Below are 57,671 nucleotides of genomic sequence, written 5' to 3'. Positions count from 1 at the left end.
CTCGAAGCCTTCGAGCCGGCCGCTGCCGCCCCCGCAACCAGGAGTTCCGAATGAGACTGCCGCGCAACCTGATCACCCTTGGCCTGGGCCTGACCCTCCTCAACGCCGGCCTGGCCACGGCGGCGGAGGAGCTGCCGGCACCGATCCGCATGGTCCAGGAGAAGGGCGCCCGCATCCTCGGCAGCTTCGACGCCCCGGATGGCCTGCGCGGCTACGCCGCCGAATACCAGAACCAGGGCATGGCGCTGTACCTAACGCCCGACGGCAAGCACGTACTCACCGGCCACCTGTTCGACGCCCAGGGCAAGGACCTCAGCCGCGAACCGCTGGAGCGCCTGGTGTATGCGCCGCTGGCCAAGGAAATGTGGCAGAAGATGGAGCAGAGCGCCTGGATCGCCGATGGCCGTGCCGACGCGCCGCGCGTGGTCTACCTGTTCAGCGACCCGAACTGCCCGTACTGCACCATGTTCTGGGAGCAGGCGCGACCCTGGGTGGATGCCGGCAAGGTGCAGTTGCGGCATATCATGGTCGGCATCATCCGCGAGGACAGCGAAGCCAAGTCCGCCGCGCTGCTGGCCAGCAAGGACCCGCAGAAGGCCCTGCACGACCATGAGCAGGCGGGCAAGGCCAGCACCCTGAAGCCGCTGGCGAAGATCCCGGCGGCGGTGCGCAAGCAGCTCGCCGGCAACATGGAACTGATGGAGTCGATGGGCGCCGCGGCGACCCCGGCGATCTTCTATCTCAATGCCGAGGGGCGCATGCAGCAGCAACAGGGCGCGCCGCAGCCGGACCAGTTGGCGGAGATCCTCGGTCCGCGTTGATCCTCCGGGCCGGCGCCGAGCCGCCGGCCATCTATACTCCCTGCGTTACGCCAACCCAGCGGAGCAAGGGCCATGGACGACGCATTCAGCGAGGAAGGCAGCGCGCAGCCGCGCCATGACGCTCAGCGTCCGGCGCTCGCTCCGCGGAGCGACGGTTTCGACATCCACACCTACCATCCCGACTTCGTCGCCGATCCCTATCCGCTGTTGCGGCTGATCCGCTCCCGTGCGCCGGTCTGCCGCGACCAGGCCTCGATCTGGTGGATCAGTCGCTATGCCGATGTCTCGGCGTGCCTGCGCGACCGCCGTTTCTCCGCCGACCCCGCTCGCCTTGGCGCCGCCGGCGTCCGCCAGGGCGGCGCCAGCTGGTTCGGCCACCAGCAATTGCAACCGCTGGCGCGCTTCTACGACAACTTCATGCTGTTCAACGACGCGCCGCGGCACACCCGCCTGCGCAGGCTGTTCGCTCCGGCCTTCGGCCCCGACGCCGTGCGCCGCTGGGAGGCGTGCATCGAGGCGCTGGTGGAAGAGCTCCTCGACAGCTTGCTGGAGCGCCGCGAGCCCGATCTGCTCAGGGACTTCGCCGAACCGCTGACGATCCGGGTGGCCGCCGAGCTGTTCGGCTTTCCCCGCGAAGACACCGGGCAACTGCTGCCCTGGGGCCGCGACCTGGCCGCCGGGCTCGATCTCGCCGCCAGCCACGGCGATGCCGGGCAGATCAACCGCAGCGCGGCCGCCTTCAGCGACTACCTGCAACGCCAGGCGCGCGGCTGGAGCGATGGCTCTTCGCGCCCGCCGCCCGGCGCGGCGCCGAGCATCCTCGACGGCGCCGCGATGCTGGAGGCCGGACTGGGCCTCGAGGACCTGGTGGCGGCCTATGCCATGGTGTTCATGGCCGCCTTCGAAACCACCATCAGCATGGTCGGCAACGCTACGCTGGCGCTGCTCACCCATCCCGACCAGCTCGACCTGCTGCGGCGGTGCCCGGAGCTGGCGGCGAACGCGGTGGAGGAACTGCTGCGCTTCGACGGCGCGGTGCGCGGCGGCGTGCGTTGCACCCTGGAGGAGGTGGAGATCGGCGGCCAGCGGATTCCGCCTGGAGAGAAGGTCTGGCTGAGCTTCCTCGCGGCGAACCGCGACCCGGAGATGTTCGCCGCCCCCGACCGTCTGCAATTGCAGCGAGCGAACGCCAAGCAGCACGTGGCGTTCGCCCATGGTCCGCACTACTGCCTGGGCGCGTACCTGGCCCGGCTCGAATTGCAATGCGCATTGCGCGGCCTGGTGCGTCGCCGTTTCGCCCTGGCCTCGGAACCGACGGACCTGCGCTGGCGGCGCAGCTCGGTGTTCCGCACCCTGGAGCGCTTGCCGATCGTCCCGGAAGGCGACGCTCAGAAGACCTGCGAGTAGCGCAGGATCAGCCGGCTGCCCTCGCTGCGGTTGCGTGCGCCGTATTCGTGATAGGCGTTGAGGAACAGCCGCGACTTGCCCCAGCCGAACATCAGCGCCGGGCCGATGGCATCGACCCGCTCGCGGGAGTCCGGGCGGTCGTGCCCGTCGACCCGCTCGTCGGTGATCTGTCGCAGGCTGTAGCCGGACAACCCGACTCGCCAATGCGCATCCAGCGCCAGCGATACCGAGTAGTTGGCGTGGAACGCCTGGCCCGGCTGCAGGTAGTCGTCGGCCAACGGCGGCGCCGGGTCGCGATTCTTGCCCGGCAACAGGTACTGCAGGCGAGCGCTGGCTTCCCAGCCTTCGGCGAATTCCCAAGTCAGCGCGTAGTGCGGGTTGAAGCTCCAGTGGTTGCTGCCGGGATTGATCGCCCGATGCCTGTCGTAGCGCCCGGTGGGTAACTGGAAGGCGAGGTTCAGGCGCTGCCAGTAGGGCCGGCCGAACAGCTCGGTCTGCGGCCATTGCAGGATGAACGGACTGACGATCAGGTTGCCGAGGCCGTTGGCGCTGCCAGCGTGGGGTTCGAAGTCGGGATCGGCGAGCAGCACCGGGACGAGGATTTCCGCGCCGTAGTAGGCGCCGAACAGCTGGTGCTGGCTGATGTGGGCGAAGTGGCTGGTGGCGAGCAGGGTGCGCAGGCGATTGTCGAGCGGGCGCCGGTGACCGTTGGCGTCCATGAAGTCGTCGGCCTCGTAGATATTCACGAACTGCTGGAACAGCGTGCCGGGCAGGGCCTTGCCGTCGAGGAAGGAGGTCTGGCCGAGGTTCATCCCCGGCAGCGCGGCGATAGCCTGGAACGAGGGCAGCAGCAGGGGCAGGGCCAGCAGGCTGGCCCGGATGCGGGTGGTCATGGGCGTGTCCTTCTTGTTGTTGTTTTCCACGGGGCAGCGCGTCAGTCCGGGAGGTAGTCGGGCTGGCGCTCGGGGCTGGCGCGCTGGAAGGCTTCGAGCGCCAGGCAGCGCCCCTCCAGTTCGAGCAACGCCGGGTAGGGCGCCAGGACACAGCCCATGCGCCGGGCGTTGGCCAGTTGCGGCACCAGGCAGCACTCGACGATGCCCGCTGCGGTGCCGGCGAAGAAGGCGCCGCGACGGTGTCGGTTCAGCAGGGTCTCCGCCGCCGCCAGGCCCTCGGCGACCCAGTGCGCGTACCAGCGCTGGCGGTCCTCGGCGTCTATGCCGAGGACCTGGGTCAGGTACTTGAGCACCCGCACGTTGTTCAGCGGATGGATGTCGCAGGCCACCAGCAGGGCCAGTTCCAGCGCCTGGGCGCGATGCAGCGGGTCGAGAGGGATCAGGCGCGGTTCGGGCTGCACGGCGTCGAGGTAGTCGATGATCGCCAGCGACTGGCTGAACCAACGGCCGTCGGCGTCGACCAGGGTCGGCAGCGCGCCCATCGGGTTGCGCTGGCGGTCGGCCGGGCGCAGTTGCTCGCCCTGCCGCAGGTTGACCGGCACTACCTGGTAATCCAGACCTTTCAGGGCCAATGCGATACGCACCCGATAGGACGTGGAGCTGTTGAAGAAGCTGTAGAGCTGCATGGGAAGTCCTGTTCAGAGAGTGACGGAAGAAGGCCTGGCCCGGCGCCGGCCCAGGCGATGCACGGCCACGGCGGCGAGCAGCGCCGGGATCACCAGCAGGGCGAGGATGCCGCTGAAGCCCAGGCCCAGGCCGAGCAGGGCGCCGCCGCTGAGGGAGCCGACGATCGAGCCGATGCGGCCCAGGCCGAGGGCCCAGCTGACCCCGGTGGCGCGGCTGCGGGTCGGATAGAAATCGGCGGCCAGGGCGTTGGCGCCGACCTGCGAGCCGCTGATGCAGAAACCGACGCCGGCGACGCACAGCGCCAGCAGGGCGAAGCTGTGGTAGAGGCTGGCGATGCCGAGGATGAACAGGGCGCCGCCGACGTAGGCCAGGCTCAGCACCCGGTGCGCGTCGAAGCGATCCATGGCGCTGCCCAGGAGGAGTGCGCCGAGGGTGCCGCCGAGCTGGAACATGGCGCTGATCGTCGCCGCCTCGCCGAGACTGAAGCCGGTGCCGCCGATCAGCGTCGGCAGCCAGTTGGTCAGCAGGTAGATGATCAGCAGGCCCATGAAAAAGGTGGCCCAGAGCAGCAGGGTGCCGCCGCGCAGCTCGGCGCCGAGGATCTGCCGCAGGGGCGAGGTGCCGTCGGACTCGTCGGCGGGCAGTTCGAGGCGTCCGGCCCAGCCGTCGGGCAGGCGCCCCAGGCGTTCGAGGATGCGCCGCAGGCGCGCCGCGTCCGGTGCGCGGCGGGCGAGGAAGCGCACCGACTCCGGCAGGCATGCCCAGAGCAGCGGCAGGCTCGCCAGGGGCAGGCCGCCGCCGAGCAGCAGCACGCTCTCCCAGCCCAGCGCCGGGACCATCCGCGCGGCGAGCAGGCCGCCCAGCGCCGAGCCGAGGGTGAAGCCGCAGAACATCGCGGTGACCATCAGCGCGCGGTGCCGGCGCGGGCAGTATTCGGAGGTCAGGGTGATCGCGTTGGGCATCGCCCCGCCCAGGCCGAGGCCGGTGAGAAAGCGCAGCAGGGCCAGGGTTTCCACCGAACCGGCGTAGGCCGAGGCGAGGCTCCAGCCGCCGAAGAACAGCACCGAGAGCAGGAGCACGCTCTTGCGTCCGAAACGGTCGGCCAGCGGGCCGGCGGCGAAGGCGCCGAGGGCCAGGCCGGCCAGCGCGGCGCCGAGGATCGGGCTGAGTTGCGCCGGGCTCAGTTGCCAGTCGTGGGCCAGGGCCGGGGCGATGAAGCCGATGGCGGCGGTGTCGAATCCGTCCATGGCGACGATCAGGAAGCACAGCGACAGGACTCGCAACTGGAAGGCGGAAACCGCCTGCGCATCGATGAAAGCCTGGACGTCGTTCTTGTTGTTCTTGTCGGGCGTAGGCATGAGCGTTCCTCGGCCGTCGCCGCGGCGACAGCCCGGATGAAGGGCAGGGTGGGCCCGCGCCGTGCGCGGGCGGTGGGTCAGACCACGCGGACGCTGAGTTCGCCGAGGCCGTCGATGGCGCCGAGCATCCGCTCGCCGCGCTCGACCGCGCCGACGCCTTCCGGGGTGCCGGTGAAGACCAGGTCGCCGGGGCGCAGCTCGAAGAAGCGCGACAGGTAGCTGACGGTTTCCGCCACCGACCAGATCAACTGGTCGATGTCGCTGCGCTGGCGATCCTCGCCGTCGACCTGGAGGCTGATGGCGGCGTGGCGCGGATGGCCGACCTGGCTGGCAGGGTAGAGTGGGCCGATCGGCGCCGAGCGGTCGAAGGCCTTGCCGATCTCCCAGGGCCGGCCCATCTCGCGCATGCGCATCTGCAGGTCGCGGCGGGTCATGTCCAGGCCCACCGCGTAGCCCCAGACGTGTTCCTCGGCCTGCTCCAGGGGAATGTCGCAGCCGCCCTTGCCGATCGCCGCCACCAGTTCGATCTCGTAGTGGTAGTTGCCGGTCTGGCTCGGGTAGGCCAGCTCCAGGGTGCTGCCGGCGGCGACCGGGACCACCGCGTCGGCCGGCTTGCAGAAGAAGAACGGCGGCTCGCGCTCGGGATCGAAGCCCATTTCCCGGGCGTGGGCGGCGTAGTTGCGGCCGACGCAGTAGACCCGCCGCACCGGGAAGGTCTGGTCGCTGCCATGGATGGTGAGGCTGACGGGCGCTTCGGGCGCGAAGAGATGGTTCATGGGACGGGTCCTTCAGTGGGCGAGGGTTTCGCGGGATTCGCGGAGGATGCCGAGCGCCTGCTGCACTGGGCGGTCGGAGAAACTGAACAGCACGCAGTCGGTGGCGCCGGCTTCCAGGCGCAGCTCGGCCCAGGAGGGCACGACGAACAGATCCTTGGCCTCGAAGGCGAAGCGCCGGTCGCCGATCTGCGCCACGCCGCTGCCTTCCACCACCGAATAGACGCTGGCGTCGGTGCTGCGCGCGGGCTGCCCGAGGAAGCCGGCCGGCAGCAGTTGCAGGCAGGTGGCGATGGTCGGCATGGCCCAGCCGCCGGTGGCCGGGTTGACGTAGCGCAGCTTGTGGCCTTCCCAGGGATCGGGCCGTTCGAGGCGCGCCAGGCGCTCGAGGACCTCGCGGCTGCGCGCGTAGGGGTAACTGAACAGCGGCGAGGTCGGCGTCGTCGGCTGGTGGCGCAGCGGCAGCATGTTGCTGCCGTAGCGGGCGAGGCTGTCGCCTTCGCCACGTCGCAACGGCTGCACCGGTTCGCCGTAGCTCTCGGCGAAGGTGGCGCCGAAGAAACGCAGCATCGGGATGTCCAGGCCGTCCAGCCAGACCACCGGCTCGCCGCCTTCCGCGGCGGGGCGGTTGCCGTGGTCGTGCCAGGTCCAGGACGGAGTGATGATGAAGTCGCCCGGCTCCATGCGGGTGCGTTCGCCGTCCACCGAGGTGTAGGCGCCGTAGCCCTCGACGACGAAGCGCAGGGCCGACTGGGTGTGCCGGTGGCTGGGGGCGATCTCGCCCGGCAGGATCAGTTGCAGGCCGGCGTAGAGGCTCGGGGTGATCGCCGACTGGCCGGGAAGGTCCGGGTTCTCCAGCACCAGCACGCGGCGCACCGCTTCCTCGGCGCTGATCAGGTCGCCTGCCTCGAGCAGGAACGGGCGCAGTTCGCGATAGCGCCACAGCGCCGCCTGGCAGCCGCCGGCGGGTTGCGCCGGGACCAGGTTGTGCAGGGCTTCCCAGAGCGGGGTGAGGTGCTGCTGGCGGATGCGTCGATAGAAGTCGGCGCGCTTCTCGGTGGAATTGTCGTTATGCATACCGATGAATCTCCGGCGGGAGGAGGCGGGGCCGCCTCGGTCTGGTAGTCATTATTCGAGGTGAAGGCATAACCGAATAATGATATTTAGACATCGACCTATACGTATTCGAGGATGGCTTGCGATGGACTGGACCCGCCGCCTGCGCCTGCAACACCTGCAACTGCTGGTCAGCCTGATGGAGACCGGCAACCTCAGCGGCACCGCCCGGGCCGCACACACCACCCAACCGGGCCTGTCGAAGTGGCTCAAGGAACTGGAGGAGGACGTCGGCGCGCCGCTGTTCGAGCGCCACGCCCGTGGCCTGCGCCCGACGCCCTACGGCATGACCCTGTTCAACCACGCCCAGCGCGTGCTCACCGAGATGGAGCGGGCGCGGCAGAACCTCGAGGCGATGCGCAGCGGCAGCGGCAGCCGGGTGCTCCTCGGCACGTCGCCGGCCTCCGCGCCGAGCCTGGTGCCGCGCGCATTGCGGGCGTTCCTCGGACGCTACCCCGGGGCCCAGGTGGAACTGCTCGAAGGCACCATGAACGGCCTTCTCGAACGGCTGGAGAAACGCCAGCTCGATGTGGTGGTGGGGCGCCTGGACAACTATGCGCCGCGCGCCAGCCTGCGCTGCGAGGTGCTCTACAGCGAGGCGATCGTGGTGATGGCGCGGCCCGGTCACCCGCTGGCCCAGGCCGCCGCGCTGGACTGGGAAGACGTGCGGCGCTACGACTGGATCGTCTGGCCGCCCGGCTCGCCGATCCGCAGCAAGCTCGACATGGCCCTGACCCAGGGCGGCCGGCAGCCGCCGGCCTACCGCCTGGAGTCATCGTCGATGCTGGCCAACATCGAATTGTTGCGTGGCAGCGACATGCTATCCATCGGCTCGGCGCGGGTGGTCGAGCACCTCGCCGGGCTCGGCCTGGTGGCCAGGCTGGCGCTGGAGATTCCCGGCGAGGGCGCGGTGGGCATGTGCTGGCGCGACGAACCGCATCGCGACCGCGCCAGCGAAGACCTGCTGGCCTGCCTGCGCGAAGGCGCGGCGGCCGAGTAGGGCGCCGGCCGGCGGGTGCTATTGCAAAAAGGCCGCGGCTTCTCGACAATGCGATTCATTATCATTCATGTGTCGCCCCGACTTTCCCATGTCCGCCCCGATCCTTCTCAGCGCCCACCATCGCGCCATGCATGCGCTGTACAGCGAGCACCATGGCTGGTTGCAGAACTGGTTGCGCGGCAAGCTGGGCTGCGCGGCGGACGCGGCGGACCTGGCCCAGGACACCTTCCTGCGCATCCTGCTCAAGCGCGAACTGCGCGAGATCGGCATGCCGCGCGCGTTCCTGCGGACCATCGCCCGCGGCCTGGTGATCGACCACTGGCGTCGCGAGGAACTGCAGCGCGCCTACCTCGAAAGCATCGCCCACTTGCCCGAGGCACAGGCGCCGTCGCCCGAGGCGCGGGAACTGGTGCTGGAACTGCTGGAGGAAATCTCGCGGATGCTCGACGGGCTCAAGCCGAAGGTCCGCACCGCCTTCCTCCTGGCCCAGTGCGAAGACCTCAGCCACCGGCAGATCGCCGAACGCATGGGGGTTTCCCAGCGTAGCGTCGAGCGCTACGTGGCCGAGGCGCTGTACCACTGCTACCTGCTGCGCTACGGCGAATGAGCGGAGCCGTGGACGGGACGCGCGGTAGGGTCGACGAAGCGGTGGTCAGGCAGGCCATCCACTGGCTGGTCCGCCTGCGCTCGCAGCCGGCCGACGATCGCCTGCAGCGCGCCTGCGCGGCCTGGCGCGCGGAGCACGGCGAGCACGAGCGGGCCTGGCAGCAGGTCAGCGCGCTCAACGAAGAACTGCACGGACGCTTCAAGGCGCTGCCCGGCGGGGTCGCCTACGGCACCCTGGACAGCAGCGCGCAGCGCCTGCAGCGGCGCCAGGCGCTGAAACTGCTGTCGCTGCTGGTGGCTGGCGGCGCTGTGGCCTGGGTCGGTCGCGACAGCCTGCCCTGGCAGCGCCTGAGCGCCGACTACAGCACCGCCACCGGCGAGCGACGCAGTATCGAGCTGGTCGACGGCACCCGCCTGCAACTGAACACCGACAGCGCGGTCGACGTGCGCTACGACGCCGGCCAGCGCCTGATCCTCCTCGCCCGCGGCGAGATCTTCCTCGCCAGCGGCGCCGATACGCAATCGCCCACGCACAGGCCGCTGCGGGTACGTACCGCGCAAGGGCTGTTCGAGGCCCTCGGCACCCGTTTCAACGTACGCCTGCAAGATGCCGCCACCTGTCTCAGCGTCAGCGAGGGTTCGGTGCGCATCGATGCCTTCGGCGCGCGTCCGCTGCAGGCTCCGGTGGCCGAGGCGGGGCAGAGCTATCGGATCGCCGCCGACGGCGTGCGGCGCCTCGAACGGCCGCAGATGGACGCCGTGGCCTGGGCCGATGGCCTGATCGTCACCCGCGACATGCGCCTGGCCGACTTCCTCGCCGAGGTCGCCCGCTACCGCAACGGCTACCTCGGCTGCGCCGCGGAGGTCGCCGACCTGCGCCTGTCCGGGGTCTACCGCCTGGACGACACCGACAAGCTGTTGCAGGTGCTCGCGCGGACCCTGCCGGTGCGCCTGCAGCGGCATACCCGCTGGTGGGTGAGGGTGGTCGCCGCCTGAGTCGCGCCGGCGGCCGCGTGGACGCTTGCTTCCGCCCGGAGCGAAACGCACTGAAAATTATTTTCATTATTTTTGTCGGCTTTCCGCGACTGGTCCGGCGTTACCGATTGAACACCCTTCAACGACTCCAACGGATTCCGTTCATGACCGCCACCGCCGTCGTCCTCCGCAATGCCCCGTCGTCCCTCGATTTCCCCCGCGCCTCGCGCCTGAGCCGTTCGGTGCGCGCGGCCCTGCTGTCGCTGGCCATGGCGGCCGGCGCGGCGCCGCTCTGCGCCTCGGCCGCCGAAGCGGCGGCGGAACAGGCACGGCCCTATGCGATCCCCGCCGGACAGTTGGGTGACGTGCTCAACCGCTTCGCCCGCGAAGCCGGCATCACCCTCTCGGCCACTCCGGCGCAGACCGGTGGCTACAGCTCCCAGGGGTTGCGCGGCAGTTTCACCGTGCAGCAGGGCCTGGCCCGGCTGCTCGCCGACACCCCGCTGGAAGCGGAAGACCAGGGCGACGGCAGCTTCGTCTTGCGCGAGGCGCCGGCAAAGGACGGCGACGTGCTGAACATGCAGGCGGTGGAAGTCTTCGCCCTCGGCAACAACCTGGGCAGCACCGATGGCTACCTGGCCACCCATAGCCAGATCGCCACCAAGACCAGCAAGCCGCTGCTGGAAACCAGCCAGACCGTCTCGGTGATCACCCGCGAGCAGATCGACGACACCGCCTCCAAGACCGTGCAGCAGGCGATGCGCTATACCCCCGGCATCTTCACCGGCCAGGTCGGCGCCTCCAACCGCTACGACTACGTGGTGATGCGCGGCTTCGCCGACAACAGCGTGGACAACATCTACCTCGACGGGCTCAAGGCCATGGGCGACAGCGGTACCTTCAGCTCGATGCAGGTCGACCCGTACTTCCTCGAACGCATCGATGTGCTCAAGGGCCCGTCCTCGGTGCTCTACGGCCGTAGCCTGCCGGGCGGCCTGGTGGCGCTGACCAGCAAGAAGCCGTTGTACGAGGACTACCGCCAGATCACCGGCAGCATCGGCAACATGGGCCAGAAGGAGATGGGCTTCGATTTCAGCGGGCCGCTCGACGAGGAGAAGCGCATCGCCTACCGCCTGGTCGGTCTCGGCAAGGGCTCGGACACCCAGTTCGATCACGTCAAGGAGGAGCGCTACGCCATCGCCCCGACCCTGGCCATCGACTTCAGCGATGACACCACCCTGACCCTGCAAGGCTACCTGCAACACGATCCCAACGGGGGCTACCACGGCGGCGTACCGGCCGACGGCACCCTGTCGCACCACAACGGCCGGCACATCTCCCGCGAGTTCTTCGATGGCGAGCCGAGCAAGGACGACTTCGACCGCACCCAGCGGATGTTCGGCTACCAGCTGGAGCACCGCATCGACGACGTCTGGTCGGCGCGGCAGAACTTCCGCTACCTGGACTCCGACGTCGACCTGTCGCAGGTCTACGCCTACGGCTGGAGCGCCAGCGAGCCGAACAAGCTGAACCGCTACTTCAGCGGCGCCCGCGAGCACCTGCAGGCGTATATCGTCGACAACATGCTGCAGGCCGAATTCGCCACCGGCGCGGCGCGCCACACCCTGCTCACCGGCCTCGACTATCAGCGCCGGCGCACCGTGGTCGACTGGCGTTCCGGCTCGGCCTCGGCGCTGGACGCGTTCAACCCGGTCTACGGCGACGACGCCATCAGCTATTTCCCGGACGACAACCACACCCGCCGCCTGGAGCAGACCGGCGTCTACCTCCAGGACCTGATCGACATCGACCAGTGGCGCTTCTCGCTCGGCCTGCGCCAGGACTGGGTCAGCGTCACCGACAAGAACCGCAGCACCGGCAGCAAGGCCGACGACGACTGGGAGAAATTCACCGGGCGGATCGGCGCGCTGTACCTGTTCGACAACGGCCTGGCGCCCTACGTCAGCTACTCCGAGTCGTTCAACCCGAACGCCTATTCCGACGCCTCCGGCACGCCCCTGGCGCCCACCGAGGGCAAGCAGTGGGAACTCGGCCTGAAGTTCCAGGCGCCGGGCAGCAACAGCTTCTACACCGCCTCGCTGTTCCATATCACCCAGGAAAACGTCGCCTCCAAGGAGCCCCAGGACAACTTCTACACCTCGGTCGGCGAAGTGCGCTCCCAGGGGCTCGAACTGGAGGCCCATACCCAGCTCAGCGACAACCTGAAGCTGCTCGGCAGCTACACCTACACCGACATCACCTACACCAAGTCGCTGGACGGCAACCAGGGCCATACGCCGAACCAGGCGCCCAAGCACATGGCTTCGCTGTGGGCCGACTATGCCTTCGACGCCGGCCCGCTCAGCGGTCTGAGCATCGGCGGCGGCGCGCGCTACGTCGGCGAGACCTGGGCGGACAAGGAAAACACCTTGCGGGTGCCGGACTACACCCTGGTCGACGCGCGGATCGGCTACGACCTCGGCAAGCTCGGCCTGAAAGGCCTGGACGTCAGCCTCAATGCCAACAACCTGCTGGACAAGGACTACGTGGCGTCCTGCTACAGCCTGGACTTCTGCTACTTCGGCGAGAAGCGCAACGTCACCGCGACGGTGAACTACCAGTTCTGACCGTCCACCCGGGCCCCGGCGCCAGCGCCGCGGTACCGGCCAAGCAGCCCGGCGCGCAACGTACGCGCCGGGCATTCGCCGGCGTCGCCGGCCGTACCCTGGTTACCTGGAGCCCCCATGCGCCCCGTCCTGGTCCTGCTGCACCGCTATGTCGGTCTGGCTACCGCGCTGTTCCTTTTCCTCGCCGGTCTCACCGGCAGCCTGCTGGCCTTCCATCATGAAATCGACGAATGGCTGAACCCCGGTTTCTACGCCGTGGGCGAGGGCGGCGAGCGCCTTTCCCCGGGCAGCCTGGTGCAACGCGTCGAGTCACGCTATCCGCGACAACTGGTGTGGTACATGGAGTATCCCGAGGCGGGCGGGCACCCGGCATTGCTCGCCACCGTGCCGCGCGAGGCCGGCGCCAAGGTCGAGCACGACGTGTTCTACCTCGACCCGGTCAGCGGCGAGGAAGTCGGCAAGCGCCTCTGGGCGGCCTGCTGCTTCCAGCCGGCGAACCTGGTTCCCTGGGTCCTGGAGTTCCACCACAACCTGACCCTGCCGGGGAACTGGGGCCTGTACCTGATGGGCGGGGTGGCGATGTTCTGGTTCCTCGACTGCTTCGTCGGCGCCTGGCTGACCCTGCCGCGCGGCCGGCCGTTCTGGAGCAAGTGGGCGACCGCCTGGAAGATCAAGCGCGGCAACGCCTACCGCTTCAACTTCGACCTGCATCGCGCCGGCGGCCTCTGGCTCTGGCTGCTGCTGGCGCCGGTGGCGCTGAGCAGCGTCGCCCTGAACCTGCCGAGCCAGGTGTTCAAGCCGCTGGTATCGCTGTTCTCGCCGATCGAACCGAGCGTCTACGAGGCGCGCGGGCGGCTGCCCAGGGAGCAACTGGGGGAGACCCGCCTGGACTACGACCGCACCTTCCAGTTGGCCAGCGTCGAAGCGGCGCGGCTGGGCATCGCCGAGCCGATCGGCGAGCTGTACTACAGCTTCGAATACAACTTCTTCGGCGCCGGCTTCGGCGACCACGACGACCCCATGGGCAAGTCCTGGCTGTTCTTCCACGGCAGCGACGGCCGCCTGCTCGGCCAGGAAGTCGCCGGGCAGGGCAGTTGGGGAGAGCGCTTCTATCGCTTGCAGTACCCGATCCACGGCGGGCGCATCGCCGGCCTGCCGGGACGCATCGCCATCGCCGCCCTCGGCCTGGCCATCGCCGGGCTGTCGCTGACCGGTGTCTACATCTGGTGGCGCAAGCGCCGGGCGCGCCACTGGAACGGCCGCTAGCCGGCTGTTAGTCTGGCTGCCTCCCACACCACCAGAGGATGGACGAATGAACGCAAGGATCGCCGCATTGGGACTGCTCCTGCCCCTGGCCGCCGGCAGCGCCGTGGCCGCGGAGGAGGGCAGCTCGGTCAAGGATGCGGCCAAGGCCGCGGTGTCCTCGGCCATCGAGACTGGCAAGAACCTCCTCGGCGGGGTCAGCGAGGGCATCACCAGCGGCCGCCAGTCGGCCCAGGGCGCTGATGGCGCCAAGGTGGTCTCCGACAACGCCGGCTTCGCCGAGATCGGCCAGGTCGAAGTGCTCAAGACCGAGCCGCGCGACCAGCAACTGGCCGTCACCCTCGGCTTCAAGAACGACGGCGACGCCACCGTGCGCCTGATCAACCTGACCCAGACCGGCGCGCTGCTGGTGATCGACAACGACGGCTACTCCAACGCCCTGGTCGCCCTCGCCAACCCCGACGACGTCACCGTCCCGGCCAAGGCCGGCATCCGCCAGACCTTCGTCTTCGAAGGCGGCGCGGAAGGGATCAAGGCGGTGCGCCTGTGGGGCAAGGACCTGCCGGTGAAGTGAATTCGAGTCTGCGTCAAAGCAGCCCCGCCTTGGCGGGGCTTCTTTCTGCCGGGCCACGAGCGCAAATAATCAGCTCACCAGAACCCGGCCGAGCGCTGCCTGGAGACCGATAGGTCCTTCCCATTACGAAAATGACGACATCGCATCGATCCTGAAACGTCCGTACAGCCAGGACGACGCAATGAAGGCAAAGTGCCATTCCCTCCTGTCCCTGTTTGGATTAGCATTCCTACTTTTGGACTAATCCCCCCCTCAACACGCCCATGTCGTTTAGCTATGCGGTGGATATTGAAGGGAACTCGCAGGACATCGGATGTTGCGTTCTAGCTATCGAGCGGTTGTCGCTGGCTTGGTTTTACTGCCGCTGCTTGCCAGCGCCGCCCCCTTCACCTCCCCCGGCGACCGCGACCTGATCCGCGACCGCCAGCAGCGCCTGCTGGACGAACAGCGCAAGCGCCTGGAGGAACTCCAGCAACTGCCCGGCAAGGGAGCGCCCGCCGCTGCGGATGCCTCCGGCGACGACGAGCGCTGCTTCGAGATCCGCCGCATCGAGCTGGAAGGCGCCGGGCACCTCGGCGAAAGCGCGCGTCGCCAACTGCTGGCGCCCTACCAGGGGCGCTGCCTGGGCGTCGGCCAGCTCAATGCGCTGCTCAAGGCCGTCACCGACCATTACTTGGATCGCGGCTACGTCACCACCCGCGCCTACCTGCCACAGCAGGACCTGGCCTCCGGGACCCTGCGCATCATCGTCGTCGAAGGCCGCCTGGAGGGCCTGGACAGCTCCGCGCTGGCCAGCCCGCGCGAACTGGCGATGAGCTTTCCGGGCAGGACCGGCGAGTTGCTCGACCTGCGCGAACTGGAGCAACTGGTCGACCAGTTGAGTCGCCTGCCGTCGCGCCAGGCGCAACTGGAGCTGGTGCCCGGCAGCGAGGTCGGGGGCAGCCGGGTGCGTCTCAAGGGCGAGCGCGACAAGCCCTGGCGGGTCTCCGCCACGCGCAACAACGACGGCGACGTCAGCACCGGCGAGCAGCAGATGGGCCTGGGCCTGGACTGGGACAGCCCGCTGGGCCTGGCCGACCAGCTCAACCTGCGCGCCAACCGCGACGCGGTGACCGACCGCTGGCGCCATTCCGACAGCCAGAGCCTGTTCTACAGCCTGCCCTGGGGCTGGTGGACCTTCACCTACGGCTACAGCCAGAGCGACTACCGCACGCGCAACGAGGCCAGCGGCTTCCCCTTCAAGCTCGATGGCGACAGCCGCAGCCATCAGTTCCGCGCCGAACGCGTGCTGCACCGCGACGGTGTGAGCAAGACCGCCATGAGCCTGGGGCTCAGCCACCAGCGCACCAACAACTATGTCGAAGACACCCGCCTGGAAGACCAGAGCACGCGGATCACCGAGACCCAGCTCGGCTTCAACCATGGCCGGCGGATCGGCAGTGGCTTCGTCAACCTCGACCTCGGCTGGCAGCAGGGCATCGGCGCCCTTGGCGCGCAGGGTCGCGGCCACCCGCAGGCGGGCGATCCGCATGCGCGCTACGACAAGTACAGCCTGACCCTCAGCTACCTGCAGCCGTTCCAGCTATGGGGCGAGCGCTTCAGCTTCGACAGCCTGGCCACCGGGCAAAGGAGTGAGGACGTGCTGTTCAGCCCGCAGCGCATCAGCCTCGGCGGCAACAGCTCGGTGCGCGGCTTCAAGGACCAGACCCTGACCGGCGACAGCGGCGGCTACTGGCGCAACCAGTTGCGCTGGCGGCGTGCGGTGGAATGGGCGCCGCTGCGGCCCTGGCTGCAGGAATACGGCGTGGCCTTCGCCTACGACGTCGGCGTGATCCGCCACGACCGCTACAACGACGGCGCCAGCGGGCGCATGAGCGGCAACGCCATCGAACTGGATGCCCGCGGCCGCTATTTCGCCGCCAGCGTCGGCTTCGCCCGCTCGCTGGAGCGGCCCAGCGCCATCGAGCGGCGCGAGCACCCGATCTATTTCCGGGTCGACGCGTTCTTCTGAAGACGCGGCGACCTCCTGAACGCTTTAGGAAAGCGCCTACCTGCATCGAGGCCCTTTCCTTGGAAAACCTTGCTTAACCTCGCCGGGCCCCTACCCGCCAAGGAGTAACGATATGGACATCCGCAGCCCGCTGAACCAGTGCATCGCCCTGTCCCTGGCCGGCATCCTGTTCCTCAACCCGATCGTCGCCGCGGCGGCGGGGCTGGCGCTGGACAAGGCCGCCGGCGGCAACACCGGCCTGGGCCAGGCGGGCAACGGCGTGCCCATCGTCAATATCGCCACGCCCAACGGCGCCGGGCTGTCGAACAACCATTTCCGCGACTACAACGTCGGCGCCAACGGGCTGATCCTCAACAACGCCACCGGCAAGACCCAGGGTACCCAGCTCGGCGGGATCATCCTCGGCAACCCCAACCTCAAGGGCCAGGCGGCGCAGGTGATCCTCAACCAGGTCACTGGCGGCAACCGCAGCACCCTGGCCGGCTACACCGAGGTGGCCGGGCAGTCGGCGCGGGTGATCGTCGCCAACCCGCACGGCATCACCTGCCAGGGCTGCGGCTTCATCAACACGCCGCGCGCGACCCTCACCACCGGCAAGCCGATCATGGACGGCCAGCGCCTGGAGCGCTTCCAGGTGGATGGCGGCGACATCGTCGTCGAAGGCGCCGAACTGAACGTCGGCAACCTCGAACAGTTCGACCTGATCACCCGCAGCGCCAAGCTCAACGCCAAGCTCTACGCGAAGAACCTCAACATCGTCACCGGCCGCAACGACGTCCAGGCCGACAGCCTGCAGGCCACGCCGCGCGCCGCCGATGGCAGCGAGAAGCCACAGCTGGCGATCGACAGCTCGGCGCTGGGCGGGATGTACGCCGGGGCGATCCGCCTGGTCGGCACCGAGCAGGGCGTGGGGGTGAAGCTGGCCGGCGACATGGCCGCCAGCGGCGGCGACATCCGCATCGACGCCAGCGGCAAGCTGAGCCTGGCCCAGGCCTCCAGCCAGGGCGACCTGAAGATCGCGGCCCAGGCCGTGGAGCTGAACGGCAAGACCTACGCCGGCGGCAGCGCCGAGATTCGCAGCGTGGAGGAACTGGTCAACCGGCAGAGCCTGGCGGCGCGCGAACGCATCGCGCTGGAGGCGGCGCATATCGACAACGCCGGGGTGATCGAAGCCGGCGTCGAGCCAGACGAGCGACGCAACGCGCGCGGCGACCTCGAGCTGCGCAGCGGCACCCTGCGCAACGCCGGCAGCCTGGTGGCCAGCCGCGCGCTGGAAGCGAAGGCGAGCCAGGCGCTGGACAACCAGGGCGGCAGCCTGAAGGGGGCGACCGTCCGGGTCGACGGCGGACACCTGGACAACCGTGGCGGCAAGCTGCTCGCCGAGGGCGAACTGCGGGTCGAGGCGAGCAGCCTGGACAACCGCGAGGATGGCCTGTTGCAGAGCTGGGACCGCGCCGTGGTCAAGACCCGTGGCGATCTCGACAACCGTGGCGGCCAGGTCGTCGGTCTGAACGAACTGCAGGTCCAGGCTGCCGCACTGGACAATCGCAGTGCCGGTCTCCTTTCCAGCAAGGGAGACATGGACATCGAGGTCGCTCGTCTGGACAACAGTGCGGGCGGCAAGCTGGTCAGCGAGCGCCGTACGCTCCTGAAGGCGGATCGGCTCGATAATCGCAGCGGTCGCATTGTCGCCGGCCAGGATCTCGACTTGAGCTCTCGGTTGATCGACAACCGAGCGGGCGATATCTCCAGCACGTCGAGGGTGGTGGCGAGCGCTCGCGAACAGTTGGACAACCGCGGTGGCAAGATCGTCGGTGACAGTGGCCTGGACATCACAACGCCACGCATGCTCAACCAGGACAAGGGGGTACTCGCCAGCCGCGATGGGCTGCGCCTGAGTGCTACGGAGTTGTTCAACGGCGCGGGGGGCCTGCTGTCCAGCCAGAAGGGTATCGACGTCTCCCTGGCCGGTGCGTTCGATAACCAGGCCGGCAGCCTGGACAGCCGGGGCTTCCTGACGGTGAAGTCAGCCCGGCTCGACAACCAGGGCGGTACGCTATCCAGCGCAGGGGCATTGGCAGTGACCAGCCAGGGCGCCCTGAACAATCAGGGCGGCAGACTGGCGAGCGACGCCGGACTTAGCTTGAGCAGCGCCAGCCTCGACAACAGCCAGGCCGGTGCGATCAGTGGCAAGGGGGCCGTGGAGATTCGTACCGGCAACCTGAACAACAGCCGGAAAGCCAGTATCGGCAGCGATGCGGGACTCACCCTGGTCGCCGCTCGGGTAGACAACAGCCAGGCGGGCCGGATCGCCGCGAAGGGTGCGATCGATGCGGATCTCCAAGGGCTGGACCAGCATGACAGGGGCAACCTGGTCAGCGATACCGGCATCACGCTCGATCTGAACACGGGAAGCCTGGTCAATCGCGCTCAAGGCCTGATCGCCACGCCTGGCACCTTGCTCCTGCGCCAACTCGGCGTGGTGGACAACAGCGGTGGGGAAATCTCCAGCGACCGCGCGTTCACTCTTGCCACCTCCGCGTTGAACAACCAGGGTGGACGCCTGCTCAGCGGTGGAGCCCTGACCTTGCGTATCGCGCAGGCCCTGGACAACAGCCTCGCGGGGATTGTCTCCGGTGCCGGAGGTCTGGATATCCAGGCATTCGTCCTGGACAACCGTAGTGGCTCCATCGGCAGCAAGGGCGCCATCGATATCGGTGTGACCCGCCTGGAAAACGACGCTGGCACACTGATCGCTGAACGCGGCCTGAAGCTGGTAGCCGATGAGGCGAACAGTTCCAAGGGGCGTATCGCCGCCAATGGTAGCCTGCATGCCAAGGTTGGCACGCTGAGCCAGAAGGGAGGAGAACTGACCAGTCAGGACTCGCTGACTCTCGACCTGGGCATCCTAAACAATAACGCTGGCCGTATCGCTGGCAACCAGGGCGTAGACATCACGGCCCGGCAGGTGGACAACAGCGTCGGCGAGATTGCCAGCCAGGGCGTGGTGGCGCTGAACCTCACTGAGCAGCTGGACAACCGTGGCGGCAAGATCGTCGGTGACAGTGGTCTGGGCATCACCGCGCCGCACGTGCTCAACCAGGACAAGGGGGTACTCGCCAGCCGCGATGGGCTGCGCCTGAGTGCTACGGAGTTGTTCAACGGCGCGGGGGGCCTGCTGTCCAGCCAGAAGGGTATCGACGTCTCCCTGGCCGGTGCGTTCGATAACCAGGCCGGCAGCCTGGACAGCCGGGGCTTCCTGACGGTGAAGTCAGCCCGGCTCGACAACCAGGGCGGTACGCTATCCAGCGCAGGGGCATTGGCAGTGACCAGCCAGGGCGCCCTGAACAATCAGGGCGGCAGACTGGTGAGCGACGCTGGACTTAGCTTGAGCAGCGCCAGCCTCGACAACAGCCAGGCCGGTGCGATCAGTGGCAAGGGGGCCGTGGAGATTCGTACCGGCAACCTGAACAACAGCCGGAAAGCCAGTATCGGCAGCGATGCGGGACTCACCCTGGTCGCCGCTCGGGTAGACAACAGCCAGGCGGGCCGGATCGCTGCCAAGGGTGCGATCGATGCGGATCTCCAAGGGTTGGACCAGCATGACAGGGGCAACCTGGTCAGCGATACCGGCATTACGCTCGATCTGAACAAGGGAAGCCTGGTCAATCGCGCTCAAGGCCTGATCGCCACGCCTGGCACCTTGCTCCTGCGCCAACTCGGCGTGGTGGACAACAGCGGTGGGGAAATCTCCAGCGACCGCGCGTTCACTCTTGCCACCTCCGCGTTGAACAACCAGGGGGGACGCCTGCTCAGCGGCGGAGCCCTGACCTTGCGTATCGCGCAGGCCCTGGACAACAGCCTCGAGGGGATTGTCTCCGGTGCCGGAGGTCTGGATATCCAGGCATTCGTCCTGGACAACCGTAGCGGCTCCATCGGCAGCAAGGGCGCCATCGATATCGGTGTGACCCGCCTGGAAAACGACGCTGGCACGCTGATCGCTGAACGCGGCCTGAAGCTGGTAGCCGATGAGGCGAACAATTCCAAGGGGCGTATCGTCGCCAAGGATGATCTGCGTGCCAAACTCGGTGCGCTGGTGCAGAACGGGGGTGAGCTGACGACTCAGGGCGCGCTGGCCCTCGACGCCGACAAAGTCGACAACGGCGCTGGTCGCATCGCCGGCAACCGAGGTGTGGTCATCGATGCCCGGCAGGTGGACAACCGTGCCGGCGAGATTGCCAGCCAGGGCGTGGCGACGCTGAATCTCACTGAGCAACTGGACAACCGTGGCGGCAAAGTCGTTGCTGACAGTGGTCTGGGCATCACCGCGCCACGCGTGCTCAACCAGGACAAGGGAGTAATCGCCAGCCGCGATGGGCTGCGCCTGAGTGGTACCGAATTGTTCAATGGCAATGCCGGACTGCTCAGCAGTCAGAGACATATAGAGATCACTCTGGACGGCGTGCTGGACAATCAGGGCAAGGGCGCGCTGCTCAGCGACGGTACCCTGACGGTGAGCGCCGGGCGCATACACAACCAGGACGCCACTCTGTCCAGCGCCGGTGCGCTGAGACTGAGCAGCCAGGAGGCGGTGGACAACCGTGGCGGCAAGTTGGTGACGGACTCCAGCCTGCGCCTGACCAGCGCCAGCCTGGACAACAGCCGATCAGGGATCATCAGTGCCAACGCTGCGGCGGAGATCCATACCGGGGTTCTGAACAACAGCCAGAAAGGCAATCTTGGCAGTAATGACGGGCTCGGCCTGATTGCTACTGAGGTGGATAACAGCCAGGAAGGTCGGATCACTGCCAAAGGCATGATCGACGCAAATATCAAGGGACTCGATCAGCAGGGCAAAGGGCGGCTGGTCAGTAATGCCGGCATCATACTCGACCTGAACGAGGGAACCCTGGCCAATGGCGCTCAGGGCCTGATCGCCACGCCTGGAACCTTGCTCCTGCGCCAACTCGGCATGGTGGACAACAGCGGCGGGGAAATTTCCAGCGACCGAGCCTTCACACTCACCACCTCCGCACTGACCAACCAGGGTGGCCGCCTGCGCAGCGGCGGTGTACTGACGTTGCGCATCGCCCAGGCTCTGGACAACAGCCTCGAAGGTGTTCTCTCCGGCACCGGAGGCCTGGATATCCGGGCGCTTGCCCTGGACAACCGCAGTGGCTCCATCGGCAGCAAGGGCGCCGTCGATATCGACGTGTCCCGTTTGGAAAACGATGACGGCGACCTGCTTAGCGAAGGTCGTCTGAAACTGACTGCCGAGCGAGCGAACAGTGTCAGGGGACGGATCGCGGCCAGGGGTGACCTGCACGCCAGCGTGACAGCCTTTAACCAGGCGGGTGGCGAATTGAGCAGCGAGGGTGCGCTGATGCTCGAGGCCGATAGCCTCGACAACCGCAGCGGCGGTCTGGTCAGTGCTGATGGCAACCTGACCGTTTCCGCCCGGAGGATCGACAACCGTGCGGGCGAAATCGCCAGCCCGGGCCAGGTGACACTGGACGTCGCCGAGCAGTTGGACAACCGAGGCGGCAAGGCCATCGGCGATAGCGGACTTCGCCTCGCCGCGCCACGGGTACTCAACCAGGACGGCGGGGTACTCGCCAGTCGTGATGGGCTGCGCCTGAATGGCGCCGAACTGTTCAATGGCAACGGCGGCCTGCTCAGCAGCCAGCAAAGCATCGACGTCAATCTGGACGGCGTATTGGGCAATCAGGCGGGCAGCTTGAGCAGCCAGGGACGCCTGAGCGTGAAGAGCGGTCGGCTGGACAACCAGGGCGGTGCAGTCTCCAGCGCCGGGACCTTGTCGCTTTCCAGCCAGGGTGCGTTGAACAACCAGGGGGGCAGGGTGGTCACCGACGCCGGTGCCGTCCTGCGCAGCGCCAGCCTCGACAACAGCCAGGGCGGCATCGTCAGCGCCAAGGGGGCCGCGGAGATCCGTACTGGCAGCCTCAACAATAGCCAGAAGGGCGGCATAGGCAGCGGTGCCGGGCTCGCGCTGGTTGCGGACCTGGTGGACAACAGCCAGAACGGCCGGATCACTGCCAAGGGTGCGATCGATGCCAACCTGAAGGGGCTGGATCAGCAGGGCAGCGGCAGGCTGGTCAGCGATACGGCCATCGCGCTCGATCTGCGCGGGGGAGAACTGGTCAACCGTGCTCAGGGCCTGATCGCCACGCCTGGAGCCTTGCTGCTGCGGCAACTGGGTGTCGTGGACAACAGTGGCGGTGGCGAGATCTCCAGCGATCGAAGCTTTACCCTCGCCGCGACCGCGCTGAGCAACCGGGGTGGCCGCGTGATCAGCGGCGACTCCCTGACCCTGCGCATCGCCCAGGCACTGGACAACAGCCTCCAAGGCGTTCTTTCCGCAAGCGGAGGGCTGGATGTCGCTGCACTCGTCTTCGACAACCATAGCGGCATCGTTGGTAGCAAGGGCGATACACACATCGGGGTGAACCGCCTGGAGAACGAGGCAGGCCGCGTGGTCAGCGAAGGCGCCCTGGATCTGACCGCCAAGCAGGTGAGCAGCGCCAAGGGGCGCATTGCCGCGAAGGGCGATCTGCAGGTCACGGTTGGCACCCTGGAGCAGCAGGGTGGAGAACTGGCCAGTCAGGGGACGCTGACTCTCGACGCCGATAGCCTGGATAACCGCAATGGCGGCCTGGTGAGCGCCGATGGCGGGGTCGCCGCCGAGGCACGCCAGATCGATAACCGCGGTGGGGAAATATCCAGCGTGGCCAAGGTGGCTCTGGCTGTCCGGGAACAACTGGACAACCGGGGGGGCAAGGTGATCGGCGACAGTGAGCTGAGCCTAACCGTGCAGCGCCTGCTGAACCAGGCCAAGGGTGTGCTCGCCAGTCGCGATGGATTGCACCTGGACGGCGCTGAACTGCTCAATGGCGATGGCGGCCTGCTCAGCAGCCAACGCCTGGTGGATGTAACGCTCAGTGGTGCATTGGACAACCAGGGGAGCGGTGCACTGGTCAGCGAAGGGTCGCTGACAGTGAAGGCCGACCAGGTCAATAACCAGGCGGGGACTTTCTCCAGTGCGGGTAGCCTGCTCGTTACCAGCCGGGGCGAGTTGAACAACCAGGGTGGCAGGTTGGTGACCGATGCTGGAGCCACCCTGAACAGCACTGGCTTCGACAACAGCCGTGCGGGCCTGGTCAGTGCGAAAGGGGCTGTGGCCATTCGTACCGGAGCCCTGAACAACAGTCAGAAGGGATCCATTGGCGGCAATACGGGCGTCACCCTGGTCGCCGGGTTGGTCGACAACGGCCGGGAAGGACGGATCAGCACCAAGGGTACGCTCGACGCCAACCTGAAAGGGTTGCTTCAGCAGGGGGGAGGCTCGCTGGTCGGCGAGCGCGGTGTCACCCTCGACCTCAACGGTGGCACCCTGGACAACCACGACCTCGGTCTGGTTTCAACGCCTGGCGCGCTCCTGCTGCGCCAACTCGGCATGGTGGACAACAGCGTCGGCGGAGAGATATCCAGCGACCGTGCTTTCACCCTCGCCGCCAACACACTGAACAATCAGGGCGGGCGGCTGATCAGCAGCGAAGCTTTGACCCTGCGCATCGCCAAGACACTGGACAACAGTCTCAAGGGGCAGGTCCTGGCGACCGACGGACTGGCCATCGAGTCTCAGGTCTTGGACAACCGTGCGGGAATCATCGGCAGCAAGGGTGATGCCCGTATCAGCGTGACCAGCCTGGACAACGCCGAACAAGGCAGCCTGGTGAGTGAAGGCCGCCTGGAGCTTGTAGCCGACCAGGTGAGCAACGGCAACCAAGGCCGTATCGCCGCCAGAGGCGTGCTGGAGGCGGCGGTCGGTACGCTGCTCCAGCAAGGCGGCGAACTGGTCAGCCAGGGGAGCCTGGACCTTCGCGCCGACACGCTCGACAACAGCCAGTCCGGGCTGATCGCCGCGAATGGCGGCATCGCTATCGAGGCGCGGCAGGTCGACAACCGCGCCGGCGAGATTTCCAGCACCTCGAAGGTCGCCGTGAACGCCCGCGAGCAACTGGACAACCGCGGCGGCAAGGTCATCGGCGACAGCGGCCTGCGCCTCACCGTGCAGCGCCTGCTGAACCAGGCCAAGGGGGTGCTGGCCGGGCGCGACGGCCTGAGCCTGGACGGCGGCGAACTGTTCAACGGCGACGGCGGTCGGCTCGACAGCCAGAACAGCCTGAGCGTGAGCCTCGGCGGCGTGCTGGACAACCAGGGCGGCGCGCTGGTCAGCGAAGGCAGCCTGACGGCGCGCGCCGCGCGCCTGGACAACCGTGGCGGGACCTTCTCCAGCGCCGGTGCGCTGGCGCTGACCAGCCAGGCCGCGCTGGACAACCAGGGCGGCAGGCTGCTCAGCGATGCCGGCGTGACGCTGCAGGGCGCCAGCCTCGACAACAGCCGTTCCGGCGTGATCAGCGCCAAGGGCGCGGTGGATATCCGCACCGGCGTACTGGACAACAGCCGCAACGGCGGCATCGGCAGCAACGCCGGCATCACCCTGGTGGCCGCCCGGCTGGACAACGGCCAGCAGGGCCGGGTCAGCGCCAAGGGCCTGCTCGACGCCAACCTGAAAGGCCTCGACCAGCGCGGAGGCGGCGTCCTGGTCAGCGAAACCGGCGTCACCCTCGACCTCAATGGCGGCACGCTGGTCAACCGCGACGGCGGCCTGATCGCCACGCCCGGCGCGCTGCTGCTGCGCCAGCTCGGCGCGGTGGACAACGGCGCCGGCGGGGAAATCTCCAGCGACCGCGCCTTCACCCTCGCCGCCGCCAGCCTGGACAACCGCGGCGGGCGCCTGATCGGCGCCGACAGCCTGACCCTGCGCATCGCCCAGGCCCTGGACAACAGCCTGGGCGGGGTGATCTCCGGCGCCGCCGGCCTGGACATCGCGGCCGCTCGCCTGGACAACAGCGCCAAGGGCACCCTGGCCAGTCGCGCCGGCATCGACCTGCGCGTCGACGGCGCGCTGGACAACCACGCCGAAGGCACCGTCTCCGGCGCCCGCCTGACGCTCGCCAGCGCCTCGCTGGACAACAGCGGCAAGGGCCTGCTCTCCGGCAACGCCGGCCTGAGCGTCGCCACTGGCGCGCTGGACAACGCCGAGGGTGGCCAGTTGATCAGCCAGGGCGTCCTGGACGTCAGCAGCGCCGACCTCGACAACCGTGGCGGCGCCCTCAGTGGCAAGCAGTCGCTGCGCCTGAGCGCCGCCAACCTGGACAACCGTGGCGGCCTGCTCACCAGCGACGGCGAACTGGAACTGACGGCAGGGCGCGTCGATTCCGCCGACGGCGGCGAAATCTCCGCCCGGGGCGACCTGCGCCTGACGGTCGAGCGCCTGGTGCAACGCCAGGGCCGGCTGATTGGCGAGCGCGGCGTCAGTCTCGACCTGCGGGGCGGCGACCTGGACAACCAGGGCGGCCTGATCAGTGCCCGCGGCCCGCTGAGCATCGAGCGGCTGAACGTCCTCGACAACCGCCAGGGCGGCGAGATTTCCAGCCAGCAGGGCTTCGAGCTGCTGGCCAGGCGCATCGACAACGGCCAGCAGGGGCGCATCATCAGCGCCGGGAAACTGCGCCTGGACGCCGACGCGCTGGGCAACGCCGGCGCCGGCCTGCTCTCCGGATGGCAGGGCCTGACGGTGACAGGCGGGAGCCTGGACAACAGCGCCGGCGGCACCCTTTCGAGCAAGGACGGCGAGCTGGCCATCAGCCTCGGCGGCGCGCTGGACAACCACGGCCAGGGCGCCCTGGTCAGCAAGGGCGCGCAACGGATCGACGCCGCCAGCCTGGATAACGCCCAGGGCATCGTCTCCGGCGAAAGCGACGTGACCCTGAGCATCGCCGGGAAGCTGGACAACGGCCAGGGCGGCCTGGTCTCGGCGCAGCGCGCGCTGAGCTTCGAGCGCGACGATACGCTGCTGAACAACGCCGGCGGCCGGATCAACGGCGGCAGCCTGCTGCTCAAGGGCGCCAGCCTGGATAACAGCGACGGCCAGTTGATCAGCCAGGGCCGGCTCGACGCCATCCTCGGTGGCGCCCTGGTCAACACCGGCGCGGCGCGCCTGGCCAGCGGCGGCGCCCTGCTGCTGCGCAGCGCCAGCGTCGACAACCGCGGCGGCAAGCTGGTCAGCCAGGGGCTGCTGGAGATCAGCGCCGGCAGCCTCGACAACAGCGCCTCCGGCACCCTCGCCAGCCAGGCCGGCATGAGCCTGCGCCTGGGCGGCGGCGCCCTGCGCAACCAGCAGGACGGGCTGATCTTCAGCCAGGCCGGCGCCCTCGAGGTGCAGGCCGGCAGCCTGGACAACCGCCAGGGCACGCTCCAGGCCCAGGGCGACAACCGGCTGCGTATCGGCGGCGCGCTGGACAACCAGGGCGGCCGCCTGGACAGCCGGGCCGGTAACCTCGACCTGCAGAGCGGCAGCCTCGACAACGGCGCCGGCGGCGTGCTCAACAGCGCCAAGGGTTGGCTGAAGCTGGTCACCGGGCTGTTCGACAACAGCGCCGGCGTCACCCAGGCGCAGTCGCTGGAGATTCGCGCCGGGCAAGGCGTGCGCAACCAGCAGGGCCATCTCTCGGCGCTGGGCGGCGACAACCGCATCGTCACCGCCGACTTCGACAACCAGGGTGGCGGCCTCTACGCCAGCGGCCTGCTCAGCCTCGACGGCCAGCGCTTCCTCAACCAGGGCGCGGCGGCGGGCCAGGGCGGCAAGGTCGGCGCCGGGCGCATCGACTTCAGCCTGGCCGGCGCGCTGGCCAACCGCTTCGGCCAGTTGGAAAGCGAAAGCGAGCTGCACCTGCGCGCCGCCGCGATCGACAACAGCGGCGGCAGCCTGCGCGCCCTCGGCCGCAGCGGCAGCACGCGGCTGGTCGCTGGCGGCCTGAACAACGCCTACGGCGTGCTGGAAAGCGCCAACCAGGACCTCGACCTGCAACTGGGCAGCCTGGCCAACGCCGGCGGGCGCATCCTCCACACCGGCAACGGCACCTTCGGCCTGGATTCCGGGCAGGTGATCCGCGCCGGCGGCGAACTGACCACCAATGGCCTGCTGGACATCCGCGCCAGCGAATGGACCAACAGCAGCGTGCTGCAAGCCGGACGCCTGAACCTGGACATCGGCACCTTCCGCCAGACGGCCGAGGGCAAGCTGCTGGCGGTGCAGTCCTTCACTGGCCGCGGCGGCGACTGGAGCAACGACGGCCTGCTGGCCAGCGACGGCAGCTTGCGACTCGAGCTGAGCGGCGGCTACCGTGGCAACGGCCGCGCCACCAGCCTCGGCGACTTCGCCCTGAACGCCGCCAGCCTCGACCTCGGCAACGCCGCCAGCCTCGCCGGCGGCGCCAATGTCACGCTCGGCGCCGGCAACCTGCTGGTCAACCGTGGGCGGATCACCGCCGCCGGCGACCTCGTGGCCAGCGCCGCGAGCCTGAACAACTACGGCACCCTGGGCGGCGGCGGCAACCTGCGATTGAACGCGCCCGCCCTGCTCAACGAGCGCGGGTTGCTGTTCAGTGGCGCCGACATGACCCTGCGCGCCGGCGACATCACCAACCTCTACGGGGATGTGTACAGCCTCGGCAGGCTGGATATCGCCCGCGACGATTCAAGTGGCAAGGCGAGTTCCTTCAAAAATATTTCAGCGAGTGTTGAAAGCTCAAATGACCTGAGATTACTTGCTGAGGTAGTTGAGAATAAAAAAGAAATTTTTGATGTTTCGTCTGAGTTTCTTTCTGGGGCTATTGGAGTTCGTTGCTTTGACTGTTCGGCAGTAGGAGGGAAAGAGGACAAGTTTGCCAGTCATTTGGTCTTGTTGGAAAATTACAAGACTCAGCTTCTAAAGGATTCTCCCTCCTCAAATATCACCTCAGGAGGGAACATTTTCATCTTGGGGGGACGGTTCAAGAATCAGGGGAGCACCATAGCGGCGGCGGGTGATATTTCTATTTCGGCTCAGGATTTCGCTAACGAAGGGTATGTGTTGGGTGAGTACTCCGTTAGGAAAGCATTGGATTTCAACTACAGCTATGAGGCGAGAGTTGAGGTTTGGCGAAAAATTATGGAGTACAACTCCATAAATGACCTTGCCTATGATAATGGTAAGATTGAATATAGTAATTTCGGTGGTGCTATACATTTCTGGAATAAAAATTGGGATGAATCCATTGTGGATTCAGTATATTTCCGAACTGGCGGAAGGGATGGTTACTGGCACGCAGGCTTCGGGACCATTGTTATAGATGACATAGCCAGGGACAAATTTGACTATATCTCTGTTGCACCGGCTTATGACCCGTCTCGTGGAGCCTTACCACCAGATTTTCTCAGAAATGCAAAAGTATTCGATGAGCTTACTATATCGAAAAGTGATGTTGCTCCCGTCGCTAATGCAGTTGTACAGGCTGGAGGCAAAGTCTCTATCAATGCAGAGAGGTCATTGCAGAACAGTATTGTTCGAGAAGGGCAGCCCATTTCTCGGGGGGTAGAAAAGAACCTGCTAACGGGGCTGTCCGGGAACACCTCCAACGTTGTGGTGCTGAGCCAGGCACTTCCGCCTGATCTAGCCAGGAAGCAGGTCAATCCGCTCACCCTGCCGGGGTTCAGCCTGCCTCAAGGCCAGAATGGGCTCTTCCGCCTGGCGTCCCAAGGAGCCCTGGTGAACCAGGCAAGTGGTGCTCTGAAATCCGCCAGCGATCTCACCCAGAGCGGCCATGGCGTATCTGTATCCGCACAGACAGGCAGTGGCGCAAGTGGCTGGAGTACCCAGGCGCGTCGTGTCGGCGATGATCGGGTCACCTCGCTTGCCGGTTCCGCCTATCAAGGCCGGGTAGCTGAGGCTATCGATGCGCTACGGGCTTCCGCGCCAATCTCGGGCGACGGGGGAAACACTGGCCGTTTCCAGGCCGGTGAGCACCAGGCGACCACGGGACTGGGTGGACTCGTCGAGGGCAATGCATCGGGTCACAGCGGCAATGGTGTCATCCTCGCCGATCTGCGCGGTGGTCCACCCTCGTTCTCAAGCCTTCCCGCGGCTGATCGTGTTCAAGGCACAGTGCCCGGTCACGATGGGAATGGAACTATTCTCGCCAATTGGCAGGGTGCGCAGGCGACGGTCCAGGCCTCGCCTTCGACAGTGCGTGTAGAGGGGGTAGTTTCCAGTCCAGGTGGCAATGGCAGCATCCTTGCCGATCTGCCGGCTGAGCAGTCGTCGGTGCAGGCACTGCCTTCGGCCGTTAGGGCTCAGGGCAGCCTGCCTCGCCTCGAAGAGCGGAGCGCCGTTCTTGCCGAGCCTCCGGTTGGGCAGCCGGCGCTGCAAACCCTGCCGTCGGTTGCGCGCGTTGAGGGCGTGCCCAGCAATGCCACACCGAGCAACAGCCACAAGTATCTGATCGAGACCAACCCGGCGCTCACCGAGCTGAAGCAGTTCCTCAACTCGGACTACCTGCTCGGTGGCCTGGGTATCAATCCGGATGACAGCAAGAAGCGCCTGGGCGACGGTCTATACGAGCAGCGCCTGGTACGCGAAGCGATCGTCCAGCGTACGGGGCAGCGCTTCATCGCCGGATTGAACAGCGACGAAGCGATGTTCCGCTATCTGATGGACAACGCCATCGCCAGCAAGGACGTATTGGGACTGACCCCTGGCGTCACCCTCAGCGCCGCCCAGGTGGCGGCGCTGACCCACGACATCGTTTGGCTGGAAGAAGTCGAGGTGAATGGCGAAAAGGTCCTCGCCCCCGTGGTCTACCTGGCCCAGGCCGAGGGGCGGTTGGGCCCGAACGGCGCGCTGATCCAGGGGCGCGACGTGAACCTGATCACCGGCGGGGACCTGAGGAACGCCGGCACCCTGCGCGCGCAGAACGACCTCAGCGCGACAGCCGGCAACATCGACAACAGCGGCCTGATCGAGGCCGGCAACCGCCTCGACCTGCTGGCCAGCGGCTCCATCCGCAATGACCAGGGCGGCATCATTGCCGGGCGCGAGGTAAGCCTCTCCGCCCTTACCGGAGACGTCATCAATGAACGGACGGTGACCCAGCACCAGTCCTCCTACAGGGGAACCGGTACCACTGAGGCATTTGCCGATAGCACCGCGCGTATCGAGGCTGCGCAGAAACTGACCGTTTCGGCAGGACGCGATGTAGCCAATATTGGCGGTGTCATCGACAGCAAGGGTGACCTCGCTTTGCAAGGCGGCAGGGATGTCCTGGTTTCGGCTGCGGTAGCGGAGCGGGGCTGGACGGCAGGAAGCCAGGCATACCAGACCCAGACGACCCAGATGGGCGCCGAGGTCGTGGCGGGGCGCGATATCAGCGTCAGTGCCGGACGCGATATCAGCGTCGCGGGCAGCCGCATCGACGCTCGTCGCGACGTGACATTCGAGGCGGGTCGCGATGTGGGCCTGGTCGCGGCTGCCAACGAAGAGCATGCCTATGGCAAGACCAAGAAGGTCACTTTCCAGGACGACAAGATCACCCAGCAGGCCACTCGCGTGGACGCTGGCGGCGATCTGGCGATCAATGCCGGACAGGACCTGCGGCTGGTCGCGAGCCAGGCCAGCGCCGGCGACGAAGCCTACCTGGTGGCCGGCGACAAGCTGGAGCTGCTGGCCGCCAACGACAGTAGTTACTACCTCTACGACAAGAAGAGCAAAGGCAGCTTCGGTAGCAAGAAGACCCGGCGCGACGAAATCACCGATGTGACGGCAGTGGGCAGCCAAATATCCAGCGGCGGCGTCCTCACCCTGCTCAGTGGCGGCGACCAGACTTACCAGGGCGCGAAGCTGGAATCGGGCAACGACCTGGCCATCGTCAGCGGCGGCGCGGTGACCTTCGACGCGGTGAAGGACCTGCACCAGGAAAGCCACGAGAAGAGCAAGGGCGACCTGGCGTGGCAGTCGTCGAAGGGCAAGGGCCAGACCGACGAAACCGTACGCCAGAGCCAGCTCGTCGCCCAGGGCAACCTGGCGATCAAGGCCGTGGAAGGCCTGAAGATCGACCTCAAGCACATCGACCAGAAGACCGTGAGCCAGACCATCGACGCGATGGTGCAGGCGGATCCGCAACTGGCCTGGTTGAAGCAGATGGAGCAGCGCGGCGATGTGGATTGGCGGCGCGTGCAGGAACTGCATGACAGCTGGAAGTACAGCAACTCCGGGCTGGGCGTCGGCGCGCAGTTGGCGATAGCGATTGTCGTGACTTACTTCACGGCGGGTGCGGCGAGTGCGGCATTGGGATCGATGGCGGGTGTGGGGGCGGGCTCAGGAAGCATGATGGCTGCTGCCGGTAGCACTGCAATGGTCCAGGCCGGTACAGCAGTAGGAACAGCTGCCGCCGGCTGGGCGAATGCCGCTGGAACTGCCGTGGCTATGGGCATGGCCAGCAATGGAGCGATCAGCACCATCAACAACCGGGGAAACCTGGGGGATGTCGTCAAGGACGTGACCTCCAGCGATGCGCTGAGGGGCTATGTAGTCGCTGGCACGACTGCGGGGCTGACTGCCGGCGTCTACGACAAATGGACCTCGACCCAGACCGGCACCTCGACCGCTCTACCGAACACCGGGGCCGTGGCGCCCGCCGCAGGGTTGGGCACCTGGCAAGGTGTGGGCCAGTTCACCTCGAACCAGTTGCTGCAGAATGGCACTTCGGTGCTGTTGGACCGAGCGCTGGGCGGCAAGGGCAGCCTGGGCGATGCGTTGCAAAACAGCCTGGCAAATGCCTTCGCGGCCTACGGCTTCAAGCTGATTGGCGACACCACCCATGGCGTACTGGACGACGGCAGCCTCGGCAAGATCGGCTTGCACGCCCTGATGGGAGGTCTGGCCGCCGAAGCGGTCGGTGGCGATTTCCGTACCGGAGCCCTGGCTGCGGGAGTCAACGAGGCGCTGGTGGATAGCCTCGCCAAGCAATACGCCAGCCTGCCCATCGATGACAAGAAGGGCCTGCTGACCATGAGTTCGCAGTTGATCGGCGTGCTGGCGGCTTCGACGCAGGGCGATGCGGACGCCAAGAGCTTGCAGACGGGAGCCTGGGTGGCGGGGAATGCTACTCAGTACAACTTCCTCAACCATGCGGAAAATGAGGAGCGTTGGAAGTCCCAAAAGGCCTGCCAAGGAGGAGACGAGGCCGCCTGTGGGCGTGCGGATGCTTGGGATAAGTTGGACCGCGACCGAGATCTAGCCTTGATGACTGCCTGCTCTACGGGCGGACAGGCATCGACTTGTAGTGCATTGCGTCAAGAAGCCTGGAAGGCTGCTCAAAGCCTCAAGCAGGCCAGTTGGAGCCCGGAAGCGAGGGAACAATACGCGCAAGCCATGCAAAATCCGGAATTGCGTGCTTACACGATTGAGTCAGAGCTTCGAAGCATCAATCAGGTAAATAATCCTATTACCGCTGGAGATTCAAAGCGCCTCGCTAAAGCTTTGGCCAGTTTTGGATCCGACTTCGTCCCCGTCTACGGTGACACAAAAGCATTTTCTGAAGCTCAAGACCCCTTTGACTATGCAATGGCAGGGGTGGGACTGGTTCCTGGTGCTGGAGATGCGGCACAGAAAGTATTGAGCAAGGCGAAAAAGCTCTTCCAAGAAGGGAAGGTGGCAGAGTCTGCTGATTTAGTAGAGGGATTAACAAAAGAGGTAAAAAACAGTAACGCTGCAAAAGGATTTATTCCTGCAGAAAGGACTGGGCTTAATTTTGAAGAGAAGGTAAAAAATAAGGCCGGAGGGTATGTTGATGTTGAGTTGTCTGCTAGGCAGAAGTTTGATAAGTCAGGTGTTGTAGTAGATAGTAAATTCGCCCAAAGCGATCTAGTTGCTCGTTACTCGCCCGATGGGAATCTGTATATAGATTGGTATGGCACTACTGTGTCTGGGAAGGGAGTTGGTAGCGAGATGATTTCTAGAGCAATTGAGGCAGTAGGAGCAAATAAGGTTAAGACGGTTTCGGCGCAGTTAGGAAAAGACAATCTTGATGCTTTTAAAGCTGGGTCTTCGAGAGGGCTTTCCAAGGAGCAGGCAGTATGGAATACTCCACTAGGTAAGACAATGAGCTCTTTAGGTTTTACGGAAGTTGAGGTTCATGGGGCAAGTGTTAAATTTCTTCATTTAGAGTGAGTTAATATGGATAAGGTAGATATTATTAGGGAGCTAATTCGCTTGGGGAAGGTTAAAGTGGTTCTTGAGTTCGTTGAGGGGGACTCTGTATATATATCAGATGCTTCAGAAGGGGTGCCGCAGCATCCAGATCTTAGAAGAATTTGGGTTATGATGGTCCATCATTTGAGGTTCGTGTCAGAGTTTGGTGATGCTTTAGAAACTCAATGCAAGGATGGTAAATATTTAAGTCCGCATTATGAGGAGTTCGAGGCGTGGTTAAGTGCAGGAGCCCCAGGGATTGCAGATAAAGACCTGAGGGCTTATTTGAAAGAGAATCCTTTGTAAGACCATGCAGGGGACAGCATAAAGGGGACAGATTTATTTTCCCTACTCTAATTCTCTGAGCAGGGAGGCTCCAGTGCAGACGCCGTAAGGAGGTTCCGCGATGCCTCGGTAAGGGCGATTGGTTTAGCGAGTTATTCGCTTTGAGTGGTTTGGCGTGGGCGGTTGCTGAAATTATAGTAGTAAAAATAAATCTGTCCCCTTTTTCCTGGTCCCCTTTTTCCTATGCCGGTAAAGGGCTTATTGGCTCTGGAAGTGGAAATTTTGTGGCTCAATCTGTACCCAACAAGGCCGGAGATATGGTTTATCGGGGAATAGATACGGAATACAAAATACTAGACAATATTGCTGATCAATTAGGAAGCAACACCTCCGCAAGAGGGGCTGTAAATATTCTAACGGAGAAAGCAGCTTGCGCAAGTTGTCTAAACGTGGCTGAGCAGTTTAAGGCGAAGTATCCCAATATCACAGTTAATATTCTTGATAATCAGGGCGTTATGCTCCGTCCGCCGAGGAAGACGCCGTAATGGAAGAACGTGTGACTTATGGAGAAATCCGGGCTTGGTTTCTGGGCAGCTATTACAACTATTGCAGGGTCAAACTCAACCACCAAAGTCCATGGGTTGAGGGAGAAAGCGAAGTAGGCTATGCCTACAGTGAGCTTGAAAACTCCTTTGATTTGCCTATTGAGAAATTAATGTTGGAAGTTTTAGTGCTTATTCTCTCGGCGGGCAGGTCTTCGGATAAAGTCAAGAGATATCATCTTGATGTTATTCATGGATTGCTAAAGGAGATCAAGCTGTCTTCTGTTCTGGATGATTTGCCTTCTGATGAGGCAGCAGAGCTAAGAGACGATCTCAGAGTGTTAGGTCTTTATTAATTAGCCCAGGGCGGGTTATTTACTTGGTGCAAAAGGAACTGCTAATTTCCCGGAAGGGATGAGCTTCAATCCTAACATCAAGAATCACCTCAGCAATTTTGATGGCCTGACGCAGAAGAGTGGGATTAGCGGTACTTATAACCTAGATGCTTTCTCTCAGGCGGTATCCAGTAATGGGGTGAAGGTACTTAGTGAAACTCCTGGCTCGGTTAAGGGAATTACGACGATTGAATATCAGATTCCTGTATATGATCGTGCTGGAAATGTAATTGGCTATAAAGCGCAGCCTTTTACTAAAACTGTATATGATCCTAAAGTTATTTCTGATCAGAAGGTTCTAGATCTCGGGCGGCAAGCTGCTGCCAGTGGTTATGTAAAAGCGGTAGCTAGTGGTGATCGTTATTATGATAGTACGGCTGGAGGTATCACCTTTAGAGTTTATCTGGATGAAAGAACAGGAGCTGTCCTTAATTTTTATCCGAAATAATAGGTGGTTCTATGAATGAATTATTTGGTCAGCCATACAACGAGGCTGACCCGTGCTGGGTAGTTATGTGCTACATGGATATAATGTACTCGGATGGTAGGTTTATTAAAGCCATTGAGTGCATTGTAAATAGGTGGGGCTATAGCACGGATGGAGCGTACTGTAATTTTCCTGATGAAAACAGTCCGTTTGATGAGGAGCACTTTGAGGGGGTTGAGTTTTCTTATGGCTATCCCCCTAAGGATGAAGACACCATTGTTGTGAGCGAGGCTGTTTGTTCTAAGTTCATTCGGCTCGCTTGTGAAAAGTATCTTCAGCGCCATCCTGAAGATACTGAAAAAGTAAAAGAGCTTTTAGATAAACTCTCTTTCTGGCCGTAAAGGGGACAGATCTGAAAGGCACTTACTTAACCCTTTTCGGATGACCGTGTTTCTTGATCACTGCGCGAGCAGATAGACGTGTGCAGGTCAGTAATGGGTAGGGCTTTGGCCTTGACCATAAAGGGGACTGACCATAAAGGGGACAGATTTATTTTCCCTACTCTAATTCTCTGAGCAGAGAGGCTCCAGTGCAGACGCCGTAAGGAGGCTCCGCGAGGCCTAGGCAGAGGCGAGTGGTTTTACTGAACTATCCGCTTCACGTGGTTCAGTGTGGTAAGATCGGCAGTGGTATACAGTGGGAATGAGAAATATAAACACTAGTCAAAATTAGAGTAGGAAAAATAAATCTGTCCCCTTTTCTGTCCCTTTTCTCAAGAAGGCTATCCCAATGGAATTCCGGTTGAGGTCATGAATTTTCCAGGTGCTAAGTAGTGAAAGAAATAGAGATATTGTCAGCTCTAGTAGGGCTTGGCTGGAGATGCGATAAAGATGAGGCTGGGGATTATTTTTGCCTAATGGACATTGGTGAAGTCCAGATTCAGATTATTCCGACTATAGGGAAGCGCTCTGATCATTTTAGGGTTTCATTAATGCCATCTGTTTCTACGAAGAATTTTACGGCGGCAGTTGCATTCGTTTTGGGTGAGGCCAGTAATTATGTGCCGATTATTGTGAGTAATGACGTGCCGGAGAAAATAGTCGATTTCTCACTGGATGATGTCGTTAGACTTTCTCAAAGTGCTATATCTTGGGCTTCTGCTCAAGATGTAGAAAAAGGCTTGGCAGCTTATAGAGCTTTGCCAACAAATTCGAAGGGTGCTATGCCGTTGCGGCACTTGGCAGCTTTGGCGATAGCTGGAGACGTTAGCTGTCTTGCAAATTCTCAATTCAGCTTCGAGCAGGGTGACAGATTAGGGTTTGTTCCGTATATCACCCAAGACATGATAGAGCGCGCTCTCTTGATTGCGCGAAATGTGCGTTGACGCTAATTACCCAAAGCGAATAAAGGGGACAGATTTATTTTCCCTACTCTAATTCTCTGAGCAGAGAGGCTCCAGTGCAGACACCGTAAGGAGGCTCCGCGATGCCCTAGGTAAGGGCGATTGGTTTAGCGAGTTATTCGCTTTGAGTGGTTTGGCGTGGGCGGTTGCTGAAGTTATAATAGTAAAAATAAATCTGTCCCCTTTTTCCTTTATGATCGGGCAGGGAATATTGTTGGATTTAAAGACAAGATTTCCCGAAAACTGTTTATGATCCGAAAATATTTACTGATCAGGGAATCCTTGATCTAGGGCAGCAGGCCGCAGCTGGCGGCTATAAGGACGCGCTATCTAAAGGGCTGAGTCAATATGACTCTGTTGCCGGGGGTGTCACTTTTAGGGTGTATTTAGATAAGTTCACAGGAGCGGTAACAAGTTTCCACCCGAAGTAAAGGAGGTGCTTGTGAAAGAATTGTTTGGTCAGCCATACAGTGAGTCAGACCCTTATTGGGTCGTTAAAGGGTATTTTGACAGGATGTATGATGATGGCTACTTCATTGAGGCGGTTGGCTATATCGTGAAGAGATGGGGGGTCAGTACGGATGGGGCGTACTGTAACTTCCCTGATGAAAATAGTCCGTTTGATGAGGAGCACTTCGAGGGGGTTGAGTTTTCTTATGGCTATCCCCCGAAGGATGAAGACACCATTGTTGTGAGCGAGGCTGTTTGTTCTAAGTTCATTCGGCTCGCTTGTGAAAAGTATCTTCAGCGCCATCCTGAAGATACTGAGAAAGTAAAAGAGCTTTTAGATAAGCTGTCTTTCTGATCCCTGACCGATATACTCCGTAGCCATGAACAGATTGAATCGTCAAAAGCCTCTATTCAAGTTCCTGGACGTGTTCAGTCACGTGTTAACTTGATGGCCGGTGGCAAGATGCGGGTTGAGCGAATAAAGGGGCAGATGTATTTTTCCTACCCTGATTTCTGAGCAGGGAGGCTCCAGTGCAGACGCCGTAAGGAGGCTCCGCGAGGCCTAGGCAGAGGCGAGTGGTTTTACTGAACTATCCGCTTTACGTGGTTCAGTGTGGGTAAGATCGGCAGTGGTATACAGTGGAAATGAGAAATATAAGCACTAGCCAAAACTAGAGTAGGGAAAATAAATCTGTCCCCTTTTCCCATGGGCCGGCGCCGCAGCTCCCCCAGTTCTATATCGAGGTTTGACTGAGCCGAGCCGACCAGCTTGCAGGCATGCTGGTCGTACCCGTCATCGGAAAAACTCATCTGGGTTATGCGGCAAGGCTCAGATTCAGCGAGAACTGTATTTCAACAGATCGACCAAGGCTTCCTGGATCTATTCTATTACTTATCTTCTATAACGCTAGACTCTGCTCCTTCGAAACCGCTTAACCAATGTGGTTCATCAAGGGAGTACTTGGTTACAGTAAATCCGTCAGGGAACTCTTTGAACCCTGGGAGCTTTAGGTATTTGGGGATTTCTGAGTTTGCCCTATCCTCTGTGCTGAATACTCCTAGAAGCTTATAGCTTTCACTTTCAGAGTCTCCGTATGTATGGTGGAGTATGAATACGTTATCCATCAGTGCCTCCATTTTTTTAGGAGTTTGATTACTTGGGGTCTATGAACGATCTGTCACCCCACTTTTTGATCTGGTTGTATTCAGAGCCTGGTCCGTCTTTCCAGTTACCTTTGCCATATTTTTGATCCATGATGCGTTTGGCAAAGTCTTTCCCTGATTCGCCTTGATATGGCCTATCCCCTTTTGCCCAGCTTGGAACGTCTTTAGCTCCTGCCTTTCCTGAAACTCCTGGCTTGTTGACCTTCCAAGGACCTTTGGGGCCAAGTGGAGGCGCAATTCCCAAGACTGGGGTCTGTACTTCGTAGGTCCAAAGGCAATCGGAGGTTTTAAACACACGGAAGCCATAGACCATATTCCCCCATAGCCATCTATCAATGCTACTGTTCACAGACTCCTGATAAGCAAGAGCATCTGCTCGTGCCGCAGCCTCTGTTGCAAACAGATCCCCTGGAGCCAGTCCTAGTGGATCTGAAAGTCCGAGTGGATTTCCCTCTACATATCCATATGTATTTAACCCTCCTACCAACCCAATCGGATCACTCTCCACATACCGCCCAGTCTCCGGATCATAGTCGCGGAAGTAGTTGTAGTGCAGCCCGCTCTCCGCATCGTAGTACTGCCCGGGGAAGCGCAGGTTGACCTGGGTGCTGCCCTGGCTCAGCGCTTCGCCGCGGCCGAAGGCGTCGGACTGCCACTGCCAGGCGATCTGGCCGCTGGCGTCGGTGGCCAGGCGCGGGGTGTCGAGGTGGTCGCCATGGAGGTAGAGCAGGGTCGGGTTGCCGACCTTGCCCTGGGCGTCGTAGTCGGCGTCGATGGTGGCCAGCGGCAGGCTGTCCAGCCACAGGTAGTACTGGGCTCGCAGTTTCCGGCCGCTGCCGTCGTGTTCGGCTTCGCCGAGCAACTGGCCGTCGGGACCATAGAGGTAGGTGGTGACGCTCTCGGGGGTGAGCTTGACGATGCGCTGGCCGAGGGCGTTGTAGCGGTATTCGGCGACCTGCTGGCCGTCGAGGCTGACGCTTTGCAGGCGGCCCTGAGCGTCGTAGGCCAGTTTGCGTGCGGGGCGGTCCTGGGTGAGGTTGCCGGCGGCGTCGCTGGTCACCGCTTGCGCGCCGATGGCGGTCAATCGGTTGCTGTCGGGCGCGTACTGGTAGTCCTGGCTGCTGGCGGTGCCGCCTGAGGCGGGGTTGTCGCTGCGTTGGGTGCGGTTGCCGACCGCGTCGTAGGCATAGCTGCGCCCGCCCTGGACGCCGCGTTCCTCGGTCAGGCGGTCCAGCGGGTCGTACTGGTAGTCCAGGGTGCCCCAGAGGCTGTGGCGGTGCTGCTGGATATTGCCATTGGCATCGTGCTGGTAGTCGCTCTGCCAGGGGCCGACCTTCTGCCGCAGCAGTTGGTAGTCCTGGTCGTACTCGCGGCTGAGAGTGATGCCGTTGCCCCAGGTCAGGCGCAGCAGCGGGCCGAAGGGCAGGTAGGCGATCTGCCCGACCAGGGTGCTCGGCGCCTTGTCGCCTACTGCCAGGGTCACGCTGGCGACCTGGCCGCCGGCGTTGCGCGGGTAGCCGATGGCGAGGCCGGAGGGGTAGCCGATCTCCAGCAGTTGGTTGGCCGCGTCGTAGCGGTAGGTCACGCGGTCGAGCAGGGTCTGCTGGTCGAGGCGGATGCTGCGTACCTGCTCGACCAGGTTGCCGCGCTCGTCGTAGCGGTACACCAGGCTGTCGCGGGCACCTTCGATGGCGCCCAGGCGGCCGATGCCCTGGTTGCCGTCGGCGGTGAGGTCGTAGCGGTACTGTACGTCGAGGCTCGGGTCGCTCGGCGAGCGGCGCTCGACCAGCCGATTGAGGGCGTCGTAGCGATACTCGGTGACCGCACCGCGAGCGTCGGTGCGGCGGATGACGTTGCCGGCGGCGTCGTGCTCGAAGGTGGTGGTGCCGCTGTCCGGGCTGACCAGTCGGGTCAGGTTGCCGAGGCCGTCGTATTCGTAGCGGGTGGTGACGCCGCGCGGGTCCTTGACCTCGGTGAGGTTGTCCTGGGCGTCGTAGGCGAGTTGGGTCTTGCCGCCGAGAGGATCGCTCTGGCCGACCAGCCGGTCGAGGGCGTCGAAGGTCTGGCTGTGGGCGAACTGGCGCGGGTTGGTTTCGCCGACCGGATTGTCGTTGAGGTCGTAGGCGAAGCTGCGTGTCTGGCCGCCGGCGCCGACCGCACGGAGCAGCCGGCCAAGCTCGTCGTAGGCCCATTGCTGCTGGCGCACCAGGCTGCCGCTGGCGTCCTTGATGCGCTGGGCGGTGCGATTGCCCTTGGTGTCGACGTCGTATTCGAGGCGTTCGCCGAGGTTGTTGCCGATCGCCACCAGGCGCCGTGCGTCGTCGTATTCGTAGCTCAGCCAGCTGCCGTCGCCACGGGTGACGCGGGTGATCTGGCCGACCGCGTCATAGTCGAAGCGGGTGGTGCTGCCGGCGGTGCTGACGGAGGCCAGCCAGCCGTCGACGCCGGTGTAGGCGAGGCTGCTGGTGACGCCGTTGGCATCGGTGATGCTGCCGGGCTTGCCGCGCTCGTCATAGTCGCCGAGGCGGGTGACCTGGCCGAGGGCGTTGGTCACTTGGGTCAGGTTGCCGCGACTGTCGTAGGCATAGAGGGTGACGTCCTGCACATCGGTGCGCGGACCGTCGGCGCGCTCGATCAGGCCGAGGGCGTTGTAGCTGTAGCTCCAGGCGCGCTCGGCCGCCTGGGCGGGCAGGGCGAGGGCGCAAGCCAGGGCGAGGGCGCCGAGACGAGGGAAGTATGGGGGGATGCGCATGGGTGTCGTCCTTGTCAGCGGGTGGTGACGGTCTCGCCGGTCTTGCGTCCCTCGGCGTCGTACTGGTAGCGGGTGATCCGGCCGGGCTCGCTGACCTGCACCGGGAGGAACAGGGTCGGGTGCCAGTCGGTTGTGATGGTGCGCGCCTGCGCAGTGCCGGCGGCCTCGGTGCGCGAGGTCTCCAGGCCACGGGCGTTGTACTGGTAGGTGGTCAGGTTGCCGTTGTTGTCGCGTTTGCTGGCCAGTTGACCGCGGCTGGTATAGGTGAAGGATGAGTTGCTACTGGGGCAGTCGACCGAAGGCTCGCCAATTATCGCGATGATACGTTGGAGACCCTGTAGGTTTTGGAATCGATAACGGGTCACTTTGCCCAGTTCGTTGGTAACGGTAGTCGAACCATCATTGTTGTAGACGATTTGAATCTTCTCCATGCCGCCGGCATGTTCGCTCGAAATAGCTCTGCCTTGATCGTCGTAGGACCAAGTCGCGAATCGTATGCCGCGTTCATCGGTGAGGCCGGTTAGTAGTCGAGGATTGTGCTCGTCCTCGTAATGATAGAGACGTGTTTTGCTCATGCCATTCAAGGTGACTTGGGACTTGATCAACTGCCCACTCGTACTGTAGTCGTAACGCCCTTCAACAGAGCTTGATCGGAAACCAAGTGGCTGGTTGTTCTCGTCTTGAGTGAGTTCAAGAGAATTTCCGAAGTTGTCTGTCACGAAGACCTTGTTCTGACTATAGGAGATGCTGCGCTGTACTCCCGACTGTAGGTTCTGTCGTATCAGAGCACCCCTGTCGTTGAAAATGAACTGGTCGTTATTTTTCGCGGAATATATCCAGCGATTGTCTAGCTTGATCAGGCTGCCCAGTTCGGTTGCTTCTGCCGTAATAGTTCCGTTGTTCAGGCTGAAAGTATTTAGCCTGCCGGTCTCTCTGGTGAGATAGATGGTACTCCTCGGTAGGTCAATGTCCAAACGCATGGAGAAGTTGTGCCGCCAGTAGCCATCAAGACTGTTGTAATTTCGGCTGAGGATCAGGGCGTTCCCTCTACCGCCCCGCAGATCTATTTCTTCCTGATATTTATTGCCAATAGCGAAATTTATAGGGTTTCCTCCGTACGGCGATGGGCAAGATATATCAGAAGGACCTTTGTTCTTGGCGGGCTGTGTTTTGATAACGCAAGTTTTCCTGATCTGCTTGGGAGCGATAGTCTCAGATCTAGGCCAATAATCTTCGGGGCATGTCCATACTGTTTGAGTGCCCAGGGAGCCTGCTGGGGCTGGTGGGTTAATAGTTACGATGCCGGCAGCATTTATGCTTTGACTAATGGAGTGTCTTATTAGTGAGTGGCTATTGTATTCTCCATTGGTTTTTCCGAATATCTCACTGCCTTCTGCATGGGTGATGATGAACTTGGTACAGCTATATACTGCTTTGCTTGTGCATTGCTTGAATATTTTTTCTTGTTTTTCGTTTATCTTTAGTATTACTTCTGTTAATGTTTCTTCGATGATGGTAAGGAAGGTGTCGTTGGCGAATTTATATTTCTTTTTTGGTTCAAGAATTGCGCCGGGAGATGCGTATGTCATTGTCGAAAAAGCGGCAGCTATGCACAAGACAAGGCTTGAGTAGGTGCGAGGTGGCTCTGAGTCTAGAGGAGGTTTCGTCATGTCAATTTCTTTTGGAGTAAGCTTGTTTTAGTTTAAGGTCACTGCTGGTTCGTCTCGCATACCGAAAAGAAGTCTTCATTGGTTCGCCATGATTCCTTCACTGGTTCTGCGTCCCTCGGCGTCGTACTGATAGCGGGTGCTCCGGCTGGGCTCGCTGACCTGGACCGGGAGGAACAGGGTCGGGTGCCAGTCGGTTGTGATGGTGCGCGTCTGCGCAGTGCCGGCGGCCTCGGTGCGCGAGGTTTCCAGACCGCGGGCGTTGTACTGGTAGGTGGTCAGGTTGCCGTTGTTGTCGCGTTTGCTGGTGAGCAGACCCTGGTCATCGTAGGTGAAGGTGGAATTGCTGCCGGGGCAGTTGGGCGAGGGTTCGCCTTCGATGGCAACGATGCGCTTGATGCCCTGGATCACTTGGAAGCGGTAGGTGGCCTGCTTGCCGTATTCGTTGGTGACGGTGGTGGAGCCGTCATCGTTGTAGGCGAGGGTGACCTTTTCGGCGCCGTTGGCGTGTTCGCTGGAGATGGCGCGGCCTTGGTCGTCGTAGGTCCAGGTGGCGTAACGCGTGCCTTGTTCGTCGATGATTCCAACCATTAACCCGGCATTGCCACTGTCAGCATAGAGATACTTCCGGGTGCGGTTGAGTCCTTGGGACGTGGTTTTCTTCGAAACCAGCCTGGCGCCCCCGTCATATAGATATTCCACTTTCAGGGAACCGTTGTAATCGACGAGGTAGGGTTGTTTCGTTGCGTTCCAGGAAACGGTTAGGGTGTTTCCGAACCCATCTTTAGCCTTGGTGGTGGAGAGGTTCGGATAGGTTATCGTGATGACCTGCCCCCTGACTTTCCTCTGGATAAGCCGGCCCTGGACATCGAAAAGTGAGCTGGTTCCGTCCCTATAGTCATACCTCCAGCCTGCCTGGTCTTTTGAAAGTGTACCCGTCGTTGCGTCGGACGATATTGCGCCGTCAGTCAGCCTGAATAGTTCCTGACGACCATCGGGTAGAGATAGGGAAATATTTTCGCCTACTATTTTTAAGCCTTCCTGGAAGGTGTTCGTCCACATTCCGGTAATGCTGTTGTAGTATCTCTCGAACTGGAGAGGGGAGTGCGACGGATCTATATCGGTTTCACGTTGAAATTTATTGCCGATACTGGCATTTATAGGGTTTCCCTGGAAAGATGAGGGGCCTTGGCATCCGTTTTCGTTGGGGATTCCCGCGTTCTTTCGATCGGAGACGTCAGTGGGGCACTCGTACCGGCCATTGAAAAGGTTGTATGGGCAGCCAGTTGGAGGAGCCTGAGTAACGTTTACAGCCGTGCCGGAGGCCCCCCACCAGTTAGGATTTCCGTAGGTAGCAGTGCCGGATGTAGCTGCTAGCGGAGACTTTCTGAATATGCTGATGCTGCAAAAAAATGAATTGTATCGGGCATCTATAAGTGTTTTTCTGCTGATGTACCCTAGAACTACGTGACCACCCTTCAGATTGCTATCTATATAGTACCTGTCGCTGGCCGCGCAAGCGGCTTCGAGCGAGGGTTGTCGCCTATCTGGATATGGCACGTGTCCAGGTTGTCCAGGGGCTGGTCCTGAAACTGAAAGCTCCCAGCCTTCCTCCGCATGCACTACGGCGATGAATGTATTTAACAGGAGAAAAGCGAGAGCTTTGTACATTTCCATTCCTTGAAGTCTATTTGCACTGCTGATTATCAACGAGACTCAGCATCACTATAGATTGAACACCAGATGAACATCCTCCGGCTCCAACCGATACAACTCCTCATCCGGTTCCATGCACAGCCGGCATCCGAGTCTCGTATAAAAATCCACCGTGTTCTGCGACGGCGTAGCCGAAACGTAGAGCGCGCTGGCGCCGAGGTGGCGGGCCTGGGTGGCGGCGAGGTGGAAGAGGTGGGCGCCGAGGCCGCGGCGGCGGTAGGCGTGGCTGAGGTGGAGGAACTTCAGTTGCAGCCAGTCGCGCTCGGGGCCGAGGCGGCGCGGGTCGAGGACTACCGCGCCGATCAGGCGGCCCTGGTCGAACAGGCCGAGGAACCAGCCGCCGCGGTCGAAGCAGTCGAGCAGGATCGGCGTGTAGTGCTCGGCCTCGCCCTCCGGCCAGCCGCGCATGTCGTAGAACTCGGGGCGCAGCACCAGTTGGCCGGCCTCGACGGAATACAGGTGTTCGATCACTTCGCTGCGATCGATCTCCCAGACCAGGGGGATTTCGTCGCGGCGCAGCAGGCGTTCTTCGGTCATCGTGGTTTCCTTGCGCTGAGGCCGTACATCAGCGGCAGGCGCGGACGATCGGCGGGCGGCAGCATGCGTCCGCCGCCGCCGTCGCGCATGCCGTCGAAGCCGGCCCAGCCGTTGGCGTAGGGGTATTCCTCCAGCCGTTCGAGTTGCAGGCCGGCGCCGAGCAGGGCGCCGATCACATCGGCCAGGCCCCACTGGAACTCGTAGCTGGGATGAGGGTTGCTGAAGTTCTCGACGCCGGCGCGGTAGCCGGAGGGCGCCAGGCTGGCGCCGGACTCGGCGACGTAGTCGCTGACGCCGCTCTCGGCGATCGGCTCGCGGCTGAAGTAGTCGTAGGCCGGTTGCCAGTGTGGGTCGAAGTACAGGGCGAAAGGGTGGAACTCCACCAGGACGAAGCGCCCGCCGGGAACCAGTACCTGGGCGATGCCGTCGGCCCAGCGCTTGAGGTCGGAGAGCCAGACCAGCGTGCCGTAGGAGGCGAAGACCCGTTCGAAGCGTTCGCCGCGAGTGGCGGCGACGGGCAGCCAGCGGAGGATGTCGTCGCGCTGGAAGTCGGCGGCGATGCCGCTGTCGCGGGACAGCTGGCGGGCGAAGTCGATGGCGCTGTCGGCGATGTCGACCCCGGTGACGCGGGCGCCAAGGCGCGCCAGGCTCAGGCTGTCCTGTCCGGCGTTGCATTGCAGATGCAGCAGGCGCAGGCCGTCGAGATGGCCGAGCAGTTGCAGTTCCTCGGGATAGAGCGTGGAACCGCCGTTGCGGAAGAAGGCGGCCTGGTCGGCCTTGTGGCTGTTGTGCGCCCGGGTGGCGGCGTTCCACGACAGCCGGTTGGCCTCGTGCAGGTCGGATCGCATGGTTCGACTCCTTCCCTGGAGTGCGCCACCGCGCGGATGGCGGGTCCGGGGGATTACATGTCCTTGATGCTGCGCACCTGGTCCTTGTTGACGCGGGTGCGCTTGCCGTCCAGTTGCTCCAGTTCGTAGAAGCCGGAACTACGATCATAGCGCGGGGTATCCACCGCCTGGATCTCGCGGCCATCGTTGAGGGTGACGATGGTCGGGGTGGAGCAGCCGGCCAGGACGGCGAATGCGGACGAGAGCAACAGGGCGGGCAGCAGACGGGAGGTCATCGGAATTTTCCTTCGGACGGTTTTCGAGGCGGCGGATTCTACTCCAGTCGCGGCGCAACCGCTCTAGCCTGGATCACAGCGGCAAATTTCCGCTGCGATCGTACGTCTCTTCCGGTGAGCCGCCCGGATGGCGGCGCCTATTCGAAGGGAGATTCCATGTCTGCCGTTTCCACCTCGTTGTTGCTTTTCCTCAACCTGCTGACCCCGGCCCAGGCCGCCCAGCCCGTGCCGCTGGCCGATGGCCGCATCGAGATCGCTGCCGGCGAGAGCCGCCAGCGCTACCTCGACCTTGCCCCCGGCGAGTTGCAGTTGCTCGACCTGGAGGTCGACCGCGGCCGCGTCCGCCTGCGCGCCACCACGCCCGACGGCAAGGCGTTGCGCGCGACGGAGCTGGCCGGACGCCAGTCGCTCGGTCTGCAGGCCGGCGAGCGCCAGGGCCTGCGCCTGACCTTCAGCGCCGACGAAGACACCGCACTGACCCTGATCCCCACCCAGCGCCTCACCCCGCAGACCCCGGCGCTTGATTCGCCGGCGCCGCAGAGCCCGACCCTGCAACGCCTGCAGGCGGAGCTTGCGGAAAAGCGCTCCGGCGCGCTGAAGGCGTTCTGGAAGCAGGTGGCGAAGCAGGGCACGCCGCTGGTGGAGCCGCTGGATGCCGAACGTGTGCTGGTCACCTTCCTCTGGCGCCAGCAGCGTCCCGGCGACGTGCGCCTGCTGTGGCCGACCCCGGAGGTCAACACCCGCCGCTTCGAGGCCCTGGCCGGCAGCGACGTGCGCTACCTGAGCCTGCCGCTGCGCCGCGACGCGCGGGTTTCCTACCAGCTCAGCGCCGACCTGCCGGACCTGCAACAGGCCGATCGCGGCACCTTGCGCCTGGCGTTGCAGGCGGCGGCGCGGCCGGACCCGCTGAGCCGTACGCCGTGGCTCAACAGCCGCGCGCTGCCGCGGGCCGAGCAGGCCTCGCTGGTGCAGCTCGGCGGCGCCCCTGCCGAGACCTGGGACCAGCCGCGCAAGGACGTGCCGCGCGGCAAGGTGGAGCGCCTCGGCTATAGCAGCCAGGCCCTGGCCAACCAGCGCCAGCTGACGCTCTACACGCCGCCGGGCTACGACCCAGAGGGCCAGCGCTATCCGCTGCTGGTGCTGTTCGACGAGGACCACTACGCGCGCGACGTACCGACCCCGACCATCCTCGACAACCTGATTGCCGCCGGGCGTATCCGCCCGACCCTGGCGGTAATTGTCGGCAATGTCGATGCCAGCAGCCGGGGCCGCGAGCTACCCTGCAACGAGGCCTTCGCCGACATGCTCGCCCACGAGCTGCTGCCCTGGTTGCAGCAGCGCTATGCATTGAGCGAGGAGCCTGCCGATCGCGTGCTTTCCGGTTCCAGCTACGGCGGGCTGGCCTCGGGCTGCATCGCCTACCGTTACCCAGAACGCTTCGGCAAGGTGCTGAGCCTGTCCGGCTCGTTCTGGTGGGGGCCGGACGAGCAGCAGCCGCAGTGGCTGGTACGGCAGTTCGCCGCTGGCGAGCGTTTGCCGCTGGTGTTCTTCCTCAGTTCCGGCCTGCTCGAGGAGCCCGAGGCGGACGGCATTCTCGGCAGCAACCGCAGCCTGCGCGCGGCGCTGCAAGGCAAGGGCTACCCGCTGCACTACCGCGAGTTCCCCGGCGGTCACGACTACGCGGCGTGGAGCCTGGAGCTTGCCGAAGGGTTGCAGGCCTTGTTGCCGGCGCATTGAGCCGGCTGGCTGGCGTGGGGCGGATAGCTGCTTGCGGTTATCCGCCGTGCCGCGGCCTGGAGGTGGGGGAAGGCTGTCCGGAGCGTGTTCGCAATGCCCACCGCGTTGCGGAATCGGAAAAAATCGCCCAGGGCCATTTGCCAGCGTCGGCGGATAGGGGACAATCGGCGTTCGCCTCAATCGAACGACAAGGATGTTCTCGATGCGCCGACTCTTGCGCCCGGTATTCTGCGCCGCGCTCTTCTGCCTGTACCCAGCGCTGGTCCAGGCTGCCGCCGAAAGCGAAATCCTCGGCCTGTTCCAGCGCTGGCAGTCCGCCCACGGGCAGCGCAGCGGCAAGGCCCTGGAAGGGGTCTATGCGCCGCGCCTGGACTACTATGGCCGCGCGCAGACGCGCGAGCGCACCCTCTCCGCCAAGCAGGCCTTCTTCGCCCGCCATCCCGACTTCGAGCAGCGCATCGTCGCTGCGCCGCAGATCGTGTCGGGCGACCAGGAAGGCCGCTACGAGGTGCGCTTCGTCAAGCAGGTACGCCTCGACGGACGCCTGCGCAACTATCCGGGGCTGCTCCTGGCCGAGCGCGCCGGGCCGGGCGATACCTGGCGCTTCGTCGGCGAGAGCGACGAGATCACCCGCTACGCCGTCGACCCGCGGTACACCCCGCTGGCTCGCGGCCGCTTCGCCGGTACCGAGGCGGACTTCGCCTGGGTCGTGGCCCACGCGCCGAACAGCGCCGCCTTGTGCGACGAATACGAGGATTGCCGCTGCGACCTCTGGAGCGCCGACGCGCGCGTCCCGCCCAAGCCGCTGGGCAGTTGCACCGGCGCGGTGCTCAGCGTCCTCGGCGGCCTCGACGACAGCGGCCGCGAGCGCCTGCAACTGCTGCGTACCTGGTGGACCAGCACCTGGACCAAGTCGTCGCTGCTGGAAATCCGCGACGGCCAGTGGGTGCGGGTGCTGCCGGACATCTCCACCACCTGGGACGATGCCGAGGCCGAACTGGTGCTGTACAAGGCCGACCCGCAGCAGCCGGGCCGAGTGCTGGTGACCGAAACCGTGATGGACGACGAGGGCGACTGGAGCCACCGCACCCGCAGCGAGGCGCTGCGCCCCGTACCCTGACGCCGGCCCCTTGGGCTGGGCGGCGCCAGGCCGTACAATCGACGGCTTTATGGCGAGCGTCGCCGCAGTCCAGGTTCCCGCATGCGCATCCACGTCTCCTTCATCGACCGTGTCGGCATCACCCAGGAGGTGCTGGCGCTGCTGGGTGGGCGCAACCTGAACCTGGATGCGGTGGAAATGGTGCCGCCGAACGTCTACATCGACGCGCCGACCCTCAGTCCCGACGTGCTGGAGGAACTGCGCGCAGCGCTGCTGGGCATCCGTGGCGTGCAGGCGATGACCGTGGTCGACATCCTTCCCGGCCAGCGCCGCCGCTTGCAGCTCGATGCGTTGCTGGCGGCGATGGCCGATCCGGTGCTGGCGGTGGACGGCAAGGGCCTGGTGCTGCTGGCCAACCCGGCCTTCAGCGAGCGCTGCGGACGCGACCCGGCCGGCGAGCGGCTGGCCAGCCTGTTCGACGATGAAACCCTGGAGGATGCGCTGGTCGAGCAGGGCTTCCGCCTGCCGCTGCGCGAAGTGACCTTCATGGGCCAGGCCCTGCTGCTCGATGCCACGCCGATCACCGAAGGGCCGGGCGAGGGCGAGCGGCACCTGGCCGGCGGCCTGTTGACCCTCTACGAACCGAACCGCATCGGCGAGCGCCTGGCGGCCTTGCACCATGACCATGCCGAGGGGTTCGAGATGCTCCTCGGCGATTCCCAGCCGATCCGCACCCTGAAGACCCGTGCGCAGCGCGTGGCGGCGCTCGACGCGCCGCTGCTGATCCACGGCGAGACCGGTACCGGCAAGGAACTGGTGGCGCGCGGCTGTCACGCCCTGAGTGCGCGGCACAACTCGCCGTTCCTGGCGCTGAACTGCGCGGCGTTGCCGGAGAACCTGGCCGAAAGCGAGCTGTTTGGCTACGCCCCCGGCGCCTTCACCGGCGCCCAGCGCGGCGGCAAGCCGGGCCTGCTGGAGCTGGCCCACCAGGGCACGGTGTTCCTCGACGAGATCGGCGAGATGTCCCCCTATCTGCAAGCCAAGCTGCTGCGCTTCCTCAGCGACGGCAGCTTCCGCCGGGTCGGCGGCGACCGCGAGGTGAGGGTCGACGTGCGGATCCTCAGCGCCACCCACCGCAACCTGGAGAAGATGGTCGCCGAGGGCAGCTTCCGCGAGGACCTGTTCTACCGCCTCAACGTGCTCAGCCTGGAAGTCCCGCCGTTGCGCGAGCGCGGCCACGACATCCTGCTGCTGGCGCGGCACTTCATGCAGCAGGCCTGTGCGCAGATCCAGCGCCCGGTGTGCCGGCTGGCGCCGGGCACCTACCCGGCGCTGCTGAACAACCGCTGGCCGGGCAACGTGCGCCAGTTGCAGAACGTGATCTTCCGCGCCGCTGCGATCTGCGAGAGCAGCCTGGTGGATATCGGCGACCTGGAGATCGCCGGCACCGCCGTGGCGCGGCAGAACGACGGCGAGGTGGGCAGCCTGGAGGAGGCGGTGGAGGGCTTCGAGAAAGCCCTGCTGGAGAAGCTCTACGTCAGCTATCCATCGACCCGCCAGTTGGCGGCGCGCCTGCAGACCTCGCACACCGCCATCGCCCACCGCCTGCGCAAGTACGGCATCGGCCCGCGCGCCTGAAGCGGGCTCAGCCCTCGCTGGAATACACCGGCTTGCCGGCGAACCAGGTCTTCAGCACCTTGGTTTCGCCCAGTTGCGTCTCCGGCACCTCGAACACGTCGCGGTCGAGGACGATGAAGTCCGCCTGCTTGCCCGGCTCCAGGCTGCCGATCCGGCGCTCCAGGCCGATGGTCCGCGCAGCGTTGCGGGTGTAGGCGTAGAACATGGTCTGGCGGTCCAGGCGTTCGCCGGCGTTGAGCACGCCCTGCGGGCCCTTGCGGGTCACCGCCTGCTGGATGGCCTTCCACGGCGACAGGCTGGACACCGGCCAGTCGCTGGCCCCGGCGATGGTCGCGCCCTTGCTCAGCAGGGAGTGCGCCGGGTACTGGTAGCGGTAGGCGAAGGCGCTGATGTAGGGCTTCATCAGGTCCACCGTGGTTTCGTCGGCGGCGGCCCAGTACAGCTGCATCGAGGCGATCACGCCGAGCGGCCTGAAGCGCTCGAATTCCTTGGGATTGACCAGTTGCAGGTGGGTGATCGAATGGGCGATGCCGCTGTCGCGGTCGCGCCGCGCCTGCTGCATGCCGTTCAGCGCCTCGCGCACCGCGCGGTCGCCGATGGCGTGGACGTGGACCAGCCAGCCGCGGGCGTCGGCGGCGCTGACCAGTTCGCCGAAGTGCGCCGGGTCGATCAGCAGTTCGCCCGTCTTCCTGCTGTTGCGGTAGGGCTCGAGGAGCGCGGCGGTCTGCGCCGGGTATTCCGGTACGCCGTCGGCGAACACCTTGATTCCCGGCAGGGTCAGGTTGGGGCTGCCGAGGAAGCGCTGGCGCACCTTGTCCAGCACCTCGAGGTCGGCCGGCCGGCTGCGTGGGTTGGCGACCAGGAGGGCGGCGACGTGGGCGCTGAGTTCGCCGCCCTTGGCCAGCCGCTGGTAGACCGGTAGCACGCCGACGGTGTTCTCGTCGGGCCTGAGGCTGAACAGGGCGTCGCCCGGCGAGCCATTGGCGGCCGGGTCCATCCATGCGGTCAGGCCCAGCGAGTTGCTGTAGCGCACCGCGCTGCGTCCGGCTTCTAGCATCTGTTCCGCGCTCGGCGCCGGCAGTACCGCGAGCACCGCGTCGAGACCGGCATCGGCGAGGAAGCCGTTGGGGGTGGCGTCGGCGTCGTGGCCGATGGTGTTGCGCTGTTCCTCGGGCAGGGCGCGGACCCGCGCGGCGTCGATGCCGGCGCGTTTCAGCATGGCGGCGTTGGCCCAGCCGGTGTGGTGGTCGCTGCCGATGAAGGCCAGCGGCTGGTCGGCCCATTCGCCGTGGTCGAAGCGCGCGCGGAAGTCCTTGACCTGGCTCCAGTAGGCGGTATGCATGCCGCTGACATTGAGCATGTCGCCATGTCGCGCCTTGCCGTTGTCGCGCCAGGCGCGCAGGCGCCGCTCCAGTTCGTCGAGGCCGACCTGTTCGTTGCCCATGTCCGCGCCGGCCAGCTCCAGGCCGCCGAACACCGCGTGCGAATGGGTGTCGATCAGGCCGGGCATCAGGCGCTTGCCGCCGAGATCGACGACCTGGCTGTCGCCATCGGCCAGGGCGCGCAGCCCGGCCTCGTCGCCGACCGCGAGGATCCGCCCGTCCTCCACCGCCAGGGCCTCGGCGAAGGGTTGCTGCGGATTGGCGGTGAAGATCCTGGCGTTGACCACCAGCAGGTCGGCGGCGCCGAGGGCGTGCAGGGGGATGGCCAGGCAGGCGCCGGCGAGGAGGGTGGGAATCCGTTGCTTCATGGTGGTTTCCTTTGCTTCTTGGTCTTGTGTAGCGTGGCCCGGGCAAGGCGAGACTAGCCAAAGCGCCGGCCCGGCAGAACCGGGCGCGGCGCACAACACTTGTGCCGGAACGGAAGGAGTCGATGGACAAATTGAATGCCCTGGCGATGTTCGTCGCCACTGCCGAAACCGGTAGCTTCAGCCGTGGCGCCGAGCGCCTGGGCAAGACGCCCTCGGCGCTGACCAAGGCCGTCGCCCACCTGGAAGCGGAACTCGGCGCCCGCCTGTTCGAGCGCACCACCCGCAGCCTGGCGCTGACCGAGGCCGGGCAGATCTACCTGGAGGCGGCTCGTCAGTCCCTGGAAACGCTGCGCACGGCGGGGCAGGAGATCGAACTGCTGGAGTCGGAGTTGCGCGGCGAACTGCGCCTCGCCGCGCCGCCGTCGTTCGCCGCGGCGTTCCTCCAGCAGGCCTGCGCCAGCTTCCTCGAGGCGCATCCGAGGATCAGCCTGCGGGTGGACCTCGACGAAACCTTTCTCGATCTCAGCGAAGGCGGCTACGACCTCGGCCTGCGCGACGGCCCCATCGACCTGCCGGGGCTGGTGGCGCGGCCGCTGGCGCCGAACCAGATCGTGCTTTGCGCCAGCCCCGCCTACCTGGCGCGGCAACCCGCGCCGCAAGGCCCGGAGGACTTCGAGCGGCACGCCTGGCTGGTCTTCCAGCACCCTTCGCTGAACCAGAACTTCTGGTGGATGGAACGCGACGGCGCCCGCCAGCGTATCGACCAGCCGCGCCCGCGACTGGCCAGCGACAACTACGACTTCCTGCTCGCCCACCTGCTGGCCGGGCTGGGCCTGCAGTTCTGTCCGCAGTGGAGTGTCGCGCCGCTGCTCGGCGAAGGGCGGCTGGTGCGCCTGCTCGGCGACTACCACTTCGACCCGGGGCCGTTCGGGCCCTCCATCCATGTCCTCTATCCGGGGCACCGGCGCAACACGCGGAAGGTCCGCGCGTTCCTCGAGCACCTGCGCGCCAGCTTGCAGCGACAGGGGCTGTGCCATCGGCTGTAACGCTTCGGTTACGAGTGGAACGAATTCGTTCCGATTGCAGGAAAAACCTTTGCTATCAGGCGTTTGCGCTCTGGTTCGGGAAATGTCCGGCGGGTCTGTAACGAAAGCGTTCCATGGCGGCCCTGTCCGGGTTTCCCCCGCGCCCGGCCACGCCCCGTGGCGACAGGGCCGGGGCCGCTTGGCACCCTGCTTGCTACGGGCTGCCGCAGAACAAAGTCCCGTCCCGACCGGGCGACCCGCTGACAATGAGGATCCAGCATGAGCAAGTTGCGCTTTACCACCGACCACGAATGGCTGCGCCAGGACGACGACGGGCTGCTGACCGTCGGCATCACCGCCTACGCCCAGGACGCCCTCGGTGACGTGGTATTCGTGCAGTTGCCGGAACTCGGCGAACACGCCGCCGGCAGTGAAGTGGCGGTGCTGGAGTCGGTCAAGGCCGCCAGCAACATCCTGATGCCGCTGGACGGCGAGGTGGTGGCGATCAACGACGCGCTGCCGGACGCCCCGGAGCTGGTCAACCAGGACCCGCTCGGCGAGGCCTGGTTCTTCCGCTTCCGTCCGGCCGACGCCGGCGCCTGGGAAAAGCTGCTCGACCAGGCCGCCTACGACCGCCTGCTGAACGCCAACGCCGACGCCTGAGGATCCCGTCATGACCGATAACCTGAACCTCGGCGCCATCGACCTGGGCACCGACGACGAATTCATCGCCCGCCATATCGGCCCGCGCGCCGCCGACACCCAGGCCATGCTCCAGCGCCTGGGCTACGACTCGCTGGACGCGCTGATCGGCAACGTGATCCCGGACAGCATCAAGGGTAGCAGCGTGCTCGACCTGCCGGCCGGCATGGGCGAGGCCGAGGCGCTGGCCAGCCTGAAGGCGATCGCCGCGCGCAATCGCGCGTTGCGTTCCTTCATCGGCCAGGGCTACTACAACTGCCACACCCCGGCACCGATCCTGCGCAACCTGCTGGAGAACCCGGCCTGGTACACCGCCTACACGCCGTACCAGCCGGAAATCTCCCAGGGCCGCCTGGAGGCGCTGCTGAACTTCCAGACCCTGGTCAGCGACCTCTCCGGCCTGCCGATCGCCAACGCCTCGATGCTCGACGAGGCGACCGCCGCCGCCGAGGCCATGACCTTCTGCAAGCGCCTGTCGAAGAACCGCACCAGCCAGGCATTCTTCGCCTCCCGCCATTGCCACCCGCAGACCCTCGACGTGCTGCGCACCCGTGCCGAGCCGCTGGGCATCGAGGTGGTGGTCGGCGACGAGAGCGCCATCGAAGACTTCTCCGCCTACTTCGGCGCGTTGCTGCAATACCCCACCTGCGACGGCGAGATCGTCGACTATCGCGAACTGGTCAGCCGCTTCCATGCGGTCGATGCGCTGGTCGCGGTGGCCGCCGACCTGCTGGCGCTGACCCTGCTGACCCCGCCGGGCGAGTTCGGCGCCGACGTAGCCATCGGCAGCGCCCAGCGCTTCGGCGTGCCGCTCGGCTTCGGCGGCCCGCACGCGGCCTATTTCGCCACCCGCGACGCCTTCAAGCGGGACATGCCGGGACGCCTGGTCGGCGTCTCCATCGACCGCCACGGCAAGCCGGCCTACCGCCTGGCCATGCAGACCCGCGAGCAGCACATCCGCCGCGAGAAAGCCACTAGCAACATCTGCACCGCCCAGGTACTGCTGGCCAACATCGCCAGCATGTTCGCCGTCTACCACGGCCCGCAGGGCCTGCTGCGCATCGCCCGGCGCACCCACCGGCTGACCGCGATCCTCGCCGCCGGCCTGGAGCGCCTGGGCGTGGCCGTCGAGCAGAAGCATTTCTTCGACACCCTGAGCCTGGCCACCGGCGCGCGTACCGCGGCGATCCATGCCAAGGCCCGCGCCGCCGGGATCAACCTGCGCGAGATCGATGCCGGCCGTCTCGGCCTGTCGCTCGACGAGACCGTCCGCCAGGCCGATGTGGAGACCCTCTGGGGCCTGCTGGCCGAAGAGGGCCAGGCGCTCCCGGACTTCGCCGCCCTTGCCGCCAGCATTGGCGACCGCCTGCCGGCCGCGCTGCTGCGCCAGTCGGCGATCCTCAGCCACCCGATCTTCAACCGCCATCACTCGGAAACCGAGCTGATGCGCTACCTGCGCAAGCTGGCGGACAAGGACCTGGCGCTGGACCGCACGATGATCCCGCTGGGCTCCTGCACCATGAAGCTGAACGCCGCCAGCGAGATGATCCCGGTGACCTGGGCCGAATTCGGCAACCTGCACCCGTTCGCCCCGGCCGAGCAGAGCGAAGGCTACCGCCAGCTCACCGACGAACTGGAGGCGATGCTCTGTTCCGCCACCGGCTACGACGCCGTGTCGTTGCAGCCCAACGCCGGCTCCCAGGGCGAGTACGCCGGCCTGCTGGCGATCCGTGCCTACCACCAGAGCCGCGGCGACAGCCAGCGCGACATCTGTCTGATCCCGTCCTCCGCCCACGGTACCAACCCGGCTACCGCCAGCATGGTCGGCATGCGCGTGGTGGTGGTGGCCTGCGACGCGCGCGGCAACGTCGACGTCGAGGACCTGCGCAACAAGGCCAGCGAGCACAAGGAACGCCTGGCCGCGCTGATGATCACCTATCCGTCCACCCATGGCGTGTTCGAGGAAGCGATCCGCGAGATCTGCGCCATCGTCCACGACTGCGGCGGCCAGGTGTACATCGACGGCGCCAACATGAACGCCATGGTCGGCCTGTGCGCCCCGGGCAAGTTCGGTGGCGACGTTTCCCACCTGAACCTGCACAAGACCTTCTGCATCCCCCACGGCGGCGGCGGCCCGGGCGTCGGCCCGATCGGCGTGCGCGCGCACCTGGCACCGTTCCTCCCCGGCCACGCTCGCGGCGAGCGCAAGGAAGGCGCGGTGAGCGCGGCGCCGTACGGCAGCGCGAGCATCCTGCCGATCACCTGGATGTACATCCGCATGATGGGCGGCGAAGGCCTCAAGCGCGCCTCGGAAATGGCCATCCTCAATGCCAACTACATCGCCCACCGCCTGGAGGAGCACTACCCGGTGCTCTACGCCGGCGGCAACGGCCTGGTCGCCCACGAATGCATCCTCGACCTGCGTCCGCTCAAGGACAGCAGCGGGATCAGCGTCGACGACGTGGCCAAGCGCCTGATGGACTTCGGCTTCCATGCGCCGACCATGTCCTTCCCGGTGGCCGGCACGCTGATGATCGAGCCCACCGAGAGCGAGTCGAAGGCCGAGCTGGACCGCTTCTGCGACGCGATGATCCGCATCCGCGAGGAAATCCGCGCGGTGGAACGCGGCGAGCTGGACAAGGAAGACAACCCGCTGAAGAACGCGCCGCACACCGCCGCCGAACTGCTCGGCGAATGGAACCATGCCTACAGCCGCGAGCAGGCCGCCTATCCGCTGGCCAGCCTGATGGAGGCCAAGTACTGGCCGCCGGTGGGCCGCGTCGACAACGTCTACGGCGACCGCAACCTGACCTGCTCCTGCCCGCCGATCGAGGCGTACAGCGAGGAGTGACGGACGAGGAGGGCGCCGCCAGCGGCGGCGTCCTCGCGTTTCCGGCGATACCCCTTTCCCGGCGCCGCGCTTGCGTAGCGGCGCCGCGGCCACGCTCGCGCCAGCGGGCGTCCTGACACCGACACGACAAGAGGCCAGCGCCATGTTCAGCAAGCACGACCAGCTCCAGGGCTACGACGACGAACTGCTCGCCGCGATGGACGCCGAAGACCGGCGGCAGGAAGACCACATCGAACTGATCGCCTCGGAGAACTACGCCAGCAAGCGGGTCATGCAGGCGCAGGGCAGCGGCCTGACCAACAAGTATGCCGAGGGCTATCCGGGCAAGCGCTACTACGGCGGCTGCGAACACGTCGACAAGGTCGAGCGGCTGGCCATCGACCGCGCCAGGCAGCTGTTCGGCGCCGACTATGCCAACGTCCAGCCGCATTCCGGTTCCTCGGCCAACGCCGCGGTGTACCTGGCGCTGCTCAACGCCGGCGACACCATCCTCGGCATGAGCCTGGCCCACGGCGGCCATCTCACCCACGGCGCCAAGGTGTCCTCCTCCGGCAAGCTGTACAACGCCGTGCAGTACGGCCTGGACACCGCTACCGGGCTGATCGACTACGACGAAGTCGAGCGCCTGGCCGTGGAGCATAAGCCGAAGATGATCGTCGCCGGCTTCTCCGCCTACTCCAAGACCCTCGACTTCCCGCGCTTCCGCGCCATCGCCGACAAGGTCGGCGCGCTGCTGTTCGTCGACATGGCCCACGTTGCCGGGCTGGTCGCTGCCGGCCTCTACCCGAACCCGATCCCCTTCGCCGACGTGGTCACCACCACCACCCACAAGACCTTGCGCGGTCCGCGCGGCGGTCTGATCCTGGCGCGCGCCAACGAGGAGATCGAGAAGAAGCTCAACTCCGCGGTATTCCCCGGCGCCCAGGGCGGCCCGCTGATGCACGTGATCGCGGCCAAGGCGGTGTGCTTCAAGGAAGCGCTGGAGCCGGGCTTCAAGGACTACCAGGCGCAGGTGATCCGCAACGCCAAGGCGATGGCCGAGGTGTTCATCGGGCGCGGCTACGACGTGGTTTCCGGTGGCACCGACAACCACCTGATGCTGATCAGCCTGGTGAAGCAGGGGCTGACCGGCAAGGCCGCCGACGC

Annotated in this window: 38 protein-coding genes (2 of these 38 cut by a window edge); 25 read left to right on the top strand and 13 right to left on the bottom strand. The window is 64.6% G+C overall.

The genetic code is table 11. The features are described 5' to 3' along the window. The 3 genes from VQ065_RS18085 to VQ065_RS18075 form a co-directional block, all read left to right on the top strand. Positions 1 to 54, top strand: partial view of a TlpA family protein disulfide reductase gene (locus VQ065_RS18085; RefSeq protein ID WP_003089792.1) — the 3' end only. 783 nt of this gene lie to the left of the window's left edge; 54 of the gene's 837 nt are visible here — the last part of the coding sequence; the start codon falls outside the window, past its left edge; the stop codon is at positions 52 to 54. Next, positions 51 to 821: a thiol:disulfide interchange protein DsbG gene (gene dsbG / locus VQ065_RS18080; protein WP_003089790.1), complete on the top strand. Its 771-nt coding sequence runs from the start codon at positions 51 to 53 to the stop codon at positions 819 to 821. Before VQ065_RS18085 ends, dsbG begins: the two co-directional genes overlap by 4 nt. 72 nt (positions 822 to 893) lie before the next feature. Continuing rightward, positions 894 to 2,228 carry a cytochrome P450 gene (locus tag VQ065_RS18075; RefSeq protein ID WP_003089787.1) on the top strand — a complete coding sequence of 445 codons (1,335 nt, stop codon included), beginning with the start codon at positions 894 to 896 and terminating at the stop codon, positions 2,226 to 2,228. Here VQ065_RS18075 and VQ065_RS18070 read toward each other — a convergent pair. The 5 genes from VQ065_RS18070 to gtdA form a co-directional block, all read right to left on the bottom strand. Beyond that, the gene (locus VQ065_RS18070; RefSeq protein ID WP_003139136.1) at positions 2,210 to 3,121 is read right to left on the bottom strand and encodes a SphA family protein; all 912 of its coding nucleotides are present in this window, start codon (positions 3,119 to 3,121) and stop codon (positions 2,210 to 2,212) included. The two genes, VQ065_RS18075 and VQ065_RS18070, sit on opposite strands and share 19 nt — an antisense overlap. 41 nt (positions 3,122 to 3,162) lie before the next feature. Then, on the bottom strand, positions 3,163 to 3,807 hold the full coding sequence (gene maiA / locus VQ065_RS18065) for a maleylacetoacetate isomerase (RefSeq protein ID WP_003089784.1): 645 nt from the start codon (positions 3,805 to 3,807) through the stop codon (positions 3,163 to 3,165). A 12-nt stretch (positions 3,808 to 3,819) separates the two neighbouring features. Next, positions 3,820 to 5,166 carry an MFS transporter gene (locus tag VQ065_RS18060; RefSeq protein ID WP_003089782.1) on the bottom strand — a complete coding sequence of 449 codons (1,347 nt, stop codon included), beginning with the start codon at positions 5,164 to 5,166 and terminating at the stop codon, positions 3,820 to 3,822. 77 nt (positions 5,167 to 5,243) lie between these two features. Continuing rightward, complete coding sequence (locus VQ065_RS18055; protein WP_003089781.1) at positions 5,244 to 5,942, bottom strand: fumarylacetoacetate hydrolase family protein; 699 nt, start codon at positions 5,940 to 5,942, stop codon at positions 5,244 to 5,246. A 12-nt stretch (positions 5,943 to 5,954) separates the two neighbouring features. Next, positions 5,955 to 7,016 (bottom strand): gentisate 1,2-dioxygenase, encoded by a 1,062-nt coding sequence (gene gtdA / locus VQ065_RS18050; protein ID WP_003089779.1) that lies wholly within the window; start codon positions 7,014 to 7,016, stop codon positions 5,955 to 5,957. 124 nt (positions 7,017 to 7,140) lie between these two features. On the opposite strand from gtdA, the gene VQ065_RS18045 reads away from it, so the two are divergent. The 15 genes from VQ065_RS18045 to cdiI (VQ065_RS17975) all read left to right on the top strand — a co-directional run bounded on the left by VQ065_RS18045 (position 7,141) and on the right by cdiI (VQ065_RS17975) (position 37,119). Further along, positions 7,141 to 8,055, top strand: a complete 915-nt coding sequence (locus VQ065_RS18045) for a LysR family transcriptional regulator (RefSeq protein ID WP_003089777.1) — start codon at positions 7,141 to 7,143, stop codon at positions 8,053 to 8,055. Between the two features lie 88 nt (positions 8,056 to 8,143). Further along, positions 8,144 to 8,662, top strand: a complete 519-nt coding sequence (locus VQ065_RS18040) for a sigma-70 family RNA polymerase sigma factor (RefSeq protein ID WP_003089775.1) — start codon at positions 8,144 to 8,146, stop codon at positions 8,660 to 8,662. Positions 8,663 to 8,670: 8 nt separating this feature from the next. Further along, positions 8,671 to 9,657, top strand: a complete 987-nt coding sequence (gene foxR, locus VQ065_RS18035; RefSeq protein WP_003089772.1) for an anti-sigma factor FoxR — start codon at positions 8,671 to 8,673, stop codon at positions 9,655 to 9,657. 143 nt (positions 9,658 to 9,800) lie between these two features. Continuing rightward, on the top strand, positions 9,801 to 12,263 hold the full coding sequence (foxA, locus tag VQ065_RS18030; RefSeq protein WP_003116885.1) for a ferrioxamine receptor FoxA: 2,463 nt from the start codon (positions 9,801 to 9,803) through the stop codon (positions 12,261 to 12,263). Positions 12,264 to 12,380: 117 nt separating this feature from the next. Then, positions 12,381 to 13,529 (top strand): PepSY-associated TM helix domain-containing protein, encoded by a 1,149-nt coding sequence (locus tag VQ065_RS18025; RefSeq protein WP_003089766.1) that lies wholly within the window; start codon positions 12,381 to 12,383, stop codon positions 13,527 to 13,529. A 46-nt stretch (positions 13,530 to 13,575) separates the two neighbouring features. Further along, positions 13,576 to 14,100: a hypothetical protein gene (locus VQ065_RS18020; protein WP_003089762.1), complete on the top strand. Its 525-nt coding sequence runs from the start codon at positions 13,576 to 13,578 to the stop codon at positions 14,098 to 14,100. A gap of 313 nt (positions 14,101 to 14,413) precedes the next feature. After that, the gene (gene tpsB1 / locus VQ065_RS18015) at positions 14,414 to 16,111 is read left to right on the top strand and encodes a two-partner secretion system transporter TpsB1 (RefSeq protein WP_011666636.1); all 1,698 of its coding nucleotides are present in this window, start codon (positions 14,414 to 14,416) and stop codon (positions 16,109 to 16,111) included. Between the two features lie 112 nt (positions 16,112 to 16,223). Further along, positions 16,224 to 33,242 (top strand): two-partner secretion domain-containing protein, encoded by a 17,019-nt coding sequence (locus VQ065_RS18010; protein WP_045434856.1) that lies wholly within the window; start codon positions 16,224 to 16,226, stop codon positions 33,240 to 33,242. Positions 33,243 to 33,248: 6 nt separating this feature from the next. After that, positions 33,249 to 33,569: a hypothetical protein gene (locus VQ065_RS18005; RefSeq protein ID WP_123788670.1), complete on the top strand. Its 321-nt coding sequence runs from the start codon at positions 33,249 to 33,251 to the stop codon at positions 33,567 to 33,569. 140 nt (positions 33,570 to 33,709) lie between these two features. Next, positions 33,710 to 34,093, top strand: a complete 384-nt coding sequence (locus tag VQ065_RS18000; RefSeq protein ID WP_079277013.1) for a deaminase domain-containing protein — start codon at positions 33,710 to 33,712, stop codon at positions 34,091 to 34,093. Next, positions 34,093 to 34,446: an Imm2 family immunity protein gene (imm2, locus tag VQ065_RS17995; protein WP_003089744.1), complete on the top strand. Its 354-nt coding sequence runs from the start codon at positions 34,093 to 34,095 to the stop codon at positions 34,444 to 34,446. Before VQ065_RS18000 ends, imm2 begins: the two co-directional genes overlap by 1 nt. 58 nt (positions 34,447 to 34,504) lie before the next feature. After that, positions 34,505 to 34,933 carry a CdiA family toxin C-terminal domain-containing protein gene (locus tag VQ065_RS17990; RefSeq protein ID WP_003089742.1) on the top strand — a complete coding sequence of 143 codons (429 nt, stop codon included), beginning with the start codon at positions 34,505 to 34,507 and terminating at the stop codon, positions 34,931 to 34,933. Between the two features lie 11 nt (positions 34,934 to 34,944). Beyond that, positions 34,945 to 35,313: a ribonuclease toxin immunity protein CdiI gene (gene cdiI / locus VQ065_RS17985; RefSeq protein ID WP_015502854.1), complete on the top strand. Its 369-nt coding sequence runs from the start codon at positions 34,945 to 34,947 to the stop codon at positions 35,311 to 35,313. 431 nt (positions 35,314 to 35,744) lie between these two features. Further along, on the top strand, positions 35,745 to 36,296 hold the full coding sequence (locus VQ065_RS17980) for a DUF6990 domain-containing protein (RefSeq protein ID WP_071534613.1): 552 nt from the start codon (positions 35,745 to 35,747) through the stop codon (positions 36,294 to 36,296). 460 nt (positions 36,297 to 36,756) lie between these two features. Continuing rightward, the gene (cdiI, locus tag VQ065_RS17975) at positions 36,757 to 37,119 is read left to right on the top strand and encodes a ribonuclease toxin immunity protein CdiI (protein ID WP_031629860.1); all 363 of its coding nucleotides are present in this window, start codon (positions 36,757 to 36,759) and stop codon (positions 37,117 to 37,119) included. A gap of 533 nt (positions 37,120 to 37,652) precedes the next feature. Here the strand turns inward: cdiI (VQ065_RS17975) and VQ065_RS17970 are convergent. The 7 genes from VQ065_RS17970 to VQ065_RS17940 form a co-directional block, all read right to left on the bottom strand. Continuing rightward, on the bottom strand, positions 37,653 to 37,889 hold the full coding sequence (locus tag VQ065_RS17970) for a DUF7336 domain-containing protein (protein WP_071534362.1): 237 nt from the start codon (positions 37,887 to 37,889) through the stop codon (positions 37,653 to 37,655). Between the two features lie 28 nt (positions 37,890 to 37,917). Next, positions 37,918 to 40,680 (bottom strand): RHS repeat domain-containing protein, encoded by a 2,763-nt coding sequence (locus VQ065_RS17965; RefSeq protein ID WP_023098654.1) that lies wholly within the window; start codon positions 40,678 to 40,680, stop codon positions 37,918 to 37,920. A 14-nt stretch (positions 40,681 to 40,694) separates the two neighbouring features. After that, a complete protein-coding gene (locus VQ065_RS17960) occupies positions 40,695 to 42,350 on the bottom strand; it encodes a DUF6531 domain-containing protein (protein ID WP_219857781.1) in 1,656 nt (551 codons plus the stop codon). A 75-nt stretch (positions 42,351 to 42,425) separates the two neighbouring features. Beyond that, positions 42,426 to 43,559, bottom strand: a complete 1,134-nt coding sequence (locus tag VQ065_RS17955) for a DUF6531 domain-containing protein (protein WP_369700459.1) — start codon at positions 43,557 to 43,559, stop codon at positions 42,426 to 42,428. 513 nt (positions 43,560 to 44,072) lie between these two features. Next, positions 44,073 to 44,600, bottom strand: a complete 528-nt coding sequence (locus VQ065_RS17950) for a GNAT family N-acetyltransferase (protein WP_003089734.1) — start codon at positions 44,598 to 44,600, stop codon at positions 44,073 to 44,075. Then, positions 44,597 to 45,448: a class I SAM-dependent methyltransferase gene (locus VQ065_RS17945; RefSeq protein WP_003089732.1), complete on the bottom strand. Its 852-nt coding sequence runs from the start codon at positions 45,446 to 45,448 to the stop codon at positions 44,597 to 44,599. The genes VQ065_RS17950 and VQ065_RS17945 overlap by 4 nt, the downstream gene beginning before the upstream one ends. A 53-nt stretch (positions 45,449 to 45,501) precedes the next feature. Then, complete coding sequence (locus VQ065_RS17940) at positions 45,502 to 45,723, bottom strand: YgdI/YgdR family lipoprotein (protein WP_003089729.1); 222 nt, start codon at positions 45,721 to 45,723, stop codon at positions 45,502 to 45,504. Between the two features lie 156 nt (positions 45,724 to 45,879). On the opposite strand from VQ065_RS17940, the gene VQ065_RS17935 reads away from it, so the two are divergent. The 3 genes from VQ065_RS17935 (at position 45,880) to VQ065_RS17925 (ending at position 50,197) form a co-directional block, all read left to right on the top strand. Further along, positions 45,880 to 47,460, top strand: a complete 1,581-nt coding sequence (locus tag VQ065_RS17935) for an alpha/beta hydrolase (RefSeq protein ID WP_014603852.1) — start codon at positions 45,880 to 45,882, stop codon at positions 47,458 to 47,460. Positions 47,461 to 47,662: 202 nt separating this feature from the next. Then, positions 47,663 to 48,580 (top strand): hypothetical protein, encoded by a 918-nt coding sequence (locus VQ065_RS17930; protein WP_003089727.1) that lies wholly within the window; start codon positions 47,663 to 47,665, stop codon positions 48,578 to 48,580. An 81-nt stretch (positions 48,581 to 48,661) separates the two neighbouring features. Then, positions 48,662 to 50,197: a sigma-54-dependent transcriptional regulator gene (locus tag VQ065_RS17925; RefSeq protein WP_003089726.1), complete on the top strand. Its 1,536-nt coding sequence runs from the start codon at positions 48,662 to 48,664 to the stop codon at positions 50,195 to 50,197. A 7-nt stretch (positions 50,198 to 50,204) separates the two neighbouring features. Here the strand turns inward: VQ065_RS17925 and VQ065_RS17920 are convergent, their stop codons facing one another. Then, the gene (locus VQ065_RS17920) at positions 50,205 to 51,947 is read right to left on the bottom strand and encodes an amidohydrolase (protein ID WP_003089724.1); all 1,743 of its coding nucleotides are present in this window, start codon (positions 51,945 to 51,947) and stop codon (positions 50,205 to 50,207) included. A 122-nt stretch (positions 51,948 to 52,069) separates the two neighbouring features. On the opposite strand from VQ065_RS17920, the gene VQ065_RS17915 reads away from it, so the two are divergent. From VQ065_RS17915 to glyA, 4 genes are all read left to right on the top strand, one after another. Further along, a complete protein-coding gene (locus VQ065_RS17915; protein ID WP_003089722.1) occupies positions 52,070 to 52,993 on the top strand; it encodes a LysR family transcriptional regulator in 924 nt (307 codons plus the stop codon). Between the two features lie 258 nt (positions 52,994 to 53,251). Beyond that, positions 53,252 to 53,635 (top strand): glycine cleavage system protein GcvH, encoded by a 384-nt coding sequence (gene gcvH, locus VQ065_RS17910; RefSeq protein WP_003089718.1) that lies wholly within the window; start codon positions 53,252 to 53,254, stop codon positions 53,633 to 53,635. A 10-nt stretch (positions 53,636 to 53,645) separates the two neighbouring features. Beyond that, positions 53,646 to 56,525: an aminomethyl-transferring glycine dehydrogenase gene (gcvP, locus tag VQ065_RS17905; RefSeq protein WP_003089715.1), complete on the top strand. Its 2,880-nt coding sequence runs from the start codon at positions 53,646 to 53,648 to the stop codon at positions 56,523 to 56,525. Positions 56,526 to 56,667: 142 nt separating this feature from the next. Then, positions 56,668 to 57,671 carry the 5' portion of a serine hydroxymethyltransferase gene (glyA, locus tag VQ065_RS17900; RefSeq protein ID WP_003162506.1) on the top strand. Its footprint extends 253 nt past the window's final position, so 1,004 of the gene's 1,257 nt are visible here — the first part of the coding sequence; the start codon lies at positions 56,668 to 56,670; its stop codon lies off the right edge, out of view.

Origin of the sequence: Pseudomonas sp. KBN10P06128 (assembly GCF_037574945.1) — a bacterium.
Lineage (GTDB): Bacteria > Pseudomonadota > Gammaproteobacteria > Pseudomonadales > Pseudomonadaceae > Pseudomonas > Pseudomonas aeruginosa.
The sequence above is the reverse complement of the archived record's forward strand: the minus strand, read 5'-3'. Positions and strand labels throughout refer to the sequence as shown.

Bases quoted from the DNA above. Each gene is read 5' to 3' on its own strand.
- dsbG (WP_003089790.1), top strand. From the start codon at position 51: ATGAGACTGCCGCGCAACCTGATCACCCTTGGCCTGGGCCTGACCCTC.
- VQ065_RS18075 (WP_003089787.1), top strand. From the start codon at position 894: ATGGACGACGCATTCAGCGAGGAAGGCAGCGCGCAGCCGCGCCATGAC.
- VQ065_RS18070 (WP_003139136.1), bottom strand. From the start codon at position 3,121: ATGACCACCCGCATCCGGGCCAGCCTGCTGGCCCTGCCCCTGCTGCTG.
- maiA (WP_003089784.1), bottom strand. From the start codon at position 3,807: ATGCAGCTCTACAGCTTCTTCAACAGCTCCACGTCCTATCGGGTGCGT.
- VQ065_RS18060 (WP_003089782.1), bottom strand. From the start codon at position 5,166: ATGCCTACGCCCGACAAGAACAACAAGAACGACGTCCAGGCTTTCATC.
- VQ065_RS18055 (WP_003089781.1), bottom strand. From the start codon at position 5,942: ATGAACCATCTCTTCGCGCCCGAAGCGCCCGTCAGCCTCACCATCCAT.
- gtdA (WP_003089779.1), bottom strand. From the start codon at position 7,016: ATGCATAACGACAATTCCACCGAGAAGCGCGCCGACTTCTATCGACGC.
- VQ065_RS18045 (WP_003089777.1), top strand. From the start codon at position 7,141: ATGGACTGGACCCGCCGCCTGCGCCTGCAACACCTGCAACTGCTGGTC.
- VQ065_RS18040 (WP_003089775.1), top strand. From the start codon at position 8,144: ATGTCCGCCCCGATCCTTCTCAGCGCCCACCATCGCGCCATGCATGCG.
- foxA (WP_003116885.1), top strand. From the start codon at position 9,801: ATGACCGCCACCGCCGTCGTCCTCCGCAATGCCCCGTCGTCCCTCGAT.
- VQ065_RS18025 (WP_003089766.1), top strand. From the start codon at position 12,381: ATGCGCCCCGTCCTGGTCCTGCTGCACCGCTATGTCGGTCTGGCTACC.
- VQ065_RS18020 (WP_003089762.1), top strand. From the start codon at position 13,576: ATGAACGCAAGGATCGCCGCATTGGGACTGCTCCTGCCCCTGGCCGCC.
- tpsB1 (WP_011666636.1), top strand. From the start codon at position 14,414: ATGTTGCGTTCTAGCTATCGAGCGGTTGTCGCTGGCTTGGTTTTACTG.
- VQ065_RS18010 (WP_045434856.1), top strand. From the start codon at position 16,224: ATGGACATCCGCAGCCCGCTGAACCAGTGCATCGCCCTGTCCCTGGCC.
- VQ065_RS18005 (WP_123788670.1), top strand. From the start codon at position 33,249: ATGGATAAGGTAGATATTATTAGGGAGCTAATTCGCTTGGGGAAGGTT.
- imm2 (WP_003089744.1), top strand. From the start codon at position 34,093: ATGGAAGAACGTGTGACTTATGGAGAAATCCGGGCTTGGTTTCTGGGC.
- VQ065_RS17990 (WP_003089742.1), top strand. From the start codon at position 34,505: ATGAGCTTCAATCCTAACATCAAGAATCACCTCAGCAATTTTGATGGC.
- cdiI (WP_015502854.1), top strand. From the start codon at position 34,945: ATGAATGAATTATTTGGTCAGCCATACAACGAGGCTGACCCGTGCTGG.
- VQ065_RS17970 (WP_071534362.1), bottom strand. From the start codon at position 37,889: ATGGATAACGTATTCATACTCCACCATACATACGGAGACTCTGAAAGT.
- VQ065_RS17965 (WP_023098654.1), bottom strand. From the start codon at position 40,680: ATGCGCATCCCCCCATACTTCCCTCGTCTCGGCGCCCTCGCCCTGGCT.
- VQ065_RS17960 (WP_219857781.1), bottom strand. From the start codon at position 42,350: ATGACGAAACCTCCTCTAGACTCAGAGCCACCTCGCACCTACTCAAGC.
- VQ065_RS17950 (WP_003089734.1), bottom strand. From the start codon at position 44,600: ATGACCGAAGAACGCCTGCTGCGCCGCGACGAAATCCCCCTGGTCTGG.
- VQ065_RS17945 (WP_003089732.1), bottom strand. From the start codon at position 45,448: ATGCGATCCGACCTGCACGAGGCCAACCGGCTGTCGTGGAACGCCGCC.
- VQ065_RS17940 (WP_003089729.1), bottom strand. From the start codon at position 45,723: ATGACCTCCCGTCTGCTGCCCGCCCTGTTGCTCTCGTCCGCATTCGCC.
- VQ065_RS17935 (WP_014603852.1), top strand. From the start codon at position 45,880: ATGTCTGCCGTTTCCACCTCGTTGTTGCTTTTCCTCAACCTGCTGACC.
- VQ065_RS17930 (WP_003089727.1), top strand. From the start codon at position 47,663: ATGCGCCGACTCTTGCGCCCGGTATTCTGCGCCGCGCTCTTCTGCCTG.
- VQ065_RS17925 (WP_003089726.1), top strand. From the start codon at position 48,662: ATGCGCATCCACGTCTCCTTCATCGACCGTGTCGGCATCACCCAGGAG.
- VQ065_RS17920 (WP_003089724.1), bottom strand. From the start codon at position 51,947: ATGAAGCAACGGATTCCCACCCTCCTCGCCGGCGCCTGCCTGGCCATC.
- VQ065_RS17915 (WP_003089722.1), top strand. From the start codon at position 52,070: ATGGACAAATTGAATGCCCTGGCGATGTTCGTCGCCACTGCCGAAACC.
- gcvH (WP_003089718.1), top strand. From the start codon at position 53,252: ATGAGCAAGTTGCGCTTTACCACCGACCACGAATGGCTGCGCCAGGAC.
- gcvP (WP_003089715.1), top strand. From the start codon at position 53,646: ATGACCGATAACCTGAACCTCGGCGCCATCGACCTGGGCACCGACGAC.